48 protein-coding genes (1 of these 48 only partly in view) are annotated in these 57,671 nt (G+C 38.1%); 29 read left to right on the forward strand and 19 right to left on the reverse strand.

What is annotated here, in order from left to right; all coding sequences use genetic code 11:
- Window positions 1-299, forward strand: partial view of an SgcJ/EcaC family oxidoreductase gene (locus tag GVN22_RS15600; protein WP_205690920.1) — the 3' portion only. It extends 208 nt beyond the left edge of the window; 299 of the gene's 507 nt are visible here — the last part of the coding sequence; the start codon falls outside the window, past its left edge; it ends in the stop codon at window positions 297-299.
- A gap of 66 nt (window positions 300-365) precedes the next feature.
- Here the strand turns inward: GVN22_RS15600 and pcaB are convergent, their stop codons facing one another.
- From pcaB to GVN22_RS15635, 7 genes are all read right to left on the reverse strand, one after another.
- The gene (gene pcaB, locus GVN22_RS15605) at window positions 366-1,685 is read right to left on the reverse strand and encodes a 3-carboxy-cis,cis-muconate cycloisomerase (protein ID WP_166551938.1); all 1,320 of its coding nucleotides are present in this window, start codon (window positions 1,683-1,685) and stop codon (window positions 366-368) included.
- 22 nt (window positions 1,686-1,707) lie between these two features.
- On the reverse strand, window positions 1,708-2,916 hold the full coding sequence (pcaF, locus tag GVN22_RS15610) for a 3-oxoadipyl-CoA thiolase (protein ID WP_166551939.1): 1,209 nt from the start codon (window positions 2,914-2,916) through the stop codon (window positions 1,708-1,710).
- The gene (locus GVN22_RS15615) at window positions 2,913-4,259 is read right to left on the reverse strand and encodes a 3-oxoacid CoA-transferase (protein WP_166551940.1); all 1,347 of its coding nucleotides are present in this window, start codon (window positions 4,257-4,259) and stop codon (window positions 2,913-2,915) included. The genes pcaF and GVN22_RS15615 overlap by 4 nt, the downstream gene beginning before the upstream one ends.
- Before the next feature lie 119 nt (window positions 4,260-4,378).
- Entirely contained in the window at window positions 4,379-4,942 is a 564-nt protein-coding gene (pcaG, locus tag GVN22_RS15620; protein ID WP_166551941.1) for a protocatechuate 3,4-dioxygenase subunit alpha, read from the reverse strand.
- Window positions 4,939-5,637: a protocatechuate 3,4-dioxygenase subunit beta gene (pcaH, locus tag GVN22_RS15625; protein WP_166551942.1), complete on the reverse strand. Its 699-nt coding sequence runs from the start codon at window positions 5,635-5,637 to the stop codon at window positions 4,939-4,941. The genes pcaG and pcaH overlap by 4 nt, the downstream gene beginning before the upstream one ends.
- 24 nt (window positions 5,638-5,661) lie before the next feature.
- Window positions 5,662-6,834 carry a 3-oxoadipate enol-lactonase gene (pcaD, locus tag GVN22_RS15630; RefSeq protein WP_166551943.1) on the reverse strand — a complete coding sequence of 391 codons (1,173 nt, stop codon included), beginning with the start codon at window positions 6,832-6,834 and terminating at the stop codon, window positions 5,662-5,664.
- A 19-nt stretch (window positions 6,835-6,853) separates the two neighbouring features.
- Window positions 6,854-8,032 (reverse strand): 4-hydroxybenzoate 3-monooxygenase, encoded by a 1,179-nt coding sequence (locus tag GVN22_RS15635; RefSeq protein WP_166551944.1) that lies wholly within the window; start codon window positions 8,030-8,032, stop codon window positions 6,854-6,856.
- 216 nt (window positions 8,033-8,248) lie between these two features.
- Between GVN22_RS15635 and GVN22_RS15640 the strand changes: the two genes are divergently transcribed.
- From GVN22_RS15640 to GVN22_RS15755, 25 genes are all read left to right on the forward strand, one after another.
- Entirely contained in the window at window positions 8,249-9,139 is an 891-nt protein-coding gene (locus GVN22_RS15640; protein ID WP_166551945.1) for a helix-turn-helix domain-containing protein, read from the forward strand.
- An 82-nt stretch (window positions 9,140-9,221) separates the two neighbouring features.
- Window positions 9,222-10,130 carry an AraC family transcriptional regulator gene (locus GVN22_RS15645; protein WP_166551946.1) on the forward strand — a complete coding sequence of 303 codons (909 nt, stop codon included), beginning with the start codon at window positions 9,222-9,224 and terminating at the stop codon, window positions 10,128-10,130.
- Window positions 10,131-10,294: 164 nt separating this feature from the next.
- Window positions 10,295-11,401 (forward strand): 5-methyltetrahydropteroyltriglutamate--homocysteine S-methyltransferase, encoded by a 1,107-nt coding sequence (locus GVN22_RS15650; RefSeq protein WP_166551947.1) that lies wholly within the window; start codon window positions 10,295-10,297, stop codon window positions 11,399-11,401.
- 89 nt (window positions 11,402-11,490) lie between these two features.
- Window positions 11,491-12,612: a S9 family peptidase gene (locus tag GVN22_RS15655; RefSeq protein WP_166551948.1), complete on the forward strand. Its 1,122-nt coding sequence runs from the start codon at window positions 11,491-11,493 to the stop codon at window positions 12,610-12,612.
- Between the two features lie 16 nt (window positions 12,613-12,628).
- Complete coding sequence (locus tag GVN22_RS15660; protein ID WP_205690921.1) at window positions 12,629-13,501, forward strand: amidohydrolase family protein; 873 nt, start codon at window positions 12,629-12,631, stop codon at window positions 13,499-13,501.
- An 87-nt stretch (window positions 13,502-13,588) separates the two neighbouring features.
- The gene (locus tag GVN22_RS15665) at window positions 13,589-14,881 is read left to right on the forward strand and encodes an MFS transporter (protein ID WP_166551949.1); all 1,293 of its coding nucleotides are present in this window, start codon (window positions 13,589-13,591) and stop codon (window positions 14,879-14,881) included.
- A gap of 357 nt (window positions 14,882-15,238) precedes the next feature.
- Window positions 15,239-16,024 carry a crotonase/enoyl-CoA hydratase family protein gene (locus tag GVN22_RS15670; RefSeq protein ID WP_166551950.1) on the forward strand — a complete coding sequence of 262 codons (786 nt, stop codon included), beginning with the start codon at window positions 15,239-15,241 and terminating at the stop codon, window positions 16,022-16,024.
- Between the two features lie 40 nt (window positions 16,025-16,064).
- The gene (locus GVN22_RS15675) at window positions 16,065-17,870 is read left to right on the forward strand and encodes a feruloyl-CoA synthase (protein ID WP_166551951.1); all 1,806 of its coding nucleotides are present in this window, start codon (window positions 16,065-16,067) and stop codon (window positions 17,868-17,870) included.
- A gap of 181 nt (window positions 17,871-18,051) precedes the next feature.
- A complete protein-coding gene (locus GVN22_RS15680; RefSeq protein ID WP_166551952.1) occupies window positions 18,052-18,819 on the forward strand; it encodes a 3-hydroxyacyl-CoA dehydrogenase in 768 nt (255 codons plus the stop codon).
- Between the two features lie 16 nt (window positions 18,820-18,835).
- Window positions 18,836-20,173: a DUF3237 family protein gene (locus tag GVN22_RS15685; protein ID WP_166551953.1), complete on the forward strand. Its 1,338-nt coding sequence runs from the start codon at window positions 18,836-18,838 to the stop codon at window positions 20,171-20,173.
- Between the two features lie 119 nt (window positions 20,174-20,292).
- Window positions 20,293-21,321, forward strand: coding sequence for an alpha/beta hydrolase family protein (locus tag GVN22_RS15690; RefSeq protein ID WP_166551954.1), 1,029 nt, complete (start codon window positions 20,293-20,295; stop codon window positions 21,319-21,321).
- 17 nt (window positions 21,322-21,338) lie between these two features.
- On the forward strand, window positions 21,339-22,634 hold the full coding sequence (locus GVN22_RS15695; protein ID WP_166551955.1) for a CitMHS family transporter: 1,296 nt from the start codon (window positions 21,339-21,341) through the stop codon (window positions 22,632-22,634).
- Window positions 22,635-22,637: 3 nt separating this feature from the next.
- The gene (locus GVN22_RS15700; protein WP_166551956.1) at window positions 22,638-23,984 is read left to right on the forward strand and encodes an acyclic terpene utilization AtuA family protein; all 1,347 of its coding nucleotides are present in this window, start codon (window positions 22,638-22,640) and stop codon (window positions 23,982-23,984) included.
- Window positions 23,981-24,280 carry a hypothetical protein gene (locus GVN22_RS15705; protein ID WP_166551957.1) on the forward strand — a complete coding sequence of 100 codons (300 nt, stop codon included), beginning with the start codon at window positions 23,981-23,983 and terminating at the stop codon, window positions 24,278-24,280. The genes GVN22_RS15700 and GVN22_RS15705 overlap by 4 nt, the downstream gene beginning before the upstream one ends.
- A 177-nt stretch (window positions 24,281-24,457) precedes the next feature.
- Complete coding sequence (locus tag GVN22_RS15710; protein WP_166551958.1) at window positions 24,458-24,937, forward strand: glutathione peroxidase; 480 nt, start codon at window positions 24,458-24,460, stop codon at window positions 24,935-24,937.
- A gap of 1 nt (window position 24,938) precedes the next feature.
- Window positions 24,939-25,370, forward strand: a complete 432-nt coding sequence (locus GVN22_RS15715; protein WP_166551959.1) for a MarR family winged helix-turn-helix transcriptional regulator — start codon at window positions 24,939-24,941, stop codon at window positions 25,368-25,370.
- Between the two features lie 877 nt (window positions 25,371-26,247).
- Entirely contained in the window at window positions 26,248-26,814 is a 567-nt protein-coding gene (locus tag GVN22_RS15720) for a collagen-like protein (protein WP_166551960.1), read from the forward strand.
- Between the two features lie 73 nt (window positions 26,815-26,887).
- Complete coding sequence (locus GVN22_RS28095) at window positions 26,888-27,013, forward strand: hypothetical protein (RefSeq protein WP_255494271.1); 126 nt, start codon at window positions 26,888-26,890, stop codon at window positions 27,011-27,013.
- A 36-nt stretch (window positions 27,014-27,049) separates the two neighbouring features.
- The gene (locus GVN22_RS15725) at window positions 27,050-27,283 is read left to right on the forward strand and encodes a hypothetical protein (RefSeq protein WP_166551961.1); all 234 of its coding nucleotides are present in this window, start codon (window positions 27,050-27,052) and stop codon (window positions 27,281-27,283) included.
- Between the two features lie 99 nt (window positions 27,284-27,382).
- A complete protein-coding gene (locus GVN22_RS15730; RefSeq protein WP_166551962.1) occupies window positions 27,383-29,188 on the forward strand; it encodes a histidine kinase dimerization/phosphoacceptor domain -containing protein in 1,806 nt (601 codons plus the stop codon).
- A gap of 11 nt (window positions 29,189-29,199) precedes the next feature.
- Complete coding sequence (locus GVN22_RS15735; RefSeq protein ID WP_166551963.1) at window positions 29,200-29,877, forward strand: LytTR family DNA-binding domain-containing protein; 678 nt, start codon at window positions 29,200-29,202, stop codon at window positions 29,875-29,877.
- A gap of 545 nt (window positions 29,878-30,422) precedes the next feature.
- A complete protein-coding gene (locus tag GVN22_RS15740; RefSeq protein WP_166551964.1) occupies window positions 30,423-31,943 on the forward strand; it encodes a SulP family inorganic anion transporter in 1,521 nt (506 codons plus the stop codon).
- A gap of 324 nt (window positions 31,944-32,267) precedes the next feature.
- Window positions 32,268-33,917 carry a glycoside hydrolase family 28 protein gene (locus GVN22_RS15745; protein WP_166551965.1) on the forward strand — a complete coding sequence of 550 codons (1,650 nt, stop codon included), beginning with the start codon at window positions 32,268-32,270 and terminating at the stop codon, window positions 33,915-33,917.
- A 71-nt stretch (window positions 33,918-33,988) separates the two neighbouring features.
- Complete coding sequence (locus tag GVN22_RS15750) at window positions 33,989-34,180, forward strand: cold-shock protein (protein WP_166551966.1); 192 nt, start codon at window positions 33,989-33,991, stop codon at window positions 34,178-34,180.
- A gap of 259 nt (window positions 34,181-34,439) precedes the next feature.
- Window positions 34,440-34,604, forward strand: a complete 165-nt coding sequence (locus GVN22_RS15755) for a hypothetical protein (RefSeq protein WP_166551967.1) — start codon at window positions 34,440-34,442, stop codon at window positions 34,602-34,604.
- An 87-nt stretch (window positions 34,605-34,691) separates the two neighbouring features.
- Here GVN22_RS15755 and GVN22_RS15760 read toward each other — a convergent pair whose 3' ends face one another.
- Window positions 34,692-35,144: a cold shock domain-containing protein gene (locus GVN22_RS15760; protein WP_166551968.1), complete on the reverse strand. Its 453-nt coding sequence runs from the start codon at window positions 35,142-35,144 to the stop codon at window positions 34,692-34,694.
- A gap of 369 nt (window positions 35,145-35,513) precedes the next feature.
- Between GVN22_RS15760 and GVN22_RS15765 the strand changes: the two genes are divergently transcribed.
- On the forward strand, window positions 35,514-36,980 hold the full coding sequence (locus GVN22_RS15765; RefSeq protein WP_166551969.1) for a Gfo/Idh/MocA family protein: 1,467 nt from the start codon (window positions 35,514-35,516) through the stop codon (window positions 36,978-36,980).
- Window positions 36,981-37,135: 155 nt separating this feature from the next.
- On the opposite strand, the gene GVN22_RS15770 is transcribed toward GVN22_RS15765, so the two are convergent.
- From GVN22_RS15770 to GVN22_RS15805, 8 genes are all read right to left on the reverse strand, one after another.
- A complete protein-coding gene (locus tag GVN22_RS15770; protein WP_166551970.1) occupies window positions 37,136-37,873 on the reverse strand; it encodes a GLPGLI family protein in 738 nt (245 codons plus the stop codon).
- Window positions 37,874-37,918: 45 nt separating this feature from the next.
- The gene (locus GVN22_RS15775; RefSeq protein WP_166551971.1) at window positions 37,919-40,732 is read right to left on the reverse strand and encodes a TonB-dependent receptor; all 2,814 of its coding nucleotides are present in this window, start codon (window positions 40,730-40,732) and stop codon (window positions 37,919-37,921) included.
- Window positions 40,733-40,919: 187 nt separating this feature from the next.
- Window positions 40,920-41,666, reverse strand: coding sequence for a GLPGLI family protein (locus GVN22_RS15780; RefSeq protein ID WP_166551972.1), 747 nt, complete (start codon window positions 41,664-41,666; stop codon window positions 40,920-40,922).
- Window positions 41,667-41,756: 90 nt separating this feature from the next.
- Window positions 41,757-44,561 carry a TonB-dependent receptor gene (locus tag GVN22_RS15785; protein WP_166551973.1) on the reverse strand — a complete coding sequence of 935 codons (2,805 nt, stop codon included), beginning with the start codon at window positions 44,559-44,561 and terminating at the stop codon, window positions 41,757-41,759.
- Window positions 44,562-45,232: 671 nt separating this feature from the next.
- On the reverse strand, window positions 45,233-48,334 hold the full coding sequence (locus GVN22_RS15790; RefSeq protein ID WP_166551974.1) for an efflux RND transporter permease subunit: 3,102 nt from the start codon (window positions 48,332-48,334) through the stop codon (window positions 45,233-45,235).
- A gap of 20 nt (window positions 48,335-48,354) precedes the next feature.
- On the reverse strand, window positions 48,355-49,407 hold the full coding sequence (locus GVN22_RS15795; protein ID WP_166551975.1) for an efflux RND transporter periplasmic adaptor subunit: 1,053 nt from the start codon (window positions 49,405-49,407) through the stop codon (window positions 48,355-48,357).
- Between the two features lie 12 nt (window positions 49,408-49,419).
- Entirely contained in the window at window positions 49,420-50,751 is a 1,332-nt protein-coding gene (locus GVN22_RS15800; RefSeq protein ID WP_166551976.1) for a TolC family protein, read from the reverse strand.
- Window positions 50,752-50,821: 70 nt separating this feature from the next.
- Window positions 50,822-51,253 (reverse strand): MarR family winged helix-turn-helix transcriptional regulator, encoded by a 432-nt coding sequence (locus GVN22_RS15805; RefSeq protein WP_166551977.1) that lies wholly within the window; start codon window positions 51,251-51,253, stop codon window positions 50,822-50,824.
- 470 nt (window positions 51,254-51,723) lie between these two features.
- Here GVN22_RS15805 and GVN22_RS15810 point away from each other — a divergent pair, with 470 nt between their 5' ends.
- Both GVN22_RS15810 and GVN22_RS15815 read left to right on the forward strand, forming a co-directional pair.
- Window positions 51,724-52,809, forward strand: coding sequence for an AraC family transcriptional regulator (locus GVN22_RS15810; RefSeq protein ID WP_166551978.1), 1,086 nt, complete (start codon window positions 51,724-51,726; stop codon window positions 52,807-52,809).
- A 77-nt stretch (window positions 52,810-52,886) separates the two neighbouring features.
- Window positions 52,887-53,750: a DoxX family protein gene (locus GVN22_RS15815; protein ID WP_166551979.1), complete on the forward strand. Its 864-nt coding sequence runs from the start codon at window positions 52,887-52,889 to the stop codon at window positions 53,748-53,750.
- A gap of 76 nt (window positions 53,751-53,826) precedes the next feature.
- Here GVN22_RS15815 and GVN22_RS15820 read toward each other — a convergent pair whose 3' ends face one another.
- The 3 genes from GVN22_RS15820 to GVN22_RS15830 all read right to left on the reverse strand — a co-directional run bounded on the left by GVN22_RS15820 (window position 53,827) and on the right by GVN22_RS15830 (window position 57,531).
- Window positions 53,827-54,825 (reverse strand): GRP family sugar transporter, encoded by a 999-nt coding sequence (locus GVN22_RS15820; protein WP_166551980.1) that lies wholly within the window; start codon window positions 54,823-54,825, stop codon window positions 53,827-53,829.
- A 22-nt stretch (window positions 54,826-54,847) separates the two neighbouring features.
- Window positions 54,848-56,407, reverse strand: a complete 1,560-nt coding sequence (locus GVN22_RS15825) for an ADP-ribosylglycohydrolase family protein (protein WP_166551981.1) — start codon at window positions 56,405-56,407, stop codon at window positions 54,848-54,850.
- Between the two features lie 179 nt (window positions 56,408-56,586).
- Window positions 56,587-57,531, reverse strand: coding sequence for a nucleoside hydrolase (locus tag GVN22_RS15830; protein WP_166551982.1), 945 nt, complete (start codon window positions 57,529-57,531; stop codon window positions 56,587-56,589).
- Between the last annotated feature and the right edge of the window lie 140 nt (window positions 57,532-57,671).

A 57,671-nucleotide genomic window follows, 5' to 3' on the forward strand; every position in this document is an offset into this window, starting at 1 on the left:
GAAAAGAGGTGATTTACGCGCATAATGTCTTTCACAAGGTTATGTTCAAAAATACCAAACTCACCAAAACTTCTGTTCATACTAGATTCATTACCAATGATGTAGCGGTAGTTCGCTTGTACTGGCACATGGGAGAATATACTACGCCAAATGGAAATCATCACAATGAAGCAGAAAATATTGCGATGATGGTATTTGTAAAAAAAGCAGAAAAATGGCTTTTGACGGCTACTGAAAATTTGGTTATTGAAGAAGCTGCTCAAAAAAGTAATCCCGTAAACCGAATGCCTAAAGAGTAAATGATTGATAGAAATCTCCTAGCTAGCAAGTCAATTTGCTAGCTAGAAGAAAACTAAAAACTTGAATTATTGTATGAAATGAGCAGCCATTTCATGCGCAAAGCCAATAGAATTTTGTGGAGAAAATAGCTCCTGAATATGTGATTCTGAAAGAAACGACCTGATTTTAGTATTTTCTAAAACTAATGCTTTCAGGTGTTTTCCTTTAGCTGTCGCTTCCTGACAGAGTTCTTCTACCATTTCATGAGCTTCACTTTTACCTAGGGTTTCTGCCAAAGCAAAAGATAGATTTTCGGCATAAATCAATCCTTGTGTTATTTCTAAATTTGCTAACATTTTGTCAGGATTGACCTCTAATCCATTGGTCAAAATGCTCATTTGTCGCACACTTCCAGCGGTTAATTGAACCACCTGTGCAAGCGTTTCCCATTCGGCATGCCATGTGCCAGTCGCTCGCTCGTGGTCTTGTATTTGAGCACTCAACAGTGTCGCAATCAAATTAGGAACACGTTGTGCATTGGCTAAAATAGCAATAGAAGATACAGGATTTCGCTTATGTGGCATGGTCGACGAGCCACCTTTGCCTTTGCCTGCTGGCTCAAATACCTCAGCGATTTCAGTTTGCATCAACAGACTAATATCTTTGGCTATTTTTCCTAAGCTCCCCGAAAGAATCCCTAATGCAGAAGCAATTTCTATGACAAAATCTCGCTGAGTATGCCATGAAATCGGATGGTATTCGAGTCCCATATTAGCCGCCATACGCTGTGCAATGGCTATTCCTTTTTGTGGCATACTAGCCAAAGTTCCGACGGCACCACCCAGTTGTAGATAGTATTTTAAAGACGCTAATCGTTGTTTTGCTCTTTGAAGGCTATCTATCCAAATGGCTACTTTGTAATCAAAACTGATTGGGCGAGCTTGTTGCATAAAAGAACGACCTATCAAAAAAGTGCCTTGATGCGCTAATGCTAAAACTTTTAATTGCTCAATACTTTGGGTCAATAAAGGAAGCATCAAATGAATAGCCTCTTTGCTCTGCAACATCATGGCTGTATCAATCACATCTTGACTGGTAGCTCCAAAATGAACAAATTTTGATGCATCAGCATTTTCCGCCTTTACAATGGCCGTTAGCTGCTTTACCAAAGGAATAGCAATATTTCCTCCCAAACCTACCTGTATAGCTATTTGAGAAATATCTATTTTTTCAACCTTACAACAATGTGCTATGATTTCTGAAAATTGACTAGGAATAAACTGGCATTCTGCCTGAGCTTTTGCTAAATGAGCTTCAAAATCAAGAAGATACTGAATACTTTTTTCAGAAGTATATAGTTCACTAATCCGATTGTCGTAAAATAAGGTTTGAAATAAATCATTCATGAGCGATTGATTTTAGCTAAAATTATACCTTCTCAATAATTACAGCATATCCTTGACCAACACCCACGCACATCGTACAAAGGGCGTAGCGTTTGTTTTGCTTATGTAATTCAAGGCTAGCCGTTTGAATTAATCGAGTACCTGACATACCAAGTGGGTGACCCAAAGCAATAGCGCCACCGTTTGGATTGACTCTAGGGTCGTCGTCGGCTAAACCTAAGGCTCTTGTACAAGCCAAAGATTGAGCAGCGAATGCTTCGTTAAGCTCAATAATATCGATTTGGTCAAGGGTCAAACCTGCTTTTTCTAAGGCTTTTTGAGTTGCTGGAACTGGACCAATACCCATAATTCTAGGCTCAACGCCAACGACTGCCGAAGATACAACTTTTGCCAAAGGTTTTAAACCATATTTTACAACAGCTTCTTCAGAGGCTAAATACATAGCGGCTGCGCCATCATTCAAGCCAGAAGCATTACCAGCAGTGACACTACCACCTTCCTTTTTAAAGGCTGGTCGCAATTGTGCTAGTTTTTCCAAGGAGGTTTGAGGTTTTATAAACTCATCTTTCTCAAACTGAACAATTTCCCCCTTTTTGGGACTAATACTTACAGCAATAATCTCTTCTGCTAATCGCCCATTTGATTGCGCTTGCGAGGCTTTTTGTTGCGAGCGAAAAGCAAATAAATCTTGGTCTTCACGGCTTATACCATATAGCTCAACCAGATTTTCGGCGGTAACACCCATGGCATCAGTGCCATACATTTTGTGCATCAGTGGATTGACAAAACGCCAACCAAAGCTCGAATCAAACATTTGGGCGTCATTTCCAAAAGGTTTTGATGTTTTTGAAATAACCCAAGGTCCACGAGTCATGTGTTCCATACCTCCTGCAATCATAATATCGGCATCACCTGTTTGAATCGCACGACTGGCATTTATCACCGCAGACATCCCCGAAGCACAAAGTCTATTGACTGTTTCGCCAGCAATAGTATAAGGTAATCCCGCCAGAAGTAATGCCATACGAGCGACATTACGGTTGTCTTCTCCCGCTTGGTTGTGACAACCCAAAATCACATCGCCAATGGTTTCGACAGGGATTTGTGGATTGCGAGCTACTAATTCTTTAATGGCTAGCGCCGCTAAGTCGTCGGCACGAACACTTGATAGACTTCCGCCGAAACTTCCGATAGGCGTACGGATGGCGTCGATGATATAGGCTGTTTTCATGAGAGTTTTTCGATAAATTGTGCAGCAGTTTTAGCTCTTACTTCTTCAATGGTCACATTAGGCATAAGCTCAATAAGCGTAAGTTTTCCTTCTGGATAAGCAAAAACCGCTAAATCGGTAATAACCAAATCGACCACTCCTTCGGCTGTAAGTGGAAGGGTACAAGTAGGGACTACTTTTGAGGTTCCATCGGGGTCGGCATGAGTGAGCGTGACAATCAATTTTTTGGCACCAGAAGCCAAATCCATCGCACCTCCAACGCCCAAAAGAGGCTTACCAGGCACTGCCCAGTTGGCTAAATTGCCTTTTTCATCTACTTCCAACCCTCCCATAATAGCCACATCTACGTGTCCACCACGAATCATCGCAAAGGAATCTGCACTATCAAAATAGCTACTTCCTTTGAGTGCCGTAACAGGAATTTTTCCAGCGTTGACAGGGTAATCCATTGCACCACCTCCATCTTCAGGGGCTGGACCGACGCCTAGCATGCCATTTTCGGTATGAAGAATAATACCATCTTCAGGTTTGATTAAATCTGCAACAAGGGTCGGAATTCCAATACCGAGGTTGACCACATCGCCATTTTTCAGTTCTGCAAAAGCTCGTTTGGCCATTTGCATACGTGATTCGCTCACTTTCTTGCCTCTATTAACAGAGGCCGATGAACCTAAATCTTCTAATGAAACCTTGGCTTCGACCAAATAATCAACAAAACACCCTGGTGTATGTATAAAATTAGGGTCAATTTCACCAACAGGAACGATTTCTTCTACTTCGGCAATCACCAAATCTGCTGCTGTTGCCATCGCACGATTAAAGTTTTGCTCCGTCATTCTGTAAGTCAAATTCCCCGCAGTATCGGCTTTCCATGCTCTGATAAAAGCTACATTTCCACGAATTCCTTCGATAAAAACTTGTTCTTGACCATTAATAATCTTGGTATCTCTTCCTTTTGCAATCAATGTCCCTGCCGAAGTTGGGGTATAAAAACCGCCTATTCCAGCACCACCAGCACGAATGGCTTCAGCTAAAGTGCCTTGTGGCAGAAGTTCATATTCTACCTGACCAGATTGTGCGGCTTTTACTGCGTCGGGGTTACTGGTAAAAAATGAACCAATCATTTTGCTGATTTGTCCATTTAGTAACAATTTACCCCCTCCAAGCTTAGGTTCGCCTACATTATTGCCAATAAAAGTGAGATTTTTAGTTTGAGTTTTAGCGAGTGCATGAAGCAAATGAACAGGATTGCCTGTCATACCAAAGCCCCCACCCAACAAGACATCGCCATCTTTGACCAATGCTGCTGCTGCTTCTACCGTAATTTGTGGTACTTGTTTCATGATTTTTAAGTGATTTAGAAAGTAATCATGAAGTATTTCGACTTGAAAGTAAGCCTATATGTCAAAAGCTTTATCTGTTTGGGTCGATTTACAACAAATATTTACTTCATGATGCTTTTTTATACGTCAAAAAATACCGTCTCTTGTTCGCCTTGCATAACGATATCCCATTGATACACAATACCTTCTGGGGTTTCTTGTCGTTGAGCAATGAGTGTGTTTTTTCTTTCTTCAGGAACAGTATTTAAAATAATATCCTTTTGATTTTCAGTTGTTTCGTCTGAAAAATAAAGCCTTGTATAAGCATGCGTCAACAGACCTCGCATAAAAACCACTACCGTAATATGAGGTGCTTGTCCGTCAACCGATGCGGGTTTGATAGTCTGAAAAATAAATTGTGCTTCTGGATCAGTGCCTGTCCCAAATCGCCCGAAACCCTTAAAGTCCGAATCTGTAGGGTTATATTGCCCTTTGGCATCTGCCTGCCAAATCTCAATCATCGCATCGGGGATTGCGTTTCCTTGTCCGTCAAGCACACGCCCTTTGATAGTAATAGGTTCGCCTTGCGTACTCGACGTGCGCAAATTGCCCGAAGCAATACTGGTATGGTTATATAAATATTGTTGCGGACTGAGCCCATACGCAAAATATGGACCTACCGTCTGTGATGGAGTCTGTGTCATTGATTTTCGAATGGAGTAGCGTTATGTCCTCTTAATACGATGTCAAAATTATATCCCAAGGCAAAATCTGGTTGGGTAAGAGATAAGTCAAATTGTGATACCAAAAGGTGTCTAGCCTTTTCGGGAACTCCCTGATAAATAGGGTCATATTGCAATAGCGGGTCGCCAGGGAAATACATTTGAGTGACCAGACGATTCGTAATATTTGAGCCAAACAAAGAGAAATGAATATGATTAGGGCGCCACGCATTTGGGTGATTCCCCCAAGGATATGCCCCAGGTTTGATGGTCATAAAAGTATAACGACCATTTTCATCGGTAACACAGCGTCCGCCTCCAAAAAAATTGGGATCGAGAGGAGCATTGTGTTGGTCAACTTTATGAATATATCGACCAGCGGCGTTGGCTTGCCAAATTTCAACCAAAGTGTTTTTGATAGGTCTCCCATCAATATCTAATATTCTTCCAGATACGACAATACGTTCGCCGAGAGGCTCACCGTTTCGAATACCGTTTTTGGTAAGGTCATTATCAAATTGTCCAACACTATCTTGTCCATAAACAGGCCCTGTCGACTCCGAAAGCGTATGTTTCATCGGAATCAGAGGCTTTGAAGGTGCTCTAAAAACGGTTGATTTATAGTCGGGATATAAATAGGGAGGATGTACTTCCCAATCTCTTTGATTATGATTCATGTGTTAAATGATTAAAGGTTTTGACTAAAATCCTTTTTTCTCTAGTTCTTGATAAACTTTCTTGGCTATTTTGTAAGCACTATTTGAGCAAGGAACACCTGCGTAAATTCCCAAATGCAGCAATACTTCCTTTACATCTGACACACTTGCTCCTGTATTCTGAGTAGCTCTGATGTGCATGGCCAATTCTTCTTCGTGCCCCAAGGAGGCTAAGATGGCAATCGTAATCAAACTTCGCTCTCGTTTGCTGAGTTCGGGTCTTGACCAAACCAATCCCCAAGCACTTTGGGTTATATATGACTGAAAATCAGTATCAAAACCACTTTTATTAGCTTCTGCTTTGTCCACATGAGCATTACCCAAAACTGCACGACGGGTTTTCATCCCAAGCTCATAAAGGGATTCGGTACTAGGCGCAAAAGCAAAAGTGTAAATGAGTGACAGCAACTTTTCGGGAGCATCTACACAAGGGATATGTCCTGACCCCTCTATTTCTTCTAGCGAAGCGTGAGGCATTAATGCCACTAACGATTTTACTAATTCAGGAGTAGTAGAAAGGTCTTCTGTTCCAACAACACATAAGGTTTCCGCTTGGATTTTTTGAACATTTTCGGTCAAATCAGCATCACGAATCGCTTCACAACAATGAATGTAGCCTTTTGGACAACATCTTTCTAGCATCGTTCGATACCCAATAAGCTCAGATACTTGCGTATTTCGAAAACTTTCTGGAAACCATTTTTCCATTACTGCATCCGAAATACCTGCCAAACCAACGGTATTGACCTGTTCTATTCGCTGATTCCAGCTTGTGGAAGTGCCTATTTTATGAGCTGTATCACAAAGAATCAACTTTTGCACTCGTTCAGGATGACGTTCTGCAAAAAGCATTGCTACTCGACCGCCCACCGACAAGCCAACTGGAATACATTGTTGAATTTCTAAGGTATCTAGCAAGCCTACTAAATCTTCATAGTAGCTTTGCATACCATGAGTAATAGCTGCCGTTTGAGATAGTCCATGCCCACGTTTGTCATAACACAATACATTGGCGACATCGACCAATCCTTCGACCACCTTATCCCAGATTCGAAAGTCTGTTCCAAGAGAGTTGATAAAAACAAAAGTGGTTTCTTTCTGATGGTTGATCCATTTGTAATGGATATTGAGACCATTGATATTGAGGAAATTAGCCATTAGAATAGGGAGAGTTAATTCAAATTTCTTTCAGACCTACATAGTTTTCAGCAATGGTAGTTGCTTGTGCTTTAGAAAGGCTGATATAATCAAATTTTGATTTTTGGAGTAAATTTTCAAACGAACCATGAGCCGCTTGCTTATGAAATAGGTACGTCATAAAGTTGGAGAAATCTTGCGCACGCCAAATTCTTCTCAGGCAGTCCTGCGAATAGCTTTGAAGAAGACTATCATCTTGATTATCATACCAATTGGTCAAAGCAGAGGCGAGAAAACGAATATCTGCTACTGCCAAATTCAACCCTTTTCCACCTGTTGGTGGTACGATATGAGCGGCATCACCCGCCAAAAACAAACGTCCATACTGCATATTGTCAATCATAAAACTTCGCATGGGTGTAATACTTTTCTCGAAAATAGGACCACTTTGTAAGCTCCAACCTTCAGTTCCTAAGCGAATTGATAGTTCTTCCCAAATTTTTTCATCAGGCCAATTATCGACGGTATCATCATTTTCAACCTGAATGTACAAACGACTAACTGTCTCAGAACGAAGACTATGCAAGGCAAATCCTCTCTCATGATAGGCATAAATGAGTTCGTCAGACGAAGGAGCAACATTGGCTAAAATCCCTAGCCAACTAAAGGGATATTCGATTCTAAATTCGTTGTAAGTCTCTTTGGGCAAATGCTGACGACCAATACCATGATAGCCATCACAACCTGCTACAAAGTCGCAGGTCAATTCATGTTCTTCGCCGTTATGTTGGTAAAAAATACTTGGGTTTTCGGTTTCGATACCTTCGATATGCTTGGCATGAGCCTCAAAAACAATTTCAATTCCTCTATCTAAATTGGCTTGAATCAAATCTTTGACTACCTCTTGCTGCCCATAAATCGTGATGCATCTTCCTCCTGTTAATTCTTTAAAAGGTACACGATGACGGACTCCGTTAAAGCTCAAATAAACCCCATGATGCTCAAGTCCCTCTTTATCAAGGCGTTCTGATGCACCTAATTCACGAATTAAATCAACAGTGTTTTGCTCCAACAAGCCTGCTCGAACACGAGATTCCACATATTGGCGACTGCGGTTTTCAAGAATGATACAATCGATTCCTTTTCTTTGAAGTAATAAGGCAAGCGTAAGTCCAGCAGGGCCTGCACCAATGATACCGACTTTGGTTGAGTGCTTCATCGTGAGTTTATGATAGATTTTTCGTTAAATATGAATCAAATACTGGCCAGAATTTCGTTGATGAAGCAAAGATAGAGGAGACTTAGAGGTTTATTTTTGGACGAAATGCGGTATTATTTGGACAAAATAAACATTGGTATTACCTTGTGAACTAAAAATATAAATAATTTACCTTGAAAAGGTTATATCTCTAAGAATGACTAAAGCACTTGTTGAATGAAAAATAGAATTATCAATTATTCGGGGCTTTATGGCGATGCGCAACGACGTTGGTTACCTGACTTTGTGCATTGTGAACCTTTGGAGGCTCGCAGTCAATTACATAACTGGCAAATAGAATCTCATATCCATACCGATTTGTGGCAAATATTCTGTCTGGAAGACGGTGAAGCTAAAATTATCAGTGCGCATCATACTTGGCAAACGCAGGGAATGACCTTGGTTATCATTCCGCCAAACACCTTGCATGGTTTCGAGTTTGTGGCTGGTTTATCGGGGATAGTGCTTACGGTATCGTCGTCCTATTGGGATAGGTTGTTGCAAACTGCACCAACGATTAGCTTGGCTTTTCAGGAAATGAGTTGTTTACTGTTAGATAAAATCCCTGATAACTTTCAGAAAATCAAAAAGTTAATTGAGAAAATTAGAGAAGAGGAAAACAGTACATATTTAGAAAAAAACTTTTCTATTCAGGCCACTTTAGGCATGATTTGTATTGAGATTTTTCGATTAGCGAGCGCTCAAAACAACCAGAAACTAGTTAGTAATCAGCGTAGTTTGTCGATTTATCGAAACTTTGTCAAAAGCATTAAAGAATCCTACAGTCCTCAAAAAAGTATTACGCAATATGCTGAAGAACAGAAAATTACGATTGTACATCTCAATCGGGTTTGTCGCAATGTAACCGACAAATCTGCTATTCAATGTGTGCATGATTTTTTTGTAGAAGAGGCTAAAAAATACCTTTTGTACACCAATTTGAGTATTGCAGAAGTGGCATATCAGGTCAATTTTGATGACCCAGCATATTTTTCAAGGCTCTTTAAAAAAGTGGTAGGACTATCTCCAAAAGACTTTAAAGAGAAAAGTAGAAATCTCTATTTTTGACTTTTATCGTAGAAAACTCCCTTGAAGGAATTAAACTATATTGATTGATTTTACCTAAAATAGTAAACCCTAAACTTGTAAAATGGCACAGAAACAGGCTATTGCTAAGATTCCAGTATTAAATCCCTCCCAATTTGATGAATATTTGTTTGGAACTTGGAAGCCTGTGGTATCCAAAGTATATGACCAATTTCATATCGAGCGAGTCGAACATTATAAGACTCACCTGCAATTGCCTTTGCAGCCACATCGTCGATTGGTATATTTTATGATTTTTTTGACAAAAGGAAAAGTGCTACGAAGTAAAGGGCTGACGCAATACGAAATAGGACCGAATACATTGTTTGCTTTACCTTCCGACCAGATAACCTCTATTGAATCTGTCAGTGAGGATGCCGAAGGGTATTATCTTCATTTTTTACCCGAAATATTTCAACAAAAAAGATTTAATCTTCCTGTTTTTAAAGAGCTTCCCTTCTTCCAACTTACGGGAAATCCTGTATTTGAATTAATTGAAAATAAGCAAGTTATTGAGCTGTTTGAGTTGATTTTACAAGAATATAAAAAGAATCAACCCGAGCGATTTGAACTTTTACCTTTGTATTTAACTACCCTTCTAACTGAATTTAAATTACAAGAAAAGAGTCAGCCAAGATCTCTTCAAAATGCTGCTACTCACCTGACTCAACGCTACAAAGATGCTTTGTCAAGTTTGATTTATGAGAAAAAATCAGTTCAGGAATTTGCCGAATATTTATCTGTATCACCCAACCATTTACACAAATCTGTTAAAATAACTACAGGAAAATCAGCACATGAATTGCTAGAGGAAATGAGAATTTTGGAAGCAAAAGTCTTACTGAGTCAAACAGATTTGAGTATTGGAGAAATTGCCTTTCGTTTGGGAAAAGTTGACCCCAGCGACTTTAGTCGTTTTTTTAAAGCAAAAACACTTTTAACTCCAAAACAATATAGAAATAATTCTAATTGATTGTTTTTGCATAATATTACCTTGAAATAGCCTATTTATTCTCTTCCAAACGCTACAATTTTGTATCACCCTTGAGTACAACACTTTAAATAATCAAACGGCGATAACGTCATTTGAAAAAATACTAAAATACCCCTTCAATCCAATTTTAATACTCATTAACTATGAAACCTCCTTTTAGAGCTGACCATGTGGGAAGTTTGCTTCGCACTGCGTCTGTAAAAACAAATCGTCATGAGTGGAAATTAGGCAATCTTCCAGCCGAAGAATTACGAGCTATTGAAGATGCTGCTATTCTGGAAACCGTCAAAAAGCTTGAATCGACAGGTATGAAGGCTATTACTGATGGTGAATTTCGCAGAGATTATTTCCATTTAGACTTTTTGAAAGAGCTTGCGGGGGTGACAGTAACAGGAGGTATGGACGCCAATCCAAACGCTAAAGTGGCTGAAGATGGCTTCAAACCTCCTGTATTGAGTGTAACAGGAAAGCTTCAGCACCAAAAAGATATTCAAGTCGCAGATTTTAATTACCTAAAATCTATCGTTACCCAAACCCCCAAAGTAAGTATTCCGTCGCCAACGATGATTCACTTTCGTGGTGGTCGCAAATCGATTGACATTCAGGCTTACCCAGATATGGATGAGTTTTTCCATGATTTGTCAAAAGCTTATAAACAAGAGATAGATCACTTATATGCTGCTGGATTACGCTATTTACAATTGGATGATACCAATTTGGCATATTTGTGCGATCCAAAAATGCGAGCTGCCGCAGCAGAAAGAGGCGAAGATCCTAACGAATTGCCACGAACGTATGCGGCACTCATCAATTCGGTAATTGACGATAGACCAAGTGATTTAACCGTTGGAATTCACCTTTGCCGTGGAAATTATAGAAGTACTTGGTTTGCTGAAGGAGGCTATGAACCTGTAGCGGAAATTTTGTTCAACGAAATCAATGTAGATGCGTATTTCTTGGAATATGATGATGAAAGAAGTGGTGATTTTGCTCCTTTGAGATTTGTCCCTAAAAACAAACATGTGGTTTTGGGAATCATTTCTTCAAAGGTTAAAGAGCTAGAAAATATTGATGATTTATGCAAACGTATTGACGAGGCGGCGCAATATATGCCACTCGAAAACCTCTGTGTGAGCCCACAATGTGGTTTTTCTTCGACACACCACGGAAATGACCTAACTCATGACGACCAATGGCGTAAGATTGAATTGGTCGTAAATACTGCCATCAAAGTTTGGGGAGAAGCCTGAAACGATTGTTGAGTAGGGATTTTTGATGGTAGAAATTTCGACAAAATTTAAAATTATTCTCTGAATAGATAGAAGAATCTCAAACGGTTATGTTTAAAAAAATATTTCTTTTGCTATTGCTCGCACACAGTCTTGTGGCGCAAGTAGCGAAGGTTGATTCTGGACAACTTAATGGGGCAAGATACCGTATTCTTTTTCCTCCCAACTGGAAAGGTAAATTGGTGATGTATGCACATGGGTATGAGTTTATGGGTACGAAACCGCTACAAAGCCAGAACCCTGAGTTTATCAGTCGCATGAGTCCATTCTTGTCAAGAGGTTTTGCTGTGGCTGCGTCTGATTACCAATACCAAGGTTTTGCGCTTCCGCAAGGGGTAGATGATACCGAAAGTTTAAGGCAATATTTTGTGAAGCAATACGGAAAACCTGACTCTACGTTTATGGTTGGACATTCGATGGGCGGTGGTATTACGGTGGCTACTATCGAAAATTTTGGCGAAAACTATCACGGAGGTTTACCACTTTGTCCTTTGTCAAGTAGACCTTATTTACAGTGTCGCAAAGAATTTGACATGTATGCGACCTTCAATGGGCTGTTTCCAGGCATAGTGCCATCACTCAAAGAGATTTTTGATTTAAGCAAAAAGCCTAGTCCAAGTGAAGGAGGTCGTGCAATGGTCGCAAAGGCGATGGCTATTCGTAAGGCAATTGTTAGTAAAGATTCGCTTTTGGCGGTGGCTTTTGCCAAACGTTTTGATTTAAAACTAGATGATTTGCCATTTTCGCTATTTTTTAATGAAAATGTACTCAGGGACTTAGCTCAAAAATCGGGTGGAAATCCTTTTGATAATACCAATACCGTTTACAGTGGCTTTCCAGATAATGATTTAGTCAATCATAAAGCAGAACGATTGGAGGCAAATGTAAATCCGAATATGATTTTTGGAAAATATGATCGAACAGGCAATATCAATAAACCCGTCTTTTTGCTCCACACTGTTTATGACCAATTGATTCCGCCGACTTATGGCGTAGTAAATTTTGAAAATATGGTGCATCATCAGCAGAAAGACCAGTTTTTCAAAGTGCGATATACCACAGGACAAGGGCATTGTGTATTTACGGCTCAACAAACGGGTACTGCATTTGATGAATTGCGAAACTGGGTAAAATCGGGTCAAAAACCAGCTGGAGATATTTGGATGAAATAAACACTTGTAGAAAGATATGATTGATATTCAGAAAGTTGTTGCTATTGATGTACATACGCATGCCGAAGTATCGTGTTGTCAACCTCACGATGATTATCGTAGTGAGTTTGATGAAGCTTTTGCGAAATATTTCAAATCAGATAAACGCCCTACGATTCAGGAAACGGCAGATTATTATCGTGAGCGTAATATGGCCTTTGTAATGTTTACGGTAGATTCAGAATTTAATGTTGGAAAACGCCGAATTCCGAATATCGAAGTAGCTGAAGGCGCATTAAAGAATGATGATGTCATGATTGCTTTTGCGAGTATCGACCCTCATAAAGGACGTATGGGAGCACGTGAAGCAAGAGATTTGATTGAAAATTATGGCGTCAAAGGCTTTAAGTTTCATCCGACAGTACAGGGTTTTTATCCACAAGATAAAATGGCGTATCATTTATACGAAGTCATTGCTGAATACCAATTGCCAATGCTTTTTCACTCAGGACATTCTGGATTTGGAAGTGGGGTTCGTGGCGGTGGCGGACTTCGGTTAGAATACTCAAACCCGATTCATTTGGATGATGTAGCGATAGACTTTCCTGATTGTCCGATTATCATTGCGCATCCGAGTTGGCCTTGGCAGGACGAAGCCTTGTCTGTGGCCATGCACAAACCCAATGTGTATATTGATTTGAGTGGCTGGTCGCCCAAGTATTTTCCGCCACAATTAGTTCAGTATGCCAATACCTTACTCAAGGACAGAATGCTTTTTGGAACAGATTTTCCCTTAATTACTCCAGAAAGATGGATCAAAGATTTTGACGAAGCTGGTTTCAAAGAACAAGTAAAACCTTTGATCCTGAAAGAAAATGCCATTAAGATGCTTAAGCTACAAAAGAATTGAGAATTGCGAATGAGTGAATTGTGAATTTTTTAAAGTGGAATAATTCACAATTCACTCATTCGCAATTCTTAACTAAATCAATAATTTATGTCCCACTTAACGTTGAATCAACCTGCGAAGATGACTTCTTTGCAATATAGTAGCATATTGGTTTGTTTTTTGATGAATATGCTAGATGGTATGGATGTGATGGTTATTTCGTATGCAGCACCAGCTATCACCAAAGCGTGGAATATCGGCGCAGAAGCGTTGGGGTTGGTATTTAGTTCGGGATTGGTGGGAATGTCGGTTGGTGCTTTGATGATTGCACCTTATGCAGATCGATTTGGTCGCAAAAAAATGATGATAATAAGTGGGCTTCTCATGGGAGTTACCATCTTTATTACCTCTTTTGCTGGCTCTATTAATCAATTGATTTTCTTTCGTTTTATCAATGGTCTTGGAATTGGGTGTATGCTGGCAAGCACCGCTGCACTAACTTCTGAGTATGCACCAAGTAAAACTAAAGATTTTTGGGTGAGTTTTGCGCTATCAGGCTATCCGATTGGTGCCGTTTTATCAGGAATTGTAGCGGCCAAAATTATTCCTACTTATGGTTGGCATTCGATTTTTCAATTAGCAGGATGTTGTACATTAGCTTCTGTACCAGTAGTTTACTTCTTTCTGGCAGAATCTTTAGAATTCTATTTAAAGTCTCAGCCCCTTGGAGCTTTGGAAAAAGCCAATGATTTACTCGTGAAAATGGGAAGAGAATCCATTTCAACATTACCCGAAAAACCACAGGTTCATCAGAAAGTACCAATTAAATTATTATTAAGTCAAGAATTTAGAATTTCAACTTTTCAATTATGGATAGCTTTGTTTTTATCCTTTGCCACACTCTATTTCTTGACCAGTTGGATACCAAAATTGGCATCTACCGCAGGACTATCTATTGAGCTTGCCATTTATGCTGGAACCGTTTTTAACTTAGGAGCATTTGTAGGAATCATTACGCAAGGATATTTTTCAAGTAAATATGGATTGAAAAAAACGATAGGAACCATATTGGTGCTAACAGCGATTTTGATGGCCATTTTCAAGGTCTTTGTTGGAACAGATTGGATACTCTTGGTATTCGGACTACTTGGGTTTGGTATACAAGGAGGCTTTGTAGGTTTGTATGCCGTTTCGGCACGTATATACCCAACCGAATTTCGAACTACAGGCGTTGGTTGGTCAATTGGGATTGGTCGACTAGGAGGCATTATTGGTCCAGCCGTTGGTGGAGTTTTAATTGGATTAGGATTATCAATGAGTACCAACTTCTTGATTTTTGCTATTCCAACAGCCCTTGCAGGACTTATGACTTGGTATTTGTCAACTGATAAGGTTAGTTAAAAAGTTAGAGGGCTAATTACTTTTATTTATTTTCAGTACTTTATCATGCTAAAGTATGTTTGATAATTTTATATGGTTTTTGTTGAGAAAACAAAATTTCCATTCGCCACTGCTTACTTTTCTTGTCTTGACACAAGAAAAGTAACAAAAGAAAGTCAAGAAATCCTAAACTCGCCTGCGGCTCAAACAATAGGATTTCATAAAATCAAACACATAAAATCATGATTAAAGACAAAAAATTATGATTTCCTGAAATCTACGGGCTAAAAGCATTTACCGCAGATTTTAAATTCTGTAACCTTACAGCATTTAGTTATCGTAAGAAAAAGCATCAGATACTCAACAAGAATTTAAGTTATGATAACGGAAAAATTGATTCCTGATACCTTACAGATACGTGAGGAAGGGGATATTCTATGGATAGGGCTCAATCGTCCAGACAAGCGAAATGCCTTTAACGATGCGTTGATATTAGGTATTGAAACTGTTTTCGAAAATATTCCTTCGCATATTCGTTGTGCCATAATTTATGGAATTGGCAAGCATTTTTCATCAGGTTTGGACTTGTCTGAGCTGAAGGAGAGAGATGCGGTTCAGGGAGTTTTTCATTCAAGAATGTGGCATCGAGTGCTCGAAAAAGTGCAATATGGACCTGTACCCGTAGTTGCAGTATTGCACGGTGCAGTAGTTGGTGGTGGTTTGGAATTAGCAGCGGCTTGCCATATTCGAGTGGCTGATAAAAGTACATTTTATGCTCTTCCCGAAGGACAAAGAGGAATATTTGTTGGGGGTGGCGCTGCTGTTCGACTACCCAAATTAATCGGTATGGCTCGTATGACTGATATGATGCTTACGGGTCGTGTGTATTATGCCGAGGAAGGTGAGAGGATTGGTATGGCGCAATACTTGGTTGAGGAAGGACAAGGGAAAGAAAAAGGAAAAGAGGTTGCTCAAAAAATAGCCTCAAACGCTGGAATGACCAATTATGCCCTTACACATGTATTGCCAAGAATTGTTGACAGTGGGCAAAGTGAAGGACTTTTGTTAGAAAGTATGATGGCTGCCATAGCGCAAAGTGCTCCTGAAGCAAAACAACGATTAAAGGATTTTTTGGAGGGACGAGCCAAAAAAGTAGGAGAATAAATCATCCCTTTTTCCCAAAACATTTTACCTCTTTCAAGTTATGGCGTTCAAGAATGTAGCTTTTGGCCCAACCCAAACTATCAAGGTTCATCATCCTGATGGCAGTATTTTATTTCGTTTAAATAGTGAATTGAATTCCTTCCCTGAAACTATTACTGATAGACTCAAGGAGTGGTCGCTTTTGCAAGCTTCCAAAACTTTTCTTGCTCAACGTAATCAAGCAGGTGATTGGCAACAATTAAGCTATGGTGAGACGTATTTACAAATGTGTTCGGTAGCGCAACATTTGTTAGATATGGGTTTTGGTGACTCTGACTCAGTGGTTATTTTGTCTGAAAATAGCCTTGAACACGCACTATTGGCATTAGCTTCGGTACATATCGGTATTCCGTATTCACCGATTTCGCCTGCGTACTCTTTGGTGTCGGAAGACTTTTCTAAACTTCGCCATTGTTTGGAGAAAATGACTCCAAAACTTGTTTTTGTACAGTCTGAACAAGCCTATTCAAGAGCTATTCATTTTATCAAAACTCATTTTCCCGCTACTCAAATTCTTGTTGCTGAGGGAGTAAGCTATCCTCACATAGAAGACTGGAGATATAGTGAATTTACCGATAAGGTCGAAAAAGCGCATCGGAAAGTTACGGGTGATACCGTTGCTAAAATACTTTTTACTTCAGGGTCAACAGGATTGCCTAAAGGAGTCATTAATACACAGCAAATGTGGTGTGCTAATCTTCAGCAGATTACACAGAGTTTTCCTTTCATGAAGGAACAAGCACCTGTTTTTATTGATTGGCTACCTTGGAATCATACTTTTGGAGGTAATCACAATTTTGGATTGGCACTTCATAATGGCGGTACACTCTATATAGACGACGGAAAACCTAGTAGTAAGGGTATTGAAGAAACCGTAAAAAACCTTCGAGAAATATCTCCTACGGCTTATTTTAATGTTCCAAAGGGCTTTGAAATGTTGATTCCCTATTTGGAAAATGAAGAACAATTAAGAAATACTTTTTTCAAAAATCTTCAAATTATTTTTTATGCAGGCGCTAGTTTGGCACAACCTATCTGGAATAAGTTGGAGGAACTAGCCATTCAGACCATCGGTGTAAAAGTGCCTATTGTGACAGGTTTAGGCTGTACAGAATCAGGCCCTTCGGCCCTTTTTGCCAATTGGGGTGGTGCATTTTCGGGCTTGTTAGGCGTGCCAGTAGCAGGCTTAGAAGTCAAGTTGGTGCCCACTGGTGATAAATTTGAGGCAAGATATCGTGCTCCTAACGTAACTAAAGGCTATTGGCGAAATGCTGATGCTACTTCACAGGCATTTGATGAAGATGGTTTTTATAAAACAGGAGATGCAGTAAAGTTTTTGGATGAAAATAATCCCGATAAAGGATTGGTGTTTGATGGCAGAATAGCCGAAGATTTTAAGCTCTCAACAGGTACGTGGGTGAATGTTGGCGTTATGAAAACCAAGATTATTTCTTCTGGTTCGCCCATTATTCAAGACGTAGTGATTGCTGGGCTCGATCAAGACTATATTGGTTTGATTTTATTCCTGAATTTGGATGCTTGTCAAACGTTGATAGGAAGTGCTGAGAATATCGCACCTAATCAGTTGTATGAGCATAGTGTAATTCAACAATTTCTAGAAAACTGGATGAATGAGTTTAACCAACAAGCCACGGGTAGTTCCAACAGAATTGGAAAGATTATCGTAGCACAGGAGCCACCTTCGATTGACAAAGGCGAGATTACCGATAAAGGATCGCTCAACCAACGAGCTGTTTTATCCAATCGAAAAGCTTTAGTCAGTCAATTGTTTAGTCATTATGAATAAATATTTTTCAAAAAGCTGACAGCCCATCGCCGAAAGCAACAACCCATATCCCTCAATCGTCAGTAAAGGTTTATTTCTATTAAATTATTATCCAAAAAACCATTCATACGAGCATATTGCTCAATCATATTCCTTTTAAAATCCCCTTTTATTGACGTATTGAGGGTTTTTCTTTTTTACGATGAATATACAATCAAACATATTTCTTATTTCTGGTGGTGCTTCAGGGCTAGGATTGGCTACCGCACAAAACATTATTTCGCAGGGCGGAAAAGTTATTTTACTAGACATAAATGAACAAGCGGGGCAACATGCTCAAGTAAGTTTGGGCAATTCAGCACTTTTTTGCAAAGCTGATATTGTAGACGAAAAACAGGTAATGCAAGCCATTGAAAAAGGCTTGTCTGTATTTGGACAAATCAACGGGGTCATCAATTGTGCGGGTATCGGTCCTGCCAAAAGAGTTGTAGGCAAAGACGGTCCTCATGATTTAGATTTTTTTCAAAAAGTCATTCAAGTCAATTTAGTAGGTGTATTTAATGTACTTCGTTTGGGTGCAAATATCATGCAACATAATACGCCAAACGAACAAGGAGAAAGAGGAATCGTAATCAATACAGCCTCGGTAGCTGCCTTTGATGGACAAATCGGACAGGCGGCCTATTCAGCTTCTAAAGGTGGCGTGGTAGCGATGACCCTACCAATTGCTCGTGAATTTGCTCGTATGGGTATTCGAGTGATGACCATTGCTCCCGGGATTTTTGAAACGCCTTTACTTGCTAATTTGTCTAGCGAAGCACAAGCATCTTTGGCACAACAAATTCCTTTTCCCTCAAGACTTGGAAAACCTGAAGAATTTACGAAATTGGTACAACAAATCATTGAAAACACCATGCTCAATGGCGAGGTAATTCGTTTGGATGGGGCTATTAGAATGGGAATGAAATAATACAAAACCTTTTACTATGAAAAAAATACTTACCTGTATATTAGGCATTATACTCGGATATACAGCTCATGCACAAGAAGTTATCCGATTATACGAAGGTAAAGCCCCAGGCTCAGAAAGCTGGACTTGGCAAGAATCAGTGTTAACCAATGCTAATTGGGGTGGTCGAACAGCCTATAATATCGTTGACCCAACTATTACTGCCTATTTACCTAACCCTAACAAAGCAAATGGTACTGCTATTGTAGTTGCGCCAGGAGGAGCTTTTCATACTTTATCAATTGACAATGAAGGCGTTGATGTAGCAAAATGGCTAAATGAAAGAGGTATTGCTGCTTTTGTTTTGAAATACCGAGTAGCACGCTCTTTTACAGATAATCCCATTACCGAAATCATGGGTAAAATGAGTAATATGAAAGCGCTCGACCAAGAAAATGCGGCTGTGATTCCTTTGGCTACACAAGATGGGCGTAAGGCGATTCAATATATCCGCCAGAATGCTGAGAAATTTCATGTCAATCCAAACAAAATCGGCATGATGGGATTTTCGGCAGGAGGAACCTTAACCATGTCGGTAGTTTATACAGCCAACGATGCTGAAAGACCCAATTTTGTTGCCCCTATTTATGCGTACGGAAAAGCTATTTTAGGAAATAAAGTCCCAACTCAGCCTACGCCGATTTTTGTGGCAGCCGCTTCGGATGACCAATTAGGTTTCACCTTACTCAGCTCTTCGATTTACAGCAAATGGACTCAAGCCAAACAACCAGCCGAGTTACATATTTACGAAAAAGGTGGTCATGGATTCGGTATGAGTAAGAAAAATATTCCTACCGACACATGGATCGAACGCTTTGGAGATTGGCTACAATTGCACGGACTGACAACTCCCGAGCCGCCAGCACCAGGATTAGCGTTCTTCTGTGAAATAAAAGTTTTACTAAGCGAGGCTCTTACGGTAGGTCAAACACCGCATGGACTACGACGCATCATTCCAATTGTTGGAGGTACTTTCGAAGGTCCAAGTATCAAAGGAGAAGTATTGTCTGGAGGTGCTGACTGGCAAATTGTGAGAAGCGATGGCGTGGCAGAACTAGATGCCAACTACCAAATCAAAACGGATGATGGAGTGATTATTTATGTAAAAAATAATGGATTGAGAGTTGCATCACCTGAAATAGCCGCTAAAATTGCCAAAGGCGAGAATGTTGACCCTTCGCAATATTATTTTAGAACTATTCCAAAACTAGAGGCGCCCAAAGGAAAATACGATTGGGTAAATAATAGCTTATTTTTATGTAAAGGTATCCGCAAGCCCGACCATGTTTTGATTCAAATTTGGGCGGTTAAATAGAATTAAAGTAAACAGGCACAAAGTGATAAAAGCTGTAAAACAACTATTCACTTTGTGCCTTAGTGCCTTTTCACTTAACCCTTTTTAAAACATATCTATCCAAAAAACACATTTGATTTATGAAAAGATTTTTATTACTGCTAATTACTTGTCTGTTTTTCAGTCAAATAAAGGCTCAACGAACTGCTGGCAAGGTCGAAAGCTTTGTGATTAATGCTAAAACCTTACAAAATACAGGTGGAGAAAATGCTAACCGTAAAATCTCGGTATATCTTCCTCCGAATTATGAAAGTACACAAAAACGATTTCCTGTGGTGTACTATTTACATGGCTTCATGGGCAATGATAGCATTACAACAGGCATGAAGGCGATTCTCGACAAAAGTATTGCTCAAGCTAAAATTCGTCCTTTTATTTTAGTTATTGCAAACCATTATACTCTTTTTGAAGGAAGTTTTTATAGTAATTCAACTCTCACGGGTAACTGGTCTGAATTTGAAGCCAAAGAGTTGGTGGAAGCGATTGACCGTAAATACAAAACTATCGCAAACCGTAATAGCAGAGGTATTGGTGGTCATTCGATGGGCGGTTATGGTGCTATCAAAATTGGGATGTTGTATCCAGAAGTATTTAGTTCGGTGTATGCCATGAGTCCAGGGTTATTGATGATGGTCAAAGAGTTTGGCGCCAATAGCGATTCATTTAAGGAACTTTCTAAAATAAAAACGGTCGAAGAGTTAAGAAAAACCTATTATCCAAAAGTATTGGTTGCCGTGGGTCGAGCTTGGTCACCCAATCCTGCTAATCCTCCTTTTTACTGTGATATGCCTTTTACGTATCAAGGCGATAGTCTGCAAGTCAATCAGACGGTTGTTGATAAATGGAATGCTAATTTCCCTGTATTGATGGTAGATAAGTATGCCGATAACCTTCGTAAACTAAAAGCCTTAAAATTAGATTGGGGAAGAAACGATGCACAACGCTTTCCAATTCAGTGTGGAGCCTTTAGCCAAAAATTAGAAAACCTTGGTATTGAGCATTTTGCAGAGGAATATATTGGAAACCATGTGAACAAAATTTGGACAAATGATGGTAGAGTTTTGAATGATTTGCTCCCATTTTTTAATGACTATCTCGTTTTCGAATAACATATACGCTCGATAATATGCTCGCTCTATTAGGATTTTCGACCATTGCTATCTTTTTATTTTTAATCATTACCAAAAGACTCTCGGTGATTACTGCTTTGGTAATCGTGCCACTTTTGGCAGGAATTATTGCGGGGTTTTCTCCTAAAGAATTAGGAGAAATGATGCTAGCAGGTATGAAGCAGGTAGCGCCTACAGGCATCTTGCTAACTTTTGCGGTACTATATTTTGCTACTATGCTCGATGCTGGACTTTTTGACCCAGTGGTCGCTTTTATCATCAAGTATGTAAAAGGCGACCCCCTCAAAGTTATTCTTGGCACAGCCATACTAACCATGATTGTACATTTGGATGGCGACGGTACCGCTACTTTTATGATTGTACTTTCGGCTTTTTTACCCATTTATAAACGGCTAAAAATCAATCGTTTGATATTGCCATGTATTGTTGCGCTGAGTGTTGGACCTATGCACCTCGTACCTTGGTCTGGGACTTCGGCACGAGCTATTTCTACACTCAAATCGGATGCTGTACATATTTTTAACCCTAATATTCCTGCAATATTGGCAGGGCTCGCATGGGTATTATTTGTGGCGTATTTTTTGGGAATGAAGGAAAGAAAACGATTGGGGATAGTAGATTTTGCCTATAATCATCAAGAAAATCTTTCTGAACACGAGAGAAGTTTGCGTCGTCCAAAACTCATTATCCTCAATGCTATCTTGACGATTAGTTTAATTGTGGTATTAATCAAAGGACTCATTCCTGCGCCTGTTTTGTTTTTACTGGCTAGTATGTTGGCACTTCTAATCAACTATCCACGATTGACTGACCAACAAAAAGTATTGCGTGGTCACGGCATGAATATTTTTCTCGTATCGAGTATGATATTCGTGGCAGGAATCTTTTCGGGGATTCTTACAGGAACCAAAATGATTGATGCCATGGCAAACGAGTTAGTCTCGTTGATTCCTCAACATCATGCCAATCTTTTACCTTTACTTACAGCTATTACGAGTTTGCCAGCGAGTATCCTCTTCACGCCAGATGCCTATTATTTTGGCGTAGTGCCTATTTTGAGTCAAACCGCAACACAATTTCATTTAGATTCTTTAGAAATAGGACGTGCTGCATTGCTTGGACAAATGACGGTGGGCTTTCCGATTAGCCCCTTAACGGCATCTACTTTTTTATTGATTGGTTTGACAGAAGTTGATTTGGGGGAACATCAAAAATTTACCTTCAAATGGGCTTGGGGTACCACCCTTGTGATGACGATTATGGCTTTACTGACAGGTTCGATACATATTTAGCAAATGAAAAAAGAAAAAATAAGAATAGGATGCGGAGCGGGTTTTTCGGGAGATAGAATAGAACCAGCGCTTGTATTAGCTGAACAAGGAGAATTGGACTACCTCGTGTTAGAATGTTTAGCAGAAAGAACAATTGCTTTAGCTCAAAAAAGAAAATTACAAGATGCTACCAAAGGGTATGATCCACTTCTGGAGAAGCGAATCAAATCATTATTGCCATTATTAGTCAAAAATCAAATAAAACTCATCACGAATATGGGGGCGGCGAACCCACTGGCTGCCGCCCAAAAAGTCATTGAGATAGCTCAAGAACTACAATTGCCCATTAAAGTTGCCGCCGTGACAGGCGATGATGCTAAACAATGGGTAAAAAATAGCTCCACCCATTTTACCATTTTGGAAAATGGTCAAGCGTTAAATGACTATGAGGTTATTTCTATCAATGCGTATATGGGTGTTGAAGGAATTTTGGAGGCTTTAGAGTATGATGCACAAGTAATTATAACAGGAAGAGTATCAGATCCCTCATTATTCGTAGCCCCGATGGTTCATGAATTTGGATGGCAAATAGATGATTTTGATTTGTTGGGAAAAGGCACCGTGATTGGACACTTACTCGAATGTGCAGGACATATCACTGGTGGATATTTTGCCGAACCCATCATGAAACCGATAGAAGGATTAGAAAATCTGGGACATCCTTTTGCCGATATTTATGCCGATGGTTCAGCAATCATTAGTAAAGTAAAAGGTACTGGAGGCAAAATTACTTTGCAAACTGCCAAAGAACAGCTTTTATACGAGGTCATAAATCCGCATGAATATTATACTCCTGATGTAATTGCTGATTTTACGACAGTCAAATTAGAAGAAATTGGTGAAAATCAAATTTGGGTAACAGGTGGTACAGGCAAAACCAAACCGTCAACTTACAAAGCAAGTGTTGGTTATAAAGCATTTTACCTTGGAGAAGGTGAAATTTCTTATGCTGGATTCAACGCCGTCGGGCGAGCCAAACTAGCGGGTGAAGTTTTATCACAAAGACTAAAACCTCAATTCGAAGCATTTAGAATAGATTACATCGGCTTAAATTCCATCTTTCGAGAAGAATTTAGTGCTAAAATGAAAGTCGAAGAATCCTATTTACCTGAAGTAAGATTGAGAGTCTCGGGAAAAGCCACAACTGCCCGCGAAGCTTCATTGATTGGAGAAGAAGTCGAAGCGCTTTATACCAATGGTCCTGCAGCTGGTGGGGGTGTACGAAAAAATGTGAATGAGGTAATAGGGATTGTCTCTATTTTAGTTGACAGAAATTTATTGAAAGCAAACGTAGACATTTTAAGCGCATGAAACTTTACGAAATAGCCCACAGCAGAGCAGGCGACAAAGGCAATACTCTTACGCTATCATTAATTCCTTTCAAGGAGTCTGATTATGAGCTACTTTGTACTCACATTACTGCACAAAAAGTGCAACAACACTTACAAGGTATCGTAGAAGGAGAGATTATTCGGTACGAATTACCCAATATTTCATCACTACTATTTGTATGTCAACAGGCATTATTAGGTGGGGTTACGACATCGTTGGCAATCGATACTCATGGCAAAACTTTGAGTTATGCACTGCTGGAAATGGAGATTTAATCATGCCATTTTCCCTAATTATCTAGGGAAACTATTCTAAATACCTTACCCAAATTTTCATACTCTTAAATACATCAATTCTAACATTCTTGTAAGATTTGATGTATTTTTTTGTATCCAAAAGAAGTTTATCATACATTTGTATCGTATACGATATAATTGTAAAAAATTAAAATAATGGATCAAAAATTCTATGATTTGTCAGCTAAAACACCTGCTGGCAAGGAAGTATCAATGTCTGAATTTGCAGGTAAAGCTGTATTAATTGTCAACACGGCAACCAAATGTGGATTGACACCACAATTTGAAGGTTTGGAAGGTTTGCACCAAAAATACAAAGATCAAGGTTTAGTCGTTTTGGGATTTCCATGCAATCAATTTGCTGGGCAAGAGCCAGAAACCAATGATACCATCGAGCAAGTTTGTCAAATGAATCATGGCGTAACTTTCCAGTTGATGGCAAAATGTGACGTAAATGGAGATGAGACTCATCCTGTTTTCAAATATCTAAAAAGTAAAAAAGGAGGATTGTTCGGTAGCCGTATCAAATGGAACTTTACTAAATTTCTGGTTGACAAAAATGGAAAGGTAGTGAAGCGCTATGCACCCGTTACCAAACCTGAGGCTATTGAAGACGATATTCGTAAAGTATTGTAGCATGCCAGAAGAATCAGAAGTATTGAAGCTCGAAAGACAACTTTGCTTTCCTTTATATACAGCTTCGCGACTTACCACCCAGTGCTATCAACCAATTCTTCAAGAGTTGAATCTTACTTACCCTCAGTATTTGGTCATGTTGGTTCTGTGGGAAAAAAATAATTTGAGCCTTTCGGACATCGCTCAAAAATTATACTTACAGTCCAATACCTTAACACCTTTATTGAAACGGATGGAGGAATTAGGCTTGTTGACAAGAATTCGCTCTAAACAAGATGAGCGAAGCATTTGTATTTCTTTGACTGAAAAAGGTGAAACCCTAAAGACTCAAGCAGAACAAGTTCCCTCTAAGCTAATGCAACAAATTTCTCTAACCAGAGACGAAGCCATTCAACTACATACCTTATTATATAAGCTCATTCAGGGTTCATAAAACGTAAATAGCCGATTCTCATGAAAATCGGCTATTTTTGTACCTTTAAGTTAATAATTTAGAATAAATGGTATTTTGAAAATAGGTATAGAAGAATGTACCTATTTTTTGCTACTATTTTTCGAAAAAAAATCACAATGAGAATTGTACCCGAAATCGAGCGTTTAGTGTGTAGGTTACTTAGGCCATAGGCATTGGTACCAACCTCAGCAACATGACCATCAGAGGAAAAAGAAACAAATAGTAAATTCATATTTAAATCCTATCTTCTCACACACCCGATGCATTCATTTATGATTGAAGCCACACATAGGGTAGTAACACTTACAAAAGCCTGCATAAGGATGATTCTGATTAATAGAACCATTAAAACTGCTTATCTTGAAAATATCAAACACCTCACTAATTTCCCTTAGATAGCACTACTTCAGTTCTTACACATTCGCTTGAGTTCACCAGCCTTCATATCGTCATATACCAATAGTTATTTCCTGAAACCATATTCTCTAACGATGAGATTTAAGAACTTTCCAAATCCTAATTCTTGAGGAATTTTGGCAATATCTGTCGAGCTAGATTTGCTTCACTTCACATTTAAAAATTCTCGATAATTGTCAACTTACACTACTATTTGTAAAGACCTTACTTAGACATCTCCGATGAAATACAGCGTTTTGTTCGGAAACGAGAGAACAATATGTCATAAAGAGATGTATCTGTTTGGGTAAAATCTCGAATTATGTTTGATCAATATCACTTTCTATCCCTAAAATCGGCGTTTTATCCCAGAAATTTTGTCCCCTTTTCCTGTCAATCTAATTTCATTCCATAATCGAATCTCAAGCAATTAAACACTCGGCGGAGATACGCAATAGCAATGAAAAAATCATCTTTTCTACCCGTAATTTTATCAGCATTGTGTTGTAGTTTACTATTTACAAATTGTAAAGGCCCAGCAGGGGACATTGGTCCAGCTGGGGTAGCGGGACCGGTAGGACCAGCTGGACCAACAGGCCCTGCCGGACAAACTGGCAACGCCAACGTGATTCAAATCTCATACGCAGCCAAAACTTGGACGGCTGCAAAAGGCTCAGCTCAACAATTTGTTTTCCCTTCTAATGTCACGAGTGCAATAATGAATAGTAGTGCTATATTAATCTATATGACCAATGGCACACCAAATACCGCAACCTCTTATGGTTGGTATGCTATCCCTGGTATTGTCCCAGCAAATGGAGTTGAACATGAATTCTACTATGAAACTACTTTTGCTGGAAACACCGCAGGAATAAATATTTATAGAAAAATAGCTTCTACAGCATCACTTTCAGCTTCAACTCGCATAGTGATTATCCCAGCGAACGACATACGAAGTGGGCGTAAAGCAGCAGTGGATTTCTCAGATTATAATGCTGTAAAAGCGTATTATAACCTAGAGGATTAAAATAATTTATTAAAAGCAGGATGCCGAAAATGCTGATTGAGAGTAGGCGAAAAACGATTAATTATTTACAAAAATGAAAAGATTATTCTTTACCCTCGCAATAGTTCTGTTTATCGGACATTTTGTAGATGCCCAAAATCACAATACGCTATGGTGTGACAAAGACATGAAACTAAAAAACACGCATCACTTCATGTAGCAAAAAACCACTGAAACGGGTAAACTTAATGCTAAAATGAAATGGGGAGCGCCAAATGGTGGTGCTACTTTTTCGGCAGCCAATCTAGAAATCACCAACGGGACTTGTGAATCTTGTAAGCCTCTTGGCGCTATTGGTTCGGGCAATTATGAGCAAAATTGGGTTATTAAAGTAACTGATCCCTCAAAACCTGTAACATTTGCGTGGAAAACTACAGGTACAATTAATGTGTGTGGTACTGGAAAACTTGTTGTCCCGAAACCATTCTAATCAAATTTGATTTATATTTGCGATTAGAGGATAAAACGCCTTTTCTCTTCAAAAATAAAGAATAGGGAAAGGTGTTTTTTGTACTACTATCCACTGAAAATGCCCAACACACTTATCAAAATAGCACTTTTATTTTTAGCTTCTTATACTGTATTTGGGCAACCTCTCTCCCTACCTGAAAGTGAAGTCAAAAAACTGAAACTAAATGTAGAAGTAGGCGCCGAAGACACTAATAGTGTCATCAGCTTATGGCGTTTGGCAAGGTATCATACCATGACAGCGCCTCATCAAGCTGTAGTATATGCAACCAAGTCAATCAATCTTGCCCGAAAACTCGATTACACTTATGGCGAACTGGTTTCTTTACAGGCGTTGAGCTTCGTCTCAACCATCACAGGCGACTGGCAAAACGGTATGCAGTCGGCTTATGAAGGCTTGCAGGTAAGTCAAGCAAAATACCCCAAATTAGAAATCGTTTTTTACAACTTAATCGCTCTTGTTTACGAAAAGCAACAAGATAGCAAACACCGATTAGAATGGTTATTAAAAGCCAAAAACGACCCAGAAATAGAATCACTTCCTAACAACGGAAAATGGTTGATTTTTCATAATCTTGGCGAAGTTTATGAAAATTTAAACGAGCTCGATTCTGCCATGTATTATGGAAAATTAATAGACACGAGTTGTAGAAAATTGAACATTCCTATAGAGGTATCCTATGCCAATGCCGTCATGGGAAGGGTAGAAAAAAAACGCAAAAACTACCCACAAGCCCTACACTATCTAAGAACTGCGATTAGTTTCTCAAACAAATTCGGCAACCCTTTTTTAGAAACTGAGCAGTCGGTCGATTTGGCAGGGGTTTTTCAGGCAATTAACCAATCAGACTCGGCTATTTTTTATGCAGAAAAAGCCTTAGCAGGCGGTCGACAATTCAAAAACTTAGTACTTACCATAAGCGCAGCCAAAGTTTTAGCGCAAATCTACGAACATAAAAACCCAGACAAAGCAATCTACTATCTGAAAATAGTAAATGCCTCTAACGATAGCCTTTACACCACTTCTAGAATTTTTCAAACGCAAAATATTGTCAATACCATCAAACAACGTGAGCAAGAATTGATAGAAGCTAAAAAAGAGTACAACAATTCTATCAGGCAAAATACGCTCATTGGATTTCTTATTTTTTTCGGATTATTGACTATTATTTTGATTCGGAATAACCGTCAAAAACAAAAAAATAATGCCGTTCTGAAGGATAAAAACCGAGAAATAAGCCTTCAAAAGGAGGAAATAGAGAAAACAATGGAGCAGAAACAAATGCTTCTTTCCGAACTGCAACATCGTGTAAAAAACAATCTACAGTATGTGATCAGCATTCTAGAAATCCAGAAAGAATCAGCGAGCCATAGCAACATTGACGACTTGATAAGAAGCAACCAGAATCGGATTCATTCGATTGCTTTGCTCCATAAAAAATTGAATGTTTCGGAAAGTGTTAATGAGGTTGACTTGAAACGATACATAACCGACCTATCCGAACTCGTCAAGGATTCGTATGACATCAAAGAAAAAAATGTGAGTCTGTTTATCACTTGTGATATCGAGATTTTATCAATTACAAAAGCACTGCCTTTGGGTTTGATTATCGTCGAGTTGGTTAGCAATAGCATGAAACATGCTTTCAAGAATCAAACAAAAGGCATTATCAATATTGAAATTACCCAAGAGAAAAACTCAAAAAAGAATTGTCTGCACTACATCGACAATGGCGTTGGCTTTGATTTTAAGAATGTACAAACCAAAGGGCTTGGGGTAGAGATCATGAAAGGGCTGATTGACCAACTCAATGGCACAGTGGAAACACAACTCAAAAAAGGGTTTGAACTGAAAATGTGTTTTTAACGACCTCTACAATGAATTCAAAAGTAATACTAATCGTAGAAGACGATTTTCTGAACAGAAGACTCACTAAGAAAATTCTTCAAGAAAATAGCTATCAGGTTTTAGAAGCCAAAAACGCCGATGAAGCCTTGGCAATTCTCAATAAAGAATTGGTTGACCTCGCTATTCTTGATATCAATCTCGGCGATGGAGAAATGGATGGTATTAGTTTGGGTAATCTCATTCAAAACAAACAAAAAGTGCCATTCATCTATTTGACTGCTTACGAAAATACCAACATCATCAGTGAAGCTGTCGCAACGTCGCCTTATTCTTATCTTACCAAACCGTTTAAAAACAGCGACTTAATAGCCTCTATTGAATTGGCACTCATAAAATCTTCAAAAGAAGACAAACCTAAACCCACCATTTTGGTAAAAGATGGTGAGTATAAAGTAGAATTACCACTAGATGATATCAATTTCATCAATTCAGAAGGAAATTATTTACTCTTTTATACCAACGAGAAAACGTTTAAATCTCGTGCAACTATTTCACAAATTTTAGAAGTATTACCTCCCTCAAAATTCATTCAAATTCACCGAGCATTTATAGTCAATAAGGATAAAATTGAGAAGTATAATGCTAAAAATGTGGTCATAAAAAATGCCATCATACCACTTTCCAAGAAAGACCTCTTTGAGAAGTAATCCATTGACAATAAGATCAATATGCTCAAAATTGGTCATTAATCGCTGAAATGGTTTCATCTACAAGTGCTTCTTCATCTAAGTAGTTGGATTAAAATATACCTCGGCAAAGACTTTTGAAACCTTTGTTGGAATTTTCGCCAACAAATTAGCATTAGCAACAAGCTTGCTAAATAATGTCATCAATACTTCCCACGTTGCTTGCCGTTGACTCGTTGGAGATAGCTCCAACGAGGGCTAAAAATTCCACCACAGATAAAAACGTCACCTCCAACAGTCTGAGTCTCTTCTAATAAGTGTATCTATAAAAATTTTCTCATGAATAAATTGTATTATTCAAATAGCACAAACCGATTTAGTGAGCTTGTTTGTACTTTTATGTTATGATTGTGAAAAAGTTTAGATACAATACTCAACTTACTCTGCCTTGAGCCATTTCTGGATCCAATTTTCGCGCCTTGATTTTGACAAAATACGCAAGATTTTCTTAACAAATTTATTAAAAAGTCATCGCCTTTGGGTTGATGATAGACTATTCTCTAACAATGACTCAGTTATTTAATTTTAAACAAAAGGTAGACTACAAAACAGAAATTCTGGCAGGATTGACAGTTGCCATGACCATGATTCCAGAATCTCTGTCGTTTGCTATCTTAGCCAAACTTCCCCCATTGGTTGGGTTGTATGGTGCCTTTATTATGGGACTCATAACTTCCATTTTCGGTGGTAGACCCGGTCTAATTTCAGGAGGAGCAGGTGCAACCGTGGTCGTACTCATTGCCTTGATGAATTCACACGGGCTTGACTATGTATTTGCTGCTATTATCTTGGGGGGAATCTTTCAATTACTAGTCGGAATCTTTCGTTTGGGGAAATTCATACGACTTGTTCCTCAACCTGTTATGTTTGGATTTGTGAACGGTTTGGCTGTTATCATATTCATGGCGCAATTAGAACAATTCAAAACAGTCGTTGATGGACATCTGACATGGCTTTCAGGCTCGGCACTTTATACAATGTTAGGATTAGTTGCACTAACCATTCTTATTGTACTAGGCTTTCCGCGTCTTACTAAGGCCGTTCCTTCTTCGCTAGTAGCAATTATTATCGTAGGCTTTATCGTTTTTTTCTTTCAGATAGATACCAAAACCGTAAAAGATATTGCTTCTGTCAGCGGTGGATTACCCCCTTTTCATATCCCTCAAGTACCGCTTACTTTTGAAACGCTACAAATTATTTTTCCGTATGGCTTGGTTATGGGTGGCGTTGGCCTTACCGAAGGACTCTTAACGCTTAATGTTGTAGATGAAATCACTGAAACTAGAGGCGATGGTAATCGAGAGTCGCTAGCACAGGGAACTGCTAATATCCTCAATGGTTTTTTCTTTGGTATGGGCGGTTGTCCCATGATTGCGCAAACTTTGGTAAACATTTCTGCCGGTGCACGTGCTAGACTTTCGGGAATTGTAGCGGCTTTTACGATTCTATCAATAATCCTTTTTGCTTCACCAATTATCGAAGCATTGCCTATGGCGGCGTTGACAGGTGTAATGATGATGGTGGCTATTGGCACTTTTGAGTGGATGAGTCTGAAAGTGATTAACAAAATGCCCAAAGCTGATATAATTGTAGGCATTTTAGTCGCATTGATTACGATATGGCTTCATAATTTGGCATTAGCGGTATTGATTGGAGTAATCATTTCAGCCCTAGTATTTGCATGGGAAAGCGCCAAACGTATTCGTGCACGCAAATTTATAGATGAGCATGGAGTAAAACATTATGAAATTTATGGTCCATTATTCTTTGGTTCTACTACTACTTTTATGGAAAAGTTTGACATTCAAAACGACCCACAAGAAATCATCATAGATTTTAAGGAAAGCCGTATTGCTGATATGAGTGCCATAGATGCCGTCAACAAGTTGACCGAAAGATACCTAAAATTGAATAAGACAGTTCGTTTATGTCATTTGAGTGCCGATTGTCGCCAATTGCTCCAAAATGCTAACCAAATAATAGATGTAAACATCGTCGATGACCCCACTTATCCTGTCATGGAATAGGTACAATTTAGAAAAATCAACAATGTGACCCGTCCAAGAAGAAATGAGCTTTCTCTTCTTGGACGGGTCTATTTATTTCGAGATGGTTCCCTCCTTAATCTGCAAAATTGGCAACGTTGCCGGTAACGATTGCACTAAAAAAGACAGTTTTTTATTTGTTAAGTTCAATATTGAAGTCCAATTTCGAACATAAAAGCATTGATTTTAGCTCAATTGCCTTTAAACCCTTTTCATTTTGGGACTCTCTTGAGTAAAATTCTGAGAAAAAAATCTTCCAGAATACACTCTAGATGGAACTATGACATTTAATCATTCAGACGGTTTATGAAAACTCATTTTCTTCGTTGGGCTGCGGCTTTAGTTGTAGCTACTCCATTTGCTAGTTTAGCGCAAAAAACTCAATCTTATAGTTGGGATAATTTACCCAAAATTACTCAACCAAGTTTCAGAAAAGATACTCTCAATATTCAGAAATTAGGTGCTAAACCAGACGGTGTTACGCTCAACACACAGACAATTAATAACGCTATTAATACGATTAGCCAAAAAGGGGGTGGCGTTGTTCTGATTCCCAAAGGTATTTGGTTAACAGGACCTATCGAGTTGAAAAGCAATGTAAACTTACATATTCAAAAGTCTGCCATCGTACTTTTTACAGGTGATAAAAGCCAGTATGCTCTCATAGAAGGTTCTTATGAAGGGAAAAAAGCTGCTCGTAATCAGTCTCCCATTTCGGCAACAGGTGTTGAAAATGTTGCTATTACAGGCAAAGGAATTATTGATGGAAATGGAGATGTATGGCGAGCTGTAAACAAAGCACAGCTAACAGAAGGACAATGGAAAGAAAAAGTAGCTTCGGGCGGTGTGGTAAGAGCCGATGGTAAAGCGTGGTATCCAAGCGAGCAATTCTTGAAGGCTAGTGTTGAGGGTAAAAGTATGTTGCTTACAGATGGCAAAAAACCTGCTGATTTTGCCGATATGAAAGATTTTCTTCGCCCTAATTTGTTGGTTTTGACACAATGTAAAAAAGTTCTAATAGATGGTGTTACTTTTCAAAACTCTCCAGCGTGGTGTTTACATCCATTGATGACTGAAAATTTGACGATTAGAAATGTGGTAGTCAAAAATCCAGAGTACGCGCAAAATGGAGATGGTATGGACATTGAATCTTGTAAAAACTTCTTGATTGAAGGTTGTACTTTAGACGTTGGAGATGATGCGATTTGTATTAAATCAGGTAAAGACGAAGAAGGTCGTAAACGTGGAATGCCAACCGAAAACGGCATTATCCGTAACAATGTTGTATATAATGGTCACGGTGGCTTTGTAATTGGAAGCGAAATGAGTGGTGGCGCTCGCAACCTCTTTGTGTATGACTGTACATTTATGGGTACCGACAAAGGACTACGCTTCAAGTCTGTTCGTGGCCGTGGGGGTGTTGTTGAAAATATTTATGCTAAAAATATTTATATGAAAGATATTGCTCAGGAAGCTATTTTCTTTGATATGTACTATTTTGTAAAATTTGCCACAGATTCACCAAGAGATGAGCGTCCGATTGTAAATGAAGGGACTCCTATTTTTAGGAATATGAAATTCGAAAATATTGTTTGTCATGGTGCTAAAAAAGGCATCTTTGTGCGTGGATTACCAGAAATGCCAATTCAAAATATTGCTATTGAAAATGCAACACTTCAAGCAGAAGAGGGAGCTATATTGATAGACGCAAGTGGAATTACCTGTAAAAATGTAGCTTTACTTTCTGAAAAAACAGAACCTGTTATTTCAATAGAAAATAGCCAAAAAATTACTTTCGATAATATTGAGATAAATAAAGGCGCCAAACGCTTCTTCACAATTAGTGGAGATCGTGCAAAAAGCATCACTGTAATAAAAACAAAATTGGAGCAAGCTAGCCAAAAAGTAGAGTGGAAAGATGGTGCTATGGAGTCTATCCTTTCAATAATGCCCTAATTCCGTAAATTTTAATCAAGATATTAGGAGTTACCAACATTTGTTCCGTTATTTGTCAAAAATTAAAACAAATGCAAACAGGAACAGTAAAATTTTTCAATGAGTCAAAAGGTTTTGGCTTCATTTCTCCAGAAAATGGTGGAGAAGACATTTTTGTCCACATTTCAGGATTAGTAGACTCAGTTCGTCAAGACGACAAAGTTGTTTTCGACGTAGCTCAAGGTAAAAGAGGATTAAATGCCGTTAATGTAAAGTTGGCTTAATATATAAGATATAACTGATCATTTCTTTTAAGCACACCTTTCGAGGTGTGCTTTTTTTTGTATAAATAAGATGCCCCCTAATTAATTTGTTTCGTAATTTATTACTATTAACTTTGATTTAATTAGTAAGCAAAAATAATAGATGAATTTCTCTCTTAAGATATTTTACTTTTATTGTCTCCTGACCGACTTCCCTTCTTATTATGCTCCTCTAAGATTTCATCCATCATTTTAAAAGCTCCTCATAGAGTTATCGGTTATGATAAAAAAAGATAAGAAAGTAAAAGAAAAAAAGGATTTGAGTATGTATATCACCTGTCTTATTCAAGACCCTGTGAAGGATTTTACGATTTCTTTTGATCGTGCTCTTTTAGATAAAAAACGAGAGAAGTACGGAGATAAGTTGATTTTTAATCCAGCTTAAATTAAAACAGAAGTAATGATTTGGGAAAAAAATGTACGAGTAGCAAAAAAAAAGAGTGTTCAATATAAACACTCTTCATGGAATAACTTAGTTGGCTAACTTAGCAATTTGAACAGCCTTTGGTCCTTTACTTGAAGGTTCAACCAAAAACTCTACTTGGTCTTGTTCCTTAACTGGCTCTTTTAAATCGTTTGCGTGAAAGAATATTTTTTTCTTAGATTTACTATCAATGATAAAACCAAATCTTTTTTGAGTATTAAAAAACTCCACCATTCCTTGATGCGCAGTTTTATCTGCTGGACCTCTTTCGTATCTATCTGATCTTTTTCCCGAAGCGGCATTATCCTCACTTCCCGCAGGTTTTGGAGGCGTAGTTGTTAGATTTCCATATTCGTCAACATAAGCTAACATCTCAGAAAAATCTTTCCCTTTGCTAGAGTTAGTTTTTCTGTCTTCTCTCTTGTCATCTTTCTCTTGACGTTTTTTACGTTTTTTGGATTCTCTGTCTTTTTTGTTTGCCGTTATTTGGGAACTGCTCATATTGGAGGGGTTAAAATGTGATGTCAATCAATATTGACTATACCTGAAGATAGAGAACCAGTGTTGCATAAGGGGGTCATATTAAAATATTTCATTCCAAAAGCGATTGTGTTACGTCTATCCAACAAAGATAAAAGAATTATATGGGATTATGCTGTATTGAAAGCGAAACATACTTGCTATTGTAATAATAAATTCCTTTTTATAAATATAGCTACCTCTTTTCAATTTTGTACATCTTTATGTAGAATATTAGCTAAATATTATTTTTTTGAGAAAATTAATAATTTAAAAAAGTTGCTAAATCAGGATAAAAGGGCATCGTAATTCGTTTATATTAGGGCACTTTTAACTATCCTCAATTTTACTATGTCAGAAAACTTACAAAATTCAAGAAGAGATTTCCTTAAAAAAGGTGCTGCGGCGGCTGTAGGAAGTTTCTTCATAGTTCCTCGCCATGTGTTAGGCAAGGGATTTATTGCTCCAAGTGACAAACTCAATATTGCTGCTATCGGTGCTGGAGGTAAAGGTCAATCGGATATTATTAACGCTTACAACAATGGTGCTTCAAATGTAGTGGCACTTTGTGATGTGGATTGGGCGAGAGCCAAAACCGCAATTGAAAAATTCCCGAATGCTAAGAAATTCAGAGATTTTAGAGTAATGTTAGACCAAATGAAGTCTGATATTGATGCTGTAACGATCTCTACACCAGACCACTTCCATGCTTATGCAGCTATGGCTTGTATGCAAATGGGTAAGCACGTGTACGTACAAAAGCCTTTGACGCACAACATTGCTGAAGCTCGTATGCTTACCAAAGCAGCAAGAAAGTACAAGGTGGTAACTCAAATGGGTAACCAAGGCTCGTCAAACCCACTTCAACAAGTAGCTAGTAAATGGTTTGATGATGGCAAAATAGGTACAGTTCATACCGTAAATATTTGGACTAACCGCCCTGTTTGGCCACAAGGAATTCCTGTGCCAACAGATAAGCCTGCTTTGGTGGAGTCGATGTCTCCAGCTGATTGGGATGTGTGGGTTGGTCCTGCTCAATGGGTTGATTATCATCCGTTGTACCATCCATTCAAATGGAGAGGTTGGTGGAATTTTGGTACTGGCGCTTTGGGAGATATTGGTTGTCATACGATTGATTCGGCATTCCGTATTTTGGGATTGAGCTATCCAACAGAAGTAGAATGTAGCGTAGGGGCGGTGTTTATCAAAGACTGGACTCCTGAGTATATTCCTGAAGGTTGTCCTCCATCTTCACACGTAGAAATTAAATTCCCAGCAACTAAGAAAAATAAGTCTGCTGTGAAAATGATTTGGATGGATGGTGGTATTCGTCCTATGCACCCAGATTTGATTCCTGCCAATACACCAATTAGTGATGATGGCGGTGCTAATGGTATTATTTTGACAGGGACTAAAGGTATCATGACCATTGGTATGTATGGTAACAACCCTAAAATTTATTTGAATAATGGCGAAGTTATCGATACGCCAAAATTAGCTAATGACATCAAGTTACCAGAATATGGTCACCAAGTAAGTTGGACAAACGCTTGTAAAGCAGGTTTTGCAAGTAAAGAGCATAAAGAACTATCTTCATCATTTGATTATTCTGGTCCGCTTACAGAAACAGTATTGATGGGTAATTTGGCGATCCGTAGTTATATGTTGCGCAAGAAAAACGAAAAAGGTGGACTTGACTTCTACGGTCGTAACAAGTTGTTGTGGAACGGTGAGGACATGAAGATTACTAACTTCGACGATGCCAACCAATTTGTGGGTCGTACCTATCGTGAGGGTTGGAAAGTAGTAGATGTGTAGGAAACAACTAAATCTTGAACTAGTAACTCATGATTTTAATAAACCGAGTACAATGATTGTAATCTGATAAAAAAAACGGAGGTGACTTCACCTCCGTTTTGCTTTTTAGCCTTTTCATGAATTATGCGAATCAAAAAATTATTCAGCACTCATGCTTAGTATCTAATTGACCAAAATGGGTTTACTTCTTCTTTGAATTTTTCCTTCACATGCTTTTCTATCATTTGCTGATATCCCACTTCTTTGATTTTGCTTCCTTTAATTTTTTTGGGTAAATCTAATTCTGTTGTAAGTTTTTTAAACTCTATTTTGGAGGCTGAAATCACACAGGCGCCATTATTAATATCTAATTCGAGTATGAGTCCTGGCAAGCCCCAAAGTCTTTCAGGTCCAGCTTTTGCCTTAATATCCTGTGCAAACCACGCCACAATTACTTGATTTTTGATAGGGTCTTTGATTTGCGCCTTCATACAAATATGCCCCGCAACATCCTTTATGTCGTTCAAAATTTTCCATTGAGGGCGTTCTAGACTATCTTCAACAACGTAGGTTTTCCCAAGAAAATCAATCACATCTGTGAGAGTTTCATTTTCGAAGTCTCTATAAATGATAAACTGCTCTTTACGCCAAGAATATCCATTGGTATTTTCTTCCTTTTCCTCGTATTTCGACCTTTTAGGACTAAAAAATAACGTGTAGGTTTGAGTACTAATGTCAATATTCCCAAACATATAGGCATTTTTTTCTTTTTGCTGTTTGCTCAAAAAGGTCATTTGGTCATTCATTTTTGTCCATGAAGTCGTTCGCTTGAAAGTAACTTCACCTTCATTTTTTTGAGCTTTTGCCCAAATCCCAAAGGCGAGCAAAAGAATAATTAAGGTCATTTTTTTCATATAATTTGTGTCTATAATATCTAACCAGATAGAGAAATATTTTACCTAAAACATATTATTATTCTTTTTCAATTTAGCATCATGTCCTCGTACGTTGTAAGTCAAACTCAACATAAAGTATCTAGCAAGAGTAAACGCTTGCTGATAAGTTACAAAGTTTTGAGAACCCGTTTGCGTGATAGCTTGGCGCTTATTAAATACATCAAATGCTGCCAAACGTGCTTCCAAACGGTTATCTTTCATCAATAAGCGACGTACTGAAACATTTAAAATGGGAATGTTTTGAGAAAAGTTAAATCGATCGTTTTCGTAACCAGTATAGTTGAAACTACTTTCTAGAAAGGTTTTCTTGATAAAGCTCCATTTGGCATCAATATTCAATCCTTTGCTAATAATATTCTGATTTTGACGGGTTTCAATTGAATATTTGATGTTATTAATAGAGTAATTTCCGCCTAAAGTCACAAATATTTTATCACTTGGAGTAATACTAAAACCAATGTTAGCTGAGTAGGCATTACTGTTAGTAGTATTCAAAACTGAGTTTACCAACGTGGGTGTATTTGAGAGATTATAATTCACACTCAAATTGGTAGTCCATTTGGTTTTAATAATGGGGAAACTCGAATATAAATTCGTTCTAAACGACTCAGCACCAGACATATTTTCGGGACGAGTACGTGTGACTAAATTAGCATCAACAGTTTGATTATAAACCACCTGATTAAGGTAGTAATTGTAATTCATCCAGAGATTGATACTAGTAAAGTTGCTTTGATTAAAACGTGAAATACTCAAGTTTACATCATGTGATTTGGTTGGATTTAAGTTTTGATTTCCCTCGGTGATATAAAAAGGGTTGGTGTTTTGAATAACAGGCTGCAAAGCACTAATACTTGGTGCATTGACATTTATTCCATAACCAAATCGAATGTAGGTGCTTTGTTGTGGATTGAAGGTTGCTGTAAAATTTGGTACAATAGCATCGTATTGTTTAGAAATCTGAGTTGTCAAATTTCCACCTTCGGTAGGATATACTTTTCCTGACAAGTCGTATCTCAATGCTGCTACACCAAGCGATAGATTAATCCCTTTCTTATTAAAACGCAAACCCGTTCCGATACGGTTATAGGTAATTCGGTTTTCATAATAAGTACTCAAACTATCATATCGTTGAGTTTCGATAAGACCATTATAAGCATCGCGACCAACATTTTGCTGGTTGTTAGAAAAATTATAGAAGTTTTCCCAGAAAAAACGCTTTGAGAGTGGTTCCAAATAATTCAAACCCGCTTTTAATGTCAGTGTTCGGTTAGCATTTTGATTAAGTTGAGCTATTGCACGAATTTGGTCGTTAGGATTGCTAGCTTCGAAGAACTGTGTTAATGAACGAATATTATCTGTTCCATCGGTAGTTGATCTTACAAATGAGCTACTAGCAGCAAATACACGTCCAACCTTTTTGAATTTATGACGGAAAATAGCAGTACCATTTAGATTATAAGCATTCAGATTTGAGCTGTTATTGAGATTAATACGGTTTTGTAAAGCATCATTATTGTTGATGTACTCTTGACGAGTACCCACAGCACTATTCGAATTACTAAAACGCAAATTCGCTTTGGTAATCAAAGTATTTGTCGAGTCAAGCATTTGCTCCCAGCGTCCACTGATGGAGTGGTTAGCTCTAAAGCTTACCGTTGAACTGGTATCCAAAGTACTGAAAGAACCATTTTGAAGGAAGGTTCTTTTGTTCTGATTTTGATCCAAATTCAATTTAGTTTGATTATATACATAACTGGTACTCAGCTTGGTTTTGTCATGTGTATAATTGTAGTTGACACCACCACCCAAATTATTGGTAAAACCTTTTCCATTGAAACTACTCAATAAATCATCGTCACCACCAATAAAAAAGGCGTCGCCACCACTTCCAAAGCCAAAATCTCCATTATCAAAACTACTGAAGGTATTATTTCCTTTAAATTCGCCATAGTCACTCCAGTTGACACCCGTTTCGTTGATATTATTAGCATATCCAATGACGGAGAACTGTTCTTTTTTGTTGAAACGGTTATAATTTCCTCTCAAAACTCCTCGGTCTGAGGTACCAACGGCGCCTGTAATTTTACCAAATTCTCCTTTTTTGAAGTTTTCTTTCAACTCAAGATTGATGGTTTTTTCTTTGCTACCATCGTCTACGCCCGTAATCGTAGCTTGGTCTGATTTACGATTAAACACCTGAATTTTCGAGATGGTCTCAGCGCCTAGATTTTTGGTGGCAGCTTTTGGGTCATCGCCAAAAAAGGTTTTGCCATCGACGGTTACTTTTTTGACATCATTGCCTTGCGCCTTAATGTTTCCGCTTCCATCTACCTCTATACCAGGCAGTTTACGCAATAAATCTTCAACCGTTGAACCTGGCGGCACTTTAAATGAAGCCGCATTATACTCGATAGTATCGCCTTTGATACTCAAGGGAGCTTTGGCAGTTTTGACCACAATTTCGAGTAATTCTTGCGAGATAGGTTTGATTTTGATAAAGCCCAAATCGTTTATAGCTGTTGGGCTAGGAGTGAGGTGTTGCTGATAAGGTAAAAATCCAACATAGGAAATTTTGAGGAGATAGGGAATGTTTTTAACATTTCGAAATTCGAAAACTCCTTTTTCGTTGGCATTACCAAAATTAACTAAGGAGGAATCTGAAGGTGAAAGTAACATTACTGTAGCATCTGCCAAAACTGCCGAGTTGGTATCTTGAACAATACCTTTAATACTTATACGAGTAGGGTTTTGTGCATAAAGTTGTGTTATGGCGAGCATCAACAGCACACTTAATAGGACTAGAATTCGATTCATAGGTCTGATTTTTAGATTTAATGGAGGTAAAGAAAGCATCTTGTTTTCTTGATAGAACAAAGATAAGCATATCTACGAAAATTTCGTAGATATGCTTATCTATTAGCAATAAAAAATTTTAAGTAGCTTATAATAGGTTAATAAATGATAAAAAATCGCTAATCAGAATGTTTGAAGGAAGCGAAGACTAATATCTTATCACCCAAAACGGATTTATTTCCTCTTTGATTTTTTCCTTGATAAATTTATCAATCATACCCTGATACTCAGCATCTGTGATTTTTTTACCCTTGAGTTTTTTGGGAGGTTCAAGTTCTTTATCTACTTTTTTGAATTCAATTTTTGAAGCTACAACAGTTACCGCTCCGTCGTTGATGTCTAGTTCTAAAATCATTCCTGGCAATCCCCAAAGTCTTTCAGGTCCTGCCTGCGATGGGAGGTCTTGTGCAAACCAAGCCGTAATTTTTTGATTTTTGATAGGATCTTCGACCTGAGCCTTCATACAAATATGTCCAGCAACTTCTTTTAAGTCATTCAAAATTTTCCATTCAGGAAGCTTAAGGCTGTCTTCAACGATATAAGTTTTTCCCAACATCTCAATTACATCAGTCATCGTATTTTTCGTAAAATTACGACCAATACTATACGCCTCCTTACGCCAAGCATATCCTTCTGATTGATCATTTTTCTCTTCAGAATTGACATACTTTGATTCATTATCATTGAAATAGAGAAGGGTGTAATTAGCCCAATCGTCTTTTCCACCAAACATATAAGACATTCTTTCTTTTTCTTGCTTACTCAAATAAGTTAAGGTAGAGTTAAGTTTTGTCCAATAGGTCGTTCTCGTAAAATAAACAACCCCTTCGTTGTTTTGTCCGAAAGAGGTAAAATAAGCGATATATAGTAGTGCTAAAAGGAATATTTTTTTCATCGAAATAATAGTTTTCTGTTTGTAAGAATAGATTCTCTGTAAGTTGGCAAAAGGCAAAAGAGTATCAACCTCTTTTGCCTTTACGTTTCATTAAAAGAATCCTCCGTTTTTCTTGAGTTTGTCTGAGTGACCTTTAAGGTTATAAGTCAAGCTCAACATAAAGTAACGAGCCAAAGTCAGTGCCTGTTGGTTGCTAACGGTATTGAGATATCCTGTTTGTACGATAGATTGACGTTTGTTGAAAATATCAAATGCTGCTAAACGTACTTCCATACGGTTTTCTTTCATGAATAATCTTCTTACCGAGCAGTTAAGAATAGGTATCTCTTGGTCAAATCCAAAACGGTCATTGCGATAGCTGTTATAATCAAAACTAGTTTCGAAGAAGGTCTTTTTAGCAAAATTCCATTTTACAGACGTTGATAAGCCCTTGGTACGGATATTTTGGTTTTGATTATTTTCAATCGTGTAAGAAATATTGTTGAATCCAAGATTTCCTTCGATGTTCATGATTAGCTTCTCACTTGGTGTAATACTAAAGCCCGCATTAATCGTGTAATTTTTATTGTTGGTTTGATTCACTACTGTATTTACAATGGTTGGTGTATTTGAGGTATTGATATTCCCTGAGATATTCATCGTCCATTTAGTTTTGATGATTGGGAAACTTGAATACATACCAACGTTAAAGTTTTTACCTCCTGACATATTTTCAGGGCGAGTTCTTGTCACCAAATTGGCGTCTACAGTTTGGCTGTAAACTATTTGACTCAAGTAATAGCGGTACGAAGACCAAATACCAATACTGGCAAAAGTTGCAGGATCAAACTTAGAAATATCAAAACTTAACTCGTGATTTTTGGCTGGCAATAAGTCCTGATTACCCGAAGTGATATAAAATGGGTTATTGTTCTGAACCACTGGCTGTAAGTCTGTTATACTCGGGGCTTCTACGTTGAGCGTATAATTGAATCCCATGTAAGCATTATTTTTGAACTCGATATTGGCAGAGAAATTTGGAGTCAAGGCTTGATATTGCTTACTGATATTTGCTGTAAGAGGTTTTCCTTTTTGAGGATATACCTTGCCGTCCAAGTCATATTGTAATACTGCTAATCCGAATGATAAGTTGATTCCGTCATTTGAAAATCTCAAACCTGAACCCACACGGTTGTAGGTAATTTGATTTTGATAATAGGTACTCAAACTATCATAACGTTGTGATTCTAAATTACCATTGAATGCGTCACGTCCTACATTTTGACCGCTGTTGTTGAAGTTATAGAAACTTTCCCAATAGACTTTTTTGGAAAGGGGCTCTAAGTAATTTACCCCTGCTTTAATCATCGTAGTAGTATTGGCATTTTGGTTGAGCTGAGAAATCGCACGAATTTGGTCGTTGACGTTGGTTGCGTTAAAGAAGCGCGTCAACGAGCGAATATTATCTGTTCCATCAGTCGATGAAGTACTTAAAGTGCTACTTGCTGCAAATGTTCTTCCTTTTTTCTTGAACTTATGGCGATAAATAGCGGTAAAGTTAAAGTTATAAGCATTCAGATTAGAGCCATTGTTCATGTTGATACGGTTCTGAACATCTTCAGAATTATTCAAATACTGCTGAACTTGGTTAACAGAACTATTGCTCCCACTGAAACGTAAATTTGTTTTAGCAATAATGGTATTCGAGGAATCCAACATTTGTTCCAAACGAGCAGCTACGCTATGTGAGTTTCTAAAACTAACAGTATTGTTGGTATCAAGCGTTGTAAAATTGGAGTTTTGAAGGAAAGTTTTCGTACTTTGATATTGGTCGAGGTTTAACTTAGTTTGGTTATAGAAATAACTTGAACTAAACTTAGTTTTCTGGTGAGTGTAGTTGTAGTTGACACCAGTACCAAAGTTGTTTGTAAAGCCTTTTCCGTCAAAATTGTTCAGATAATCGCCTTCCATATAATAGAATCTATTGCCATTTCCGAAGCCAAAATCTCCATTATCGTTGGAATTAAAAGAGTTATTTCCTTTAAATTCACCATAATCACTCCAGTTTACGCCCGTTTCGTTAATGTTATTGGCATAACCTAACACAGAGAATTGTTCTTTTTTGTTGAAACGATTATAGTTTCCTCTCAAAACGCCACGATCAGAAGTACCAACAGCGGCTGTAATTTTTCCGAAAGCGCCCTTCTTAAATTCGTCTTTCAATTCAAGATTAATGGTTTTTTCTTTTTTTCCATCGTCAGCTCCAGTTAAAAGTGCTTGGTCAGATTTGCCATTATACACTTGAACTTTAGAAATAGTTTCGGCTCCTAAGTTTTTGGTAGCAGCTTTGGGGTCGTCACCAAAGAAAGTTTTTCCGTCGACCAAAACTCTTTTTACATCCTTTCCTTGCGCCTTGATATTTCCGCTTGCATCGACTTCAATACCTGGGAGACGACGAAGAAGGTCTTCTACCGACGAACCTGGCGGAACCTTGAACGACGCAGCGTTATACTCGACCGTATCACCTTTGATACTAAGTGGCGCTTTGGCTGTTTTTACTACTACTTCAAGAAGTTCTTTGGCGATCGGCTTGATTTTGATAGGACCGAGGTCATTGACATCGTTGGGAAACTCTTTGAGTTTTTGTTGGTAAGGTAAAAATCCCACATAGGAGATTTTGAGCAAATACGAAGCATTTTTTACATTTCTGAATTCGAAGGAACCTTTGTCATTTGCTCTAGCAAAGTTCACCAATGACGAGTCTTTGGGTTGAAGAAGCATGACTGTTGCGCCTGAAAGTGTCATAGCACTTGTATCTTGCACAACACCACGAATGGTCACACGAGCAGGATTTTGGGCAAAGAGGTTGGTATATGTAAAAAATAAAGCAATTAATAGAACTAAAGATTTGTTCATAGAATTTTGAATTTTAGATTTTCTTGGAGGTAAATAGGAGTGCTGAATTATGAATGATGAGTTTTGAGTGTAATTTTATGATTACTCATATTTTATCTCATTAATTTCTTCAACTTAATTCTGCACGACTACGTATATGGTTTATGGAGCGGTGTATATATGGGGTTCAGCTTTCGGGTATCGGCTTTCAGCTTTTGAACTTCGGCTTTCAGCAACTTATCACTATAAAACATAAAATCACTCAGTGCCTCTGTATCTGTTGCCTCTGTGCCTACAAAAACAAAACCACTTTGTGCCTCTGTGCCTGTTGCCTTTGTCCCTACATCAACAATGACTTTTCAAATTTATAGGAAGTTCACAAGAGTCTTTATGAATTTAAGAATTTTTAACTAAAAGTTTAGCTAATTAACTAAAAAAATAGTTTAAATCATTGCCTCATGAAAAATTAATTAGGACATTACACTAATAGCCTGAATAAACTTACTATCAGGTATTGTATGCAAGATATATTTTATCAAAAAAATGTAAGGAAGGAATGGGATGAAAGGCTTAAAATATGGGCTGAAATTCTTGGGAATTATATTTTTCGGTAGAAAACTATAGTTAAAAAATAAACCGCAGAAAAAGCTTCTCTGCGGTTTAAACGAAATACCAAGTTAAAAATTATGGTCTTAAGCAGTTTTTGCTGCTTTGCGACGAAGAATTCTATTTTTCAAAGATTCTATAATCATATACATACAAGGTACAAGCAAGAGGGTTAGTAGGAGTGAGCTTGTTAAGCCACCAATAATAACCCATGCCATACCATTTTTTACTTCTGCACCAGCGCCACTTGCTATGGCAATAGGCAACATACCTGTAATCATGGCAATAGTCGTCATCAAGATTGGGCGTAAACGTTCTTTACCTGCCTCAATCAATGCTTCTTTTACCGATAATCCTGTCTCTTTCAAGTGATTGGTAAAGTCCACAATCAAAATACCATTTTTGGCCACTAGTCCCAACAACATAATCAAGCCGACAATAGCGAAGATGGTTAGAGACTCCATCGTTAAAGCAAGAGCTAATAGCGCACCAATCAAAGCCACAGGAATCGAAAACAATACTACAAAGGGATATACCACACTTTCGTACAAAGCCACCATAATGAGATATACCAAAATTACACCTAGCAAGAAAGCAAATCCAAGGCTACCAAAGGCATCTTTCTGACGTTGAATCTCGCCTAAATACTCAATCGTTAACCCTTGTGGCAATTTTAATTTATCTACCTTTTTCTGAATATCTGCCACGATTGTACCAGTTGGACGACCCACGGCGGATGCCGTTACCTTGATAGAGTTCATACGGTCAGAACGCTCCAATACCGATTGTCCAACTACCTCTGTTACTGTTGCAACTTCTTTGAGTTTGATGATAGCTCCACGACTATTGCGCAAAGTCAAATCACGAACGTTTTCGATAGAACGTTTGTCGGATTTATCTAAGGTAATATTGATGGGATATTCTTCGCCCGACTGTCTGAACTTAGATTGATCGTTACCTCTAAATGCTAATTGAATTGCTCCACCAACTTCGGGAACACTTAAACCAAGGTTAGCAATTTTTTCACGGTCAAGTTGTACAGATATTTCCGATTTCAAACTTTTAGTCGAAAACTCCACATAGTCTGTTCCAGGGGTTGTGCGAACAATTTCTTTTACTTGATTCGCAACTTGTTGAATATCATTCATATCAACGCCTTTGATAGCAATCTGGATAGGCGCTTCGCTATTCCCTGTAAGTCCTGTCAAACGGATTACTACTTTTACCCCAGGAATTTTATTGATTTCGTCACGCAATTGTGTACCAAAAATCTCTGACGAAACCTTACGTTTTTCTTTAGGAACTAAGGTTACAGCGATTTCGGAAATATTACTATTGCTACCACCTGAGCCCATAGCACCTGTTTGAGTACCAACATTGGCAAATACCTTTTCTACTTCTGGTTTTTGCAAAATCATTTGCTCGATTTGCTTGGTTACCAAGTTAGTTTGTGACAAAGGCGTTTGTGGTGATAACTCTAATTGAATAGTTAATTCGCCACGGTCGCCATTTCCTGCAAAAGATGATCCAATAAACCCAGCAGGTAATAGTGAAAATGCACCCACAAACAAGATTAAAATGGCAATCAAAACCCAACGTTTGTGATTTAAAGACCATACTAAAATTTTACCATACTCTTCTTTAACACCGTCCAAAAAGCTTTCAAAGCCTAAATTGATACGTCCCCACAGGCTTGATTTGCTTAGTATTTCTACTTTTCCCCATCTTGAAGCCAACAATGGCGTCAAGGTGAATGACACAAACAAACTCATTAGCGTTGAAAATACTACCACTAATGAAAACTCTCTCAAGATATTACCAATCAAACCACCACTCATTGACAAAGGCAAGAATACCACCACATCGACCAAGGTAATGGCGATTGCTGTAAATCCAATTTCCTGACGACCTTCAAGGGCTGATTCTATTTTGCCTTTACCCATTTCGAGATGTCGGTAAATGTTTTCTAAAACCACAATACTATCATCGACCAAAATACCTACAACCAATGAAAGACCCATCAAAGTCATCAAGTTGAGTGAGAAACCAAACACATACATCAAGATAAATGTTGGAATCATAGCCGAAGGAATCGCTACCAATACAAACAAGGAACTACGGAAACTATGTAAGAAAAATAGCATTACAGCCCCCACAATCACAATTGCTAAGAAAAGGTCATGTACTACAGCATCAGCAGAAGCCAAAGTATAAACCGATTGGTCATTGGCAATTTCGTAATCAAACTTCTGAGAAGCGTATTGTTTTTTAATGTCAATTAGTTTCGCTTTTACAAACTTGCTTACATTTACGGCATTAGCATCGGCTTGTTTTACGATTTCGATACCAATACCTGCTCTACCATTATTACGGTTGATGGTTGTTGGTTCTGTTTGCGCATCGGTAATAGTACCTAAATCAGACAATAGGACACGACTACCATCGGCATTTTGACGAATAATCAATCGACGAAGCTCCTCTACTTTAACCAATTTGGCATCCAAACGGATTGAAGTACGATTATCATTATTTAGTACACTACCCGCAGGGTAAGACATATTGCTGTTGGCAATCATTTGATTGACTTGTGCCGACGAGATACTATATGCCTGCAATTTGTCATTATCAAGATTTACTTGAATTTCTCTTTCGCTACCACCAATCAATCGTACCGTACCTACACCCGCCACATTAGCGATTTGAGGTTTGATTTTTTGGTCAATCAAATCATACAAGGCAGGCTCTGACAAGTTGGCTGAGGCACTAATACGTAATACGGGGATTTCGTCCGTATTATAACGGTTTACCACTGGATCGTCGGCATCGTCGGGAAGTGTAGACTTGATTTGGTTAATCTTTCTTTCGGCATCGCGCTGCGCATCTAGGGTATTCACACCAGATTTTAATTGAATCGTAATCAAAGAAAGACCTTCCATTGACTGCGATGACATTTTATCGATACCCTCGATAGCTGAAACGGCTTCTTCGATAGGTTTGGTGACAACATTTTGTATTTCATCCGATGAGGCTCCACGGTACATCGTTTGAACCATAATCACATTTGCCTCAAATTTGGGCAAAAGGTTATAATTAAGCTGTTTATAGCTGACAAACCCGAATAAAATTAGCGTTACAAAAATTACGGTAATCAATAAGGGTCGTTTTATAGATAGTTCGGTAACTGACATATTGTTATGATAGTTAGCTGTTATTGATTAGACGTTTTTGTAATTTTAGTCCCGTTAGTCAAGTTGATTTGACCACTTGTAACGACCTCTTGACCTTGCTGTAAACCAGAAATAACTTCAATGTTTTCGCCAATTTCACGACCTAATGTTACTTTTTGAACAATAGCCTTTCCGTCTTGGACAACATACACATAAGGATTTTTGATACCTTCAGCCAAAGCCAATTTTGGAATTTGCAAAACGCTTCCTTTACGTCCTAAATCAAAGTTGACCATCACGTACGTACCCGCACGAAGGCTGTTGCCTGTCAGGGTCAATTCTACACGATAGTTGTGGTTTTCGTCACCTTTAGGAGAAATGAATTTTACTTTACCTACAAATGCCTTATTCGGAAAAACATCGGTAGTAATTCGCGCCGATTGACCAATTTTTAGTTGATAAACATCTTTTTCATTGACATAAACCACTGCTTTCAAATTCACATCATCCACGATGGTTGCTATGACATTACCAGGATTTGCATATTCACCAGCCATCAATTTTCGAGAAGTAATCACACCACTAATCGGTGAAATAATATTACCATCTGCGATTTGTTGTTTGGTCAATTCGATTTGAATGCGTGTATTTTCAACATCATATTTTGAGTTGGTTACGCTCACTTCTGTACCTGCATTTCCTTTGAACAAATCGGCATTACGCTTCAAATCCTTTTCTAATTTGTCAAGCGTCAACTGATTGGCTTTCAAATTGATTTGTTTGATTTTTGAATCTAAAGTACCGATTACCTGTCCTTTACGTACACGTGAACCAACCTCAATTCCCAAGGTTTCGATTTTACCTTGAATAGCACTTGTAACAGTTGCTTCGTTAGTCAATTCGATATTGGCAGGAAGACTAACATCACCAGCCAATTCTTGATAGCTTACTTGATAAGTCGAAACTGCCACTGGCAATGCCGTGCGGTCTACCACTACCTTGTTTGCTTCAATTTTCTTTTTGTTTTTATATAGCGTAAATCCAATTAATCCTACCAGAGCAATAATGGATAGTGTGATTACTGACTTTTTCATTGATATTTTTGATTAAAATTGATTGATATAGCTTTTTAAAGAACCTTTTGATTTTTCATATTCCAATCTCGAACTCAGCACATTGATCAACGAAGTCATGTAATTGCTTTGTGCTTCTTTGAACGAGTAGTCAGAATTGAGCAAATCTGATAATGTTGCCACTCCCTTTTCGTATTCTACCGTTGTACTTTCTAAGACAGTTTTGGCAAAAGTGAGGTTTTCACGGTTGATGCCTAAGTCCGATTGAGACTTTTGCAATTGAGCCGAAGAGTTATGATATAGCATTGAGAGGTTATCACTCATCAACTTATAATTAGCCTTGGCGTTTAATAGTGAAATTTCGGCTTGCTTGAGTTGGCTACTTTTGCGGTATCCGCTAAACATTGGGATATTTACTTTTAAACCAATAGTCGAGAAATCAAACCATTTACCAAATGAAGGACCAAATTCGTTTCCAAAACTTTGTCCACCATAACGGGCATACATCGAAACCGTTGGTAAAAAAGCAGCTTCTTTGCGCTTTACGTCAAAAGATAAAAGCGAAGCGTTGGCATTCTGAATTTTGAGGTCTAGTAGGTTACCTATTTCAAAACCATTATCTTTTTCTCCCAACGCCATTCCCTCATAATTCAAAGATTCAACATCCACTACATCTTCTGTAACAGGCATACCGATGGCATTTTTGAGACGGTTTAAAGCGATTTGCTTGTTTACCTGTAGGATTGATTTTTGAGCAACAATATTGTTCAAGCTTGCTTTGGTGCGGTCATACTCAGTTTTCTTGATGACGCCTTTCTCTAAACGAAGTGCCAAAATCTCCAACAAGTCTTTATATTTCTTTTCGTTCTCAAGCGTTAGTTTTTCTTGTTCTTTGATAACTAATACTTGAAAATACGCACTTACCGTATTGTAAATCAGTTGTTCTTGATTTTGTTCTTTTTTAAAGGCTGAAAGCTGGTTGTTGGGTTCGGCAGCTTTGATACCCACTAACATCGACTTGTCATAAATCACTTGGTCGAGTTGAACTGTCCCCATCGTATTATACTGATTACCAAACTGTAATCTAATTTCAGTAGGAGAAAATGCTCCCGCTGGAATTACCGTAATTTGGCGCTTGAGGTTATCGTCAAATGTGACTGTACCATTTACTTGAGGCAAATAACCCGCCAATGCTTCCACTGATTTTTGTTTGGCTAGGGCTATTTCATTTTCGTAAACGGTGTTACTCACATGATTTTTGAGCGCATAATCTACACTCGATTTTAAAGTCAAACGTTGCTGTGCCTTGGCACTCAGCGAAAGCCAACATCCTAACAGTGCTAGGTAATATGGTATTGTTTTCATAAAAGAGTAGTTGATTTTAATATTGTTGAACTTTCAATAGTTGATTTTGTCAACTATTTGAGCAAAAAAATTATTTTTCTGAATTTTGTTTTAATTTGATAAGAACTTTAGTGAATACCTCAAGTTCTTCTTCTGTAATACCTACCAAATTTCTTTCGGTCACCACATCGATTACTTCTTGACACTGTTTCATAATATCTTTTCCAGCTTCGGTAATAACTAAGTGTTTTTTGCGACGGTCGGTAGTGTCGTTTACACGAATCAAATAACCCATTGCTTCCAACTGGTCGATATGGCGCATAATCGCTGATTTATCCTTATGAATCATTTCGGCCAAATCCGATTGAATTGTTTCTTCTTTTGAAGCAATAAGGTGTAATAAAAAATGTTGTTCAGGCAAAATCTGAATACCTGCATTGGCCAATTCACGAGCCGATTGCTTGAACAATGCTTTGACTGTATCAGCAAATAGGTATCTAAATGAATTACGTTGTACTTCCATTATCGTTGACTTTAAAAATAGTTGACTTTAAAATAGTTGACAAAATCAACGATTCAAAATTAGAGTATGAAAATGAATTCTCCAAAGAAATTTGATGAAAAGTAAAAAAAGAACGTTAACTGGCAGAAAATCAGGCTCAAAAAGCATGAAAGTGTATTTCTAAGTCAAGAATTGGCACTGCGCAAAGGATTTGAAGAGTCACCCATTTCGGATATGAGCTATTGGACTTGGGAAGAACAACAAACTTTATCGAAGAATCGAGGATGAAAGTTGGGGAGCACATCAGAATAAAATATCTTCGTAAATAATAGATAGGAATTGAGAGGTATCAACCTAATAAATAGATAATAATGTTATTTTCCTTTAGCTTTTATAGCTCGTTTTTGCTTGTCTTTTTCATCCACTTGATGGTTTACAGTTTTCTGTTTTTGGTAAAATATATCAAAACTCAGCAACTTTCCAGTTTTTGGATGAGCTTATTTCTGTTGTTAAGCACCCTATATTTCACGCCTTGGATGGTTGGATTTGCTGGTTGGTATGACACACAACCTTATAGAGATTTCCTATTTTACACTCCTTTTCAACATTTGTTTCTGTTAGGACCAGTGCTATTTTTTTATACACAAAGTCTACTGAATCCTGCGTTGAGACTAAACCGTAGCATGTTATTGCATTTCATCCCTGCCATTCTATATTTGGTATACAGTGCTATCATCGTGATTTACGACAAATTTATCCTCCATGATTATGGTTTTCTTGCCAGTGGACAAGACCCTGACTTTGACCCATGGTATCAGCTTTTGGGATTTGTCAGTATGTCGGTTTATTTGGTTATGGGATTTAGATACCATCAATTGTATGTAAAAAGTATTAACCAAGTTTTGAGTAACACAACGGCCTATTTGTATCCATGGTTGCCGAGATTCTTTTTTGCTTGTATCACTTTACTATTCATTAGGGGCGTCGTAGCGGTATTGGGGCTTATTTGGGATATGAACTATATTAATACATGGTGGTATTTTTTGTGTTATGCCATTTGCTGTTATTACATTGCGATTTTGAGTTATAGCAATGCCGTCGAAAGTAAGTTGTTGTTTCGAACCAATCTTTTATCTACAGACGAAACCTATTGGGCTGCTTCTGATACCATCGACACAGAATATATCTCTATTCCAATTGCTGAAAGCACCACAACCCAAGAACTAAGTGATGACCTGTTAACAATCAAAGAGTCTCTTCTCTCAGTTTTAGAACAAGAACAAGTTTTTCTGAATCCTGAACTTACCTTGGTTGAGCTGTCAAAACAACTCAATACCAATGCTTCGATTTTGAGTAAAGTAATTAATAAAGGTTTTGGTCAAAACTTTAATGATTTAATCAATCAGTATCGTATCAATATTGTGATAGGTGAAATAGAAAAAGGGCTTCATAAAAAACAAACGTTGTTGAGCATCGCATACGATTGTGGTTTTAATAGCAAAGCAACTTTTAACCGTGCTTTTAAAAAAGTTACCAATTTTACCCCTGTAGAGTACATTCAACAGCATTTTCTTTAATAAAATAGGTTTCAAATCATAATTTGAAGCGATTGAGGTATTCAGATAGAGCTACTTTTGAAGAAAAAAAACATTTTATGCAAAAGCTATTCGACCTCTTATTTCGCCCAATCACTATGCCTCGCTGGTGGCAAGATGTATTTATTAGTATCCCAAGAATCATCTGTGGATATTGGCTCACTTCAGATTTTGGCGCCTCCAAATTTGGTTTGCCTTGGACTCCTGCTGAGATTAATCTTGGTTTATTTGAAGTGGTATTCTGGTTTCCCAGCGATGTTGTAGCGTATGGGGGTATTTTCAAAACATTCTCTGTTTTTCTAGCCTACATGGGTGCTTTTAGTGAAGGTATCGGTGGAATGGCCTTTATACTTGGTTTTCAAACCCGCCTATTTTCATTTTTGATGGCATGTACCATGCTTGTGGCGGCAATCTGTCAGCAGTGGGACAATGGGCTATGGTCAATGATGCCTGCTTTGGGGATTTTGTGGGTAAGTATGTTTCATCTTATTTTAGGCAGCGGACGCTTTGGCATCGATCATTTGATTTATCAAAAGCAGAATTTCAAGATTGGAATGCTTAGTTTTTTACCAATTGTCTTGGTATTACTGATGGCAGGAGTTCAAGATACAAAAACTCATACAGTAACAGTACAAGTAACTTTGCCACATAAAACAAGTGTTAAAACGATGGGAGTTCGAGGAAATGATGCTCCTTTGAATTGGAATACCGATTTAGCGATGAAGGAGGTAATTAAAGATTCTATCTATACCGCTCAATTTAAAGTCAACACGGGTTTTAACTTTACCAAAATAAAATTTGTACTAAATGGTGGAATCGAACTGGAAAATCAAGAAAATAGATACATTTTACTAGATGACAAAACTTTAAATACATCTTATAAAGCTGTGTATGATGTGGCAAAAGATGATAAGAAAAAGTAAATGTTAGTTGTTGACAAATAGGTTTATTTTCCTAATAGGGTGCGAATGAATTCGCACCCTATTAGGAAAAATACCATCACTTGGCAGAAATCAATAATCCCAAGCCAAGGATATAGCACAACAACATGATATGAAGTAAAGTATTGGTTCCTTGAGGAGCATTTTTGAATTCTTTCCAGATATAAATACCCCAGATAGCAGCTACAATGGTAGCTCCCTGCCCCAAACCATACGAAATAGCAGGACCAGCCGTACCTGAAGCAATGATATTGAATGACATTCCGATGCACCAAATACTCCCACCAACAATACCCATAAGATGACTCTGGCTTGTTCCCTTGAAATAATCTGAATAGCTTACAGGTGCTCCTACAAAGGGTTTTTTCATTAAAAATGTATTGAAAACAAAATTACTCAAGAAGATACCTACCGCAAAAAATACCACAGCGGTATAAGGGCTCAATTTTCCATCTACAGGATGTGTAAAATCAGGGAACATGGAATTGGCGACGTATTTATAAAATAGTCCCATCAACAACCCACTAATAACCGAAAGAGCAAGTCCTTTGCTAGATACAGAAGCCGTATTGCCTGCAAGCATTTTTCGATAAGCATTGGCATTGAGCAAAATAGCGATTACAATAAGCGCTACCCCCGCAAAAATAAAAGTTGAATTACCAATAGGGGCATCGATATAATTCACAATCACGCCGACTACCAATGCCAAACCTATTCCCACAGGAAAGGCAACCGACATCCCTGCAATAGAAATAGCTGCTCCTAACAGGATATTAGCCAAATTGAATACGATACCTCCGATAATTGCTGAATAAATATTGGTAGTATCAGCTTGCTTTATATCTACCAGAAAACCTCTTCCTCCTTCGCCCATACTTCCTAAGGTAAAGGCAAATAACAAAGAGGTAATGAGTATTCCGATAACATAATCCCAATAGAAAAGCTCAAAACGCCAATTGGACGAAGCTAACTTTTGGGTATTGGCCCATGAGCCCCAGCATAACATAGTTACGATACAAAAAACCACCGCAGTGGTATAGTTTTCGATGATAAACATAAACTTGATACGGTTGTGGTTATTACTTTTTTGCAGCTGGTTTTCTCTGTCCAAAACGATAGATAGTCTGATTGGAATCGTTATTTGGACTATCACCATAAATCAACACTTCGGTGATACGGCATTCATGCTCCTCAGATGGATTAAGCATTTTTAGCTTGACGGTATGCTTTCCCTTTGGTAGTAAATATTTCCAAAATAACTCATGGCGACGTTCTTTGAAACTTGTCGGCAAGGCTACAGTCTCAATTTTATTACCATCTAAATACAATTCTACCTGAAAATTGAAAGTACTTTCTGACATCCATTTGGCAGTTTCTCCTTTTACCACAAAACCTGTTCCTTCAAAATCAAAGGTATATTCGTCTTTCAAATATTTATTAACAAACTGTTTGTCAATCGGATAAGTCCCATCAAAGCTTTTTTCCATTTTGACTGGCACAGGAGTTTGAATCGGAATAATCACTTTATCTTCTAAGACTTTCCCACCATTACGTTCAATATTCAACAAGGCGTGTTTGGTACCGATTTCATACACATCTGCCAATGAAATAGTTGTGTATTTAAAATCAATATCTTCGGCCTCTTTCAAACCCATTTTCCAATAAGCCGGAATTTTGTCATAACCCAATACTGTTCCAAGTATTCCTCCTGCTGATGAAGGATTGCAGTCTGCATCTTGACCGCAACGCGTTGTAATTTCCATTGTTTGGGAAAAATCTCCATTGCCATAAAGTAAACCTAAAACCACATACGCCGAGTTGATCGTCGCATCGATATTGAATGGCGCAAACACGCCATCAGGGCATCCAATATCTTGTGTCCATTTGTCTTGGAGTAAATACCATGTCTTTTTCCAATCATTTGGATACATTTGATGCCATTTGATTACGTCAGCTATACATTTGTAATAATTACTTTCTTTGGGAATAGTCTTGAGTGCTTCTGAAACAATGTATTTTATATCAGTTGAAGTAAATGCCAAAGTATAACACGCACCTAAATACACGCCACCAAAATACCCATCGCCATAGTTCATGATATGTCCAATTTTATCAGAAATTTTTGAGGCAGCATTTGGCATAGCAGGAGACATAAGTCCTGCAAAATCGCATTCTATCTGATAATCAATACAATCGGCATGTGGATTATTGACCCAATGACCAGAGGCAGGAGGCATCATCCCATGCAAAATATTATATCTTCCCGCTTGATTTGCGTGCCAAAGTGCATAGCCAGCATTGGCATAAGCCTTGGCGTGTGACTCAACTGGAGCATCAAGCCCTTCTTTCTCAAAAACATCCACAAAAGTCAAGTCCATATATAAATCATCATACAAACCTGGATTGTTGAGCATAGTGTTTTTCAAATAGCCATCATACCATTGTATAGGCTGATATTCATTGATGATGGTGCCATTGTACTTAAACTCAACGGGTCCTCCAAAGGTTACGCCAATAGTTTGACCAGCCCAACCTCCTTTGATTTTATCCTTGAGCTGTGTTTTGCTCAAGGTAAGTGTTTTTTGTTGCGCCAATAATGTATTAGTCAAAAATAGAATTAATAGAAATGTTTTTTTCATAAAGTTAAATAGTTGATTAATAAAAGGATAAAATAGTTTTACATGCTCTAGGTTATAAGATTTATGCCATAGGCTAAAAGTTGAAAAGTATTTTTCATGAAATAATTTAAGCTTTTTCGCTTAATGCCTACGGCGTATAGCTTAAAGCGTATTTATGCAAAATAGAACTGCATAAATACTTAACGTTCTAAATTTTGATATAGAAAGCTTTTCATTATTCGATTGATAAACTCATTGGAATCAATCGAAACACCCACTTCGGCATTAGGAATTTGATTTTCGTTTATTCGAGTAAAGCCTTCGTTATCGACTGCAATATTGACTTTTTTAGTCTTGAAAAGTTCAGGGTACAGAATCATACCAATCGCTACAGGGTCAAACAACGTTGGCGTTTCGTTGCCCCATAGCACGTACAAACCCGACAAGGCATTTGTCAAAACAGACTGTCGCATCAATAATAAATCTCGCTTGGCTTTCTCAAGTTTTACCATGGCAGTTACGTCCAATCCAGCATAAACTATATTGGCACCTGAATTGACAAACTTCTTAGCAGCAGGAATATCTACTTTTACATTCCATTCGGCATCGATACTTGGATAGGTGTTGTAACCAATATAGAATGACCCAAACATCGCATAGATTTTCTTGGCTAATTTCAAGGCTTTGGGGTCTTTGTCGATGACATCTGCCATATTCGTTACTGGACCAACCGAAATAATGATGACCTCATTCGGATATTTTTTGAGGTTTTCGATGATAAAATCTGTAGCAGATTGTTGAATAGGCTTTAATTTGTTGAAATCCTTAGCCCAGTAAAATTGTTCTGCATACCAGTTGGCACGCTCGTCAATTTTGGAAGTATTACGTCCCAAGGCTACAGGAATTGTGTCTTGACCAGTCTCATACAATAGTTTAAGAGCCACTTTGGCTCGGTCATCGGTACGACCGTAGCACGTAGTAATGCCCAAAATATCCAATTTATCTTGATTGGTTAGAAGCATGGCTAAGGCAAAGGCATCATCAATATCATCGCCCAAATCGCAATCAAAAATGACTTTTTGTCGAGTTTGTCCAAACAGCATCATTGACATGAGCGTCAGCACAATAGTGAGTTTAAGTTTCATAGAAAATGGGGTTTAAGTTATGTGTTTAGGCTCTAGGCAAAGAGTTTTAAAATGTTTTTTAGTAACAACACACATGCTTTTTCCAATGCCACCGCCCAAAGCTCTAGGCTTTATGCTGTAGGCTAAAAGTTAAATAGTAT

Origin of the sequence: Cellulophaga sp. BC115SP (assembly GCF_009905545.1) — a bacterium.
Classification (GTDB): domain Bacteria; phylum Bacteroidota; class Bacteroidia; order Cytophagales; family Spirosomataceae; genus Flectobacillus; species Flectobacillus rivi.

Excerpts from the sequence above, each read along its gene's own strand:
- GVN22_RS15765 (WP_166551969.1), top strand. The coding sequence starts at position 35,514 with ATGTCAGAAAACTTACAAAATTCAAGAAGAGATTTCCTTAAAAAAGGT.
- GVN22_RS15725 (WP_166551961.1), top strand. The coding sequence starts at position 27,050 with ATGAAATGGGGAGCGCCAAATGGTGGTGCTACTTTTTCGGCAGCCAAT.
- GVN22_RS15785 (WP_166551973.1), bottom strand. The coding sequence starts at position 44,561 with ATGAACAAATCTTTAGTTCTATTAATTGCTTTATTTTTTACATATACC.
- GVN22_RS15745 (WP_166551965.1), top strand. The coding sequence starts at position 32,268 with ATGAAAACTCATTTTCTTCGTTGGGCTGCGGCTTTAGTTGTAGCTACT.
- GVN22_RS15685 (WP_166551953.1), top strand. The coding sequence starts at position 18,836 with ATGAAAAAAATACTTACCTGTATATTAGGCATTATACTCGGATATACA.
- GVN22_RS15650 (WP_166551947.1), top strand. The coding sequence starts at position 10,295 with ATGAAACCTCCTTTTAGAGCTGACCATGTGGGAAGTTTGCTTCGCACT.
- GVN22_RS15790 (WP_166551974.1), bottom strand. The coding sequence starts at position 48,334 with ATGTCAGTTACCGAACTATCTATAAAACGACCCTTATTGATTACCGTA.
- GVN22_RS15705 (WP_166551957.1), top strand. The coding sequence starts at position 23,981 with ATGAAACTTTACGAAATAGCCCACAGCAGAGCAGGCGACAAAGGCAAT.
- GVN22_RS15815 (WP_166551979.1), top strand. The coding sequence starts at position 52,887 with ATGCAAAAGCTATTCGACCTCTTATTTCGCCCAATCACTATGCCTCGC.
- GVN22_RS15825 (WP_166551981.1), bottom strand. The coding sequence starts at position 56,407 with ATGAAAAAAACATTTCTATTAATTCTATTTTTGACTAATACATTATTG.
- GVN22_RS15795 (WP_166551975.1), bottom strand. The coding sequence starts at position 49,407 with ATGAAAAAGTCAGTAATCACACTATCCATTATTGCTCTGGTAGGATTA.
- GVN22_RS15720 (WP_166551960.1), top strand. The coding sequence starts at position 26,248 with ATGAAAAAATCATCTTTTCTACCCGTAATTTTATCAGCATTGTGTTGT.
- GVN22_RS15670 (WP_166551950.1), top strand. The coding sequence starts at position 15,239 with ATGATAACGGAAAAATTGATTCCTGATACCTTACAGATACGTGAGGAA.
- GVN22_RS15660 (WP_205690921.1), top strand. The coding sequence starts at position 12,629 with ATGATTGATATTCAGAAAGTTGTTGCTATTGATGTACATACGCATGCC.
- GVN22_RS15695 (WP_166551955.1), top strand. The coding sequence starts at position 21,339 with ATGCTCGCTCTATTAGGATTTTCGACCATTGCTATCTTTTTATTTTTA.
- GVN22_RS15820 (WP_166551980.1), bottom strand. The coding sequence starts at position 54,825 with ATGTTTATCATCGAAAACTATACCACTGCGGTGGTTTTTTGTATCGTA.
- GVN22_RS15740 (WP_166551964.1), top strand. The coding sequence starts at position 30,423 with ATGACTCAGTTATTTAATTTTAAACAAAAGGTAGACTACAAAACAGAA.
- GVN22_RS15830 (WP_166551982.1), bottom strand. The coding sequence starts at position 57,531 with ATGAAACTTAAACTCACTATTGTGCTGACGCTCATGTCAATGATGCTG.
- GVN22_RS15750 (WP_166551966.1), top strand. The coding sequence starts at position 33,989 with ATGCAAACAGGAACAGTAAAATTTTTCAATGAGTCAAAAGGTTTTGGC.
- GVN22_RS15780 (WP_166551972.1), bottom strand. The coding sequence starts at position 41,666 with ATGAAAAAAATATTCCTTTTAGCACTACTATATATCGCTTATTTTACC.
- GVN22_RS28095 (WP_255494271.1), top strand. The coding sequence starts at position 26,888 with ATGAAAAGATTATTCTTTACCCTCGCAATAGTTCTGTTTATCGGACAT.
- GVN22_RS15615 (WP_166551940.1), bottom strand. The coding sequence starts at position 4,259 with ATGAAACAAGTACCACAAATTACGGTAGAAGCAGCAGCAGCATTGGTC.
- pcaG (WP_166551941.1), bottom strand. The coding sequence starts at position 4,942 with ATGACACAGACTCCATCACAGACGGTAGGTCCATATTTTGCGTATGGG.
- pcaH (WP_166551942.1), bottom strand. The coding sequence starts at position 5,637 with ATGAATCATAATCAAAGAGATTGGGAAGTACATCCTCCCTATTTATAT.
- GVN22_RS15770 (WP_166551970.1), bottom strand. The coding sequence starts at position 37,873 with ATGAAAAAAATGACCTTAATTATTCTTTTGCTCGCCTTTGGGATTTGG.
- GVN22_RS15760 (WP_166551968.1), bottom strand. The coding sequence starts at position 35,144 with ATGAGCAGTTCCCAAATAACGGCAAACAAAAAAGACAGAGAATCCAAA.
- GVN22_RS15805 (WP_166551977.1), bottom strand. The coding sequence starts at position 51,253 with ATGGAAGTACAACGTAATTCATTTAGATACCTATTTGCTGATACAGTC.
- pcaF (WP_166551939.1), bottom strand. The coding sequence starts at position 2,916 with ATGAAAACAGCCTATATCATCGACGCCATCCGTACGCCTATCGGAAGT.
- GVN22_RS15655 (WP_166551948.1), top strand. The coding sequence starts at position 11,491 with ATGTTTAAAAAAATATTTCTTTTGCTATTGCTCGCACACAGTCTTGTG.
- GVN22_RS15810 (WP_166551978.1), top strand. The coding sequence starts at position 51,724 with ATGAGCTTATTTCTGTTGTTAAGCACCCTATATTTCACGCCTTGGATG.
- GVN22_RS15665 (WP_166551949.1), top strand. The coding sequence starts at position 13,589 with ATGTCCCACTTAACGTTGAATCAACCTGCGAAGATGACTTCTTTGCAA.
- GVN22_RS15715 (WP_166551959.1), top strand. The coding sequence starts at position 24,939 with ATGCCAGAAGAATCAGAAGTATTGAAGCTCGAAAGACAACTTTGCTTT.
- pcaB (WP_166551938.1), bottom strand. The coding sequence starts at position 1,685 with ATGAATGATTTATTTCAAACCTTATTTTACGACAATCGGATTAGTGAA.
- GVN22_RS15635 (WP_166551944.1), bottom strand. The coding sequence starts at position 8,032 with ATGAAGCACTCAACCAAAGTCGGTATCATTGGTGCAGGCCCTGCTGGA.
- GVN22_RS15700 (WP_166551956.1), top strand. The coding sequence starts at position 22,638 with ATGAAAAAAGAAAAAATAAGAATAGGATGCGGAGCGGGTTTTTCGGGA.
- GVN22_RS15710 (WP_166551958.1), top strand. The coding sequence starts at position 24,458 with ATGGATCAAAAATTCTATGATTTGTCAGCTAAAACACCTGCTGGCAAG.
- GVN22_RS15690 (WP_166551954.1), top strand. The coding sequence starts at position 20,293 with ATGAAAAGATTTTTATTACTGCTAATTACTTGTCTGTTTTTCAGTCAA.
- GVN22_RS15800 (WP_166551976.1), bottom strand. The coding sequence starts at position 50,751 with ATGAAAACAATACCATATTACCTAGCACTGTTAGGATGTTGGCTTTCG.
- GVN22_RS15730 (WP_166551962.1), top strand. The coding sequence starts at position 27,383 with ATGCCCAACACACTTATCAAAATAGCACTTTTATTTTTAGCTTCTTAT.
- GVN22_RS15675 (WP_166551951.1), top strand. The coding sequence starts at position 16,065 with ATGGCGTTCAAGAATGTAGCTTTTGGCCCAACCCAAACTATCAAGGTT.
- GVN22_RS15645 (WP_166551946.1), top strand. The coding sequence starts at position 9,222 with ATGGCACAGAAACAGGCTATTGCTAAGATTCCAGTATTAAATCCCTCC.
- GVN22_RS15640 (WP_166551945.1), top strand. The coding sequence starts at position 8,249 with ATGAAAAATAGAATTATCAATTATTCGGGGCTTTATGGCGATGCGCAA.
- GVN22_RS15755 (WP_166551967.1), top strand. The coding sequence starts at position 34,440 with ATGATAAAAAAAGATAAGAAAGTAAAAGAAAAAAAGGATTTGAGTATG.
- pcaD (WP_166551943.1), bottom strand. The coding sequence starts at position 6,834 with ATGGCTAATTTCCTCAATATCAATGGTCTCAATATCCATTACAAATGG.
- GVN22_RS15775 (WP_166551971.1), bottom strand. The coding sequence starts at position 40,732 with ATGAATCGAATTCTAGTCCTATTAAGTGTGCTGTTGATGCTCGCCATA.
- GVN22_RS15735 (WP_166551963.1), top strand. The coding sequence starts at position 29,200 with ATGAATTCAAAAGTAATACTAATCGTAGAAGACGATTTTCTGAACAGA.
- GVN22_RS15680 (WP_166551952.1), top strand. The coding sequence starts at position 18,052 with ATGAATATACAATCAAACATATTTCTTATTTCTGGTGGTGCTTCAGGG.